The following is a 54,901-nucleotide window of genomic DNA, read 5'->3' as shown; positions in this document are numbered from 1 at the left end:
GGAAAAGATCGAGGGCTATGACCTATTTGGGGAAACGCGCATGCCCGACTATCCGGTTCCGCCGGGCCATTCTGCCGATAGCTATCTCACCGAATTGGCCTGGCAGGGCCTGGCGAAACGCTGCGGCGTCGCCTATCCAGATCAGATTCCGGAAAACTATCAGGAGCGCCTGCGCTTTGAGCTGAATATCATCCAACAAAAGGGCTTCTCCAGCTATTTCCTGGTGGTCTGGGACTACGTTCGCTATGCTCGCGAACACGGGATCCCGGTGGGCCCGGGCCGCGGTTCGGCAGCCGGATCCCTGGTGGCCTATGCTTTGCAGATTACCAACATCGATCCCGTCAAATATGGGTTGCTCTTCGAGCGCTTTCTCAACCCAGAACGGCAATCGATGCCGGATATCGATACCGATTTCTGTATCGAGCGGCGGGGAGAGCTGATCGACTATGTAACCCGCAAATACGGCCAGGAGCGAGTGGCCCAGATCATCACCTTCAACCGCATGACTTCTAAGGCCATTCTCAAAGATGTCGGTCGGGTGCTGGATATTCCCTATGCCGAAGCCGACAAAATGGCAAAGCTGATCCCGGTCTCGCGGGGCAAACCGGCAAAATTGGAGGAGATGATCGGCGAGAACACGCCGGCTCCAGAGTTCAAAGAAAAATACGAGAAAGACCCAACCACTCACCGCTGGATCGAGCTGGCCCGCCTGTTGGAAGGCACCAACAAAACCTTTGGGGTTCACGCTGCCGGCGTGGTCATCTCCAAAGATCCTCTAGATGAGATCGTGCCCTTGCAATACAACAACGAAGGCCAAATTATTACTCAGTACTCGATGGAAGATATCGAGTCTCTGGGCCTGTTGAAGATGGACTTTTTGGGGCTGCGCAACCTGACGATGATCCAGCGGGCCGTGGAGCTGATTCGAGAGCACAGAGGGGTCACTATCGACCTGGATAACCTGCCATTGGACGACGAGAAAACTTACCAACTTTTGGAAAAAGGAGAGCTGGAAGGGATCTTCCAACTGGAGTCTTCCGGCATGAAGCAGGTGGTGCGAGAGCTCAAGCCTTCCAACTTGGAAGATATTTCCTCGGTCTTAGCTCTTTACCGGCCAGGGCCATTGGATACGGGCATGATCCCGGACTTTATCGATCGCAAGCATGGCCGCAAGCCGGTAACCTACGCCCACGATCTCCTCAAGCCAATCCTTCAAGATACCTATGGCGCCATTCTCTACCAAGAACAGATCATGCGCATTGCCCAGGACATGGCCGGCTATACCCTGGGCCAGGCTGATCTATTGCGGCGGGCGATGGGAAAAAAGAAAGTTTCCGAGATGGAGAAACACCGGGAGCAATTCGTCCGAGGGGCAGTAGAGCGAGGTGTGGCCAAGGAAGTGGCTACGGAGCTATTTGACCAAATGGTTGCTTTTGCCGAGTATTGCTTCAACAAATCCCACTCTACGGCCTATGGACTGATTACTTTCCAGACAGCCTATCTCAAGGCCAATTATCCAACAGAATACATGGCGGCGCTGCTTTCTTCTGTGGGAGGGGATCAAGACAAGGTCCAGCGCTACATCACCTATTGCCTGTCGATCGGGATCCAAATTGAGCCGCCGGATATCAACCGTTCTGGCCTGGACTTTACCCCTCAGGGATCCAGCATTTTGTTTGGTCTAGGAGCAGTGAAGAATGTGGGCGAGGGGGCGATTCAAAACATTCTGGCTGCCCGCCAGGCCGGAGGCCCCTTCACCTCTTTGGCCGATTTTTGCCAGCGGGTGGATCTGCACGTGGTCAACCGCCGCGCCATCGAGTCGTTGATCTGTGCGGGCGCTTTTGATGGTATTTCCGGCAACCGCAAACAGCTAATGGCGGATCTGGATCCCATCCTCAATTGGGCAGCGGAGCAGGCTAAGTCCAAAGCCATTGGCCAAGCCAGCCTGTTTGATTTGTTGGGCAACGACCAGGGATTTATTGAAGCTCCGCGGGGGCCTGCAACTGAAGATTTTCCACCGCAAGAAAAGTTAAGGCTAGAACGGGAGCTGTTGGGCTTTTATGTTTCGGATCACCCGCTGCGGCGGATTCAAGAGCAGGCGCGGCTGTTGGCTCCTGTTAACCTCTCCGATTTGAGCGGCTACGCAGCCGATACTTCTGTAGGCATTCTGGCCCTGCTGACCGCCATTAAAACGGTAACCACCAAGAGAGGGGATCGCATGGCCATTTTGCAACTGGAAGATCTCACCGGCAGTTGCGAAGCGGTGATCTTCCCCAAAACTTACGAACGTTTGCGCCATCGTCTGGAGGTGGATCAACGGCTCTTTATCTGGGCCAAGGTGGATCAGCGGGATGAACAGGTGCAATTGATTGTCGAGGACTTACAGCCGATTGAATCGGTGAGTTGGGTTACGGTGGAACTCCCTCTGGACTCGGCTGGGACATTGGAGGATCGATACCGTTTGCAAACATTGCTTGCCCGCCAACGTTCGGAAGCCAAGGAAGAAAATCGCATCCCTGTTGTGGCGGCCATCGTCGCCCCTCCCCACACGCTCTGGGTGAGGCTGGGATCCCAATTTTGGGTTAAAGATGCCGAGGCCACCGTGGCAGCTTTGCGCCAAGCTGGCTATACCGCCCGCAGCGAAGCGCTAGCCTCCCGATAGGCAACCCAACTGTTGTCCCAGCCAGGCGCGCAACTGCGCCGCCGTCAGCCGCGGCGAGGGGCGAGGCAAAAGCCGTTCGGGATCCCCGGCCACCTTCAGCACGGGAACCTCCAGGTGGTAGCGCTCCCACCAGGCGGGGTTGGCGGTGATGTCGCGGATTTCCAGCTCGCCGATTTCGGGGATCTGCCGCAATTTCTCCGCTAGGCCCTCGCAGAGGTGGCATCCGGGCTTGCTGTAGAGAATCAGCGGCGGCCAAGGCATAGGGGATCCCTAGGGAGTAACGGCACAGGCCAGCCGGCGGTGTTGCAGCGAGGGCATCTGCCGCCGGATAAGCTGTAGCCGCTCTGGGGCGATCTCGGCAATGGCCACTCCTGGTTTTTCGCCGCCGGCATCCGCCAGGATCGTCCCCCAGGGATCCACGATCATGGCGTGGCCATGACATTGTCGCCGCTCGTAGTGGGTGCCCACCTGGGCGGGGGCGATCACGTAGCAGGTGTTTTCAATGGCCCGACACTGCAGCAAAACCTGCCAGTGATCCCGACCCGTGTAGGCGGTAAAGGCGGCGGGGATCAACAACACTTCTGCCCCTCGATCCACCAAGGAGCGATATAGCTCAGGAAAGCGCACGTCGTAACAGACCGACAAACCAAGGGTGCCTAGCCGCTCCTCCTGGCAGACAACCACCTCGTTGCCGCTCACCACCGTGTTCGACTCGCGGTAGGTGTTGCCGTCGGGCAGGTTGACGTCGAAGAGGTGGATCTTGCGGTAGCGGGCCAGCTCCTTGCCCTCGGGGCTGTAGAGGGCCGCCGTGTTGTACACCTTGCCCTGTCCATCCGGCACCGGGTATCCCCCGCCCAGCACAAACACCTGGTAGCGCTGGGCCATCTTGGCCAAAAACTCTTCGGCCCGCTGCGCAATCTCCGGCGCAAGGCGGGCTTTTTCTTCCTCCGGCCCCATGAAGGCAAAGTTTTCCGGCAAGGTCACCAGCTCACAGCCCCGGCGCGCCGCAAAGTCAATCCACTCCTCTGCCTGTTGCAAGTTGCCGGCCAGATCGGGGGTGCTGGTCATCTGCAGGGCGGCTGCCAAGTAGGATCGCATAGGAAAACTCCAAGGAGACTCAAGGGATCCAGCCGGCTAGCCCACCAGGTGCCACCAGCCCAGGGCAGGCCCCACAAATCGCACCACCACCCAGACAATGGCCAGGAGAATAATGCCGGCCCAAGCGCCTCGAGTTGTCCAATTGTAGATCGTGCGGGCTTGGGCTTTGGTGAGAGGAATGTCTTTGAGCTGGGGAAAGAGCAGCTCTTGGTCGGGAGTCGGTCTGTTTCGGGTTTTGCGGCGCTTGGCTTCGCCCATAGGGTGGCCTCCAAGTTGGCTTTTGCTGTGCCGGGGTAGTGACCATCATCTTAATGCTGTTACGCTTCCGGTGCGCCCACAACTTTTCCCAACGGCAGGGTGGCTCGGGATCCCTGTTTTGCCGATCCACATCGGCGAGAGTGCTCCGCCAGTCGCTTAAGCAGAGGGATCCTGGCTAGATCCATGCCTTGCCTCCGCCGACGAACCTATGTTGGTTGGCCACTGCTCCCGCTAGCCGGAAATCCACAGAGGGGATCCCTGGTGCTCTTGGGGCCGGCTGCCGTCTTCTTCGGTAATGGCCACTGCCCGCACCCATTCTGTGGATGCGAACACCGGTGGCAAGCGCAGCTCCTGTTCTTGGTTTCCCGCCGCATCCACCCGGAAAGCTGTGGTGAGGATCGCCCCCGCCCTATCTTTGGTGAAGGGCGCTTCCGGCTCCAGCACCACCCAGAGCGCATAGACGCGGCCTTCCGGCAGCGGCGGCAAACCGCGGGCTACCAGCCTCCCCTGCAAGCGCTGCGGATCCACCTCCACCGTAACCGAGCCAGTCACGTTTTCTGCCGTCGGTTGCAATTCATATGTCACCACCTCGACCGGGATCCCTTGCGTCTGGGCCAGTTGCAGCCTGCGCCACAGGTAGAGATTCCCCAGTCCCAAAGCCACGATTAACCCTGCTGCCAATGCCGCCAGGCCCCGCCAGCGAGGGGATCCCTGAATTGTCGTGGAGAGGGGTTTGGGCGCCGGCTCTGTGTAGGCTTGCAGCAGAGAAGCCCGCAGCGCGGGGGGAGGTTGCTTCTCTTCGACGCCGTAGGCCCTTTCCAGGGTCTGTTGCAGGGCTTGCAGCTCCTGCTGCAGCTCCGGGCGCAGCTTGAGCACCGCTTCCAGGCGGTCGGCCTCTTCCGGGGAGAGATCCCCCAGCACGTAGCCGGCCAGCCACAGTTGCAGTTCTTCGGGAGACACAGACTCGGCTTTCATGGGGCGCCTCCCAGCAACTCGCGCAGCCGCAGCAAGCCTCGGCGGGCTCTGGCTTTAACCGTTCCCAAAGGCAGATTCAATTGCTTGGCAATTTCTGTTTGGCTCATGCCTTCGTAATAGGCCATTTTGAGGATTTGGCGTTGATGTTCAGATAGCTGGGCCAAAGCCGTTTGCACCTCGACCGCCTGCTCTGCCCCGGCCAACTGCTCCAGGGCCGGATCCTCGGCGGCATCGCCCTGTAATTCCACTCTGCCCCGTTCCAGGGATCGCTGTCGATTGCGCCAAGAGCGCAGCCGATCCAAACAGCGGGAGCGGGCCAAAATGCCCAGGTAAGTGCGCAGGGATCCCCGCTTGGGATCGAAGGAAGAACGGGCCAAACTCAAAAAAATGTCCTGCGTCAGATCTTCGGCCTCGGCAGAGTTGCCCAGCATCTTGCAGGCGATTCCGTATACCAAACCGGCGTGGCGGTCGTAGAGGATAGCCAAAGCTTGCGACTGGCCTGCCTTGAGGGCTGAAAATACCTCTGCATCGCTTCTCTCCTGCAGAGATCCCTCGGCTTTGTCATCCTCGATCTTCATGGGGGGAAGGAGAAAACAAAACGGCGACGAGAAAGCACTTAGTAAGAAGCAGGCCTTGCCTAAGGCAAGCCAGAAAGGACAGCGGCTCCCATAATCTATCGCCTGCATAGATGGAGGTCAACCCTACTTGAAGAAGTACAGAAGGCCCAATCCCGAGCTGGAATCGGGCCGAAACAAAACAGCAACAATTGGCCAGAAAAATGACTGGAATTGTAACAACCTGGCCGATCTAGAAGGCAGCCAAGCCAAAGAACGGCCCACCCGGCAGCGTGCCCACAGAGGTGGCGCGACCTGTATTCAGGTCAATTCGATACAGGGTGGAGCCGCCGATGGCAAAGCCGGTATCCACCCCGCCGACCGTGCGGATGTCAAACCCGCCCACCGGGCCGAAGTTCACGCCCAGGGGGCCAATCGGCATTTGCACCCCCTCGTTGGGCGGATTCTGGAACAGCAGCAGGTTGCGCTCGCCGTCGATGTTCAACAGCCGTGTGGATTGGGTGCCGGCCACGTTGTTGGTGTAGGCGGCGGCGGTAACAGCCGGTCGGGATCCCTGCAGTTCCATTGGGCCAAAGGCCAAAGGTCTATCTTGGATCACTTCGCCCGTGTCCACATTGATGCGGAAGTTCTGGCCGTTGGCTCCCACCAGGCGCAGCCGATCCGGAACGGGGTTGAAATCTATGCCGGACAGCGTACCCGCCGTAAAGGGAACCGACAGGGTACTGGCCACCGTAGCGGCGCCGGTCTGCAAGTTAATGGTGTAGAGGATGTTGGCGTCGGTGAGGCCGTAGAGCAGGCGATTGGCAGGACGCACATCAATACCGATCAAACTACCACTCACCCCCGTCACCGTCAGGGATCCCTGTACCGAGGCATCGGTGGAGCGGATGAAGGTGAGGCGGTTGCCGCTGCCCAGGGCCACCAAATCTGCTTGGGAGGGGATCATCGCCATCGGAGAAGCATTGCTGTTGCTGCAGCCCAGCAGAGCTAAGCTACCGGCTGCCACAGATACGGCCACACACTGCAGGTGCTTGCGCATGGAAAATGCTCCTTAAAAAATTGACAAATTGTCTCAGTCGGTGTCAGGATTGTTGACAACAAAACACCCCTCTGCGCCACAAGACAGGTGGCTGCAGATTGCTGCGGCAACCAGCACTCTCTTTTGCCGCTAGAAAGGCAGGCTAGAGGGATCCCATCCCCCAGCCGAGAATCCGCTTTTGCCCTTCCATTGAGGGGGAAGGCCAATTGTTCTTCCCAAAGGGGAGCGCGTGGGGCGCTTCTGTAGCAATTACTCCCATCCTCCCTGCTTGGATGCTCAGGATGGAAAGGTTTGGACGGAGATTTTAACTAGAGGCGCTGGTGTAAAAGCGCAGGGCAAAGCGCCAGAACAAATGGGATCCCCACAGCAGCCCCGCCGCCAGCAGGGCGGATCCCACAAGCCAGGGCCACTGGATCCGACCCAGCAAGGCTTCTGCCGGCACGGTGGTCAAGAAAGCCACCGGCACGACGAAGGTAAAAAACAACCGATAGGCCACCGGATAGGCCACCAGCGGGAATCGCCCCGCCTCCACCAAGCCCCGCAACACCTCGGTGACGTTGTAGATCTTGACAAACCAGATGCTGGTGGCCCCCAGCATAAACCAGAGGCTGTAGAGGATGACCAACCCCAGCAAAAGGGGCACTAGACCCAGAACATAGGCCCAGGCCGGCAGCCGCAACTGGATCCCGGCGTAGAGAATCAACAACAGGCCACAGCCAATATCCACCAGGCCCCAGGGAGAAAACACCCGAGTTGACAGCCAAAACTGACTGCTGATGGGCTTGAGCAACACAAAATCCAGGGTGCCTTCCTGAACTTGTTGCACGATGCGGTTTAAGTTGACGTTAAAAAGGCTGGCCGACACCCCCTGCAAAATGGTGAACACCCCCAAGACGATGAGCGCCTCCGGCCAGCTCCAGCCCCCCAGGCGGTGCCCCTGCTGGTAGAACAGCGACAGCCCAAACAAAGCTGACCCCAGGCCGCCCAAGCTGCTGAGGCTGGCAAAGACAAAATTGGCCCGGTACTCCATTTCTGCAGCTACAGAAGTGCTCCAAAACAACCACAACACCTGCAAATAGCGCAGCACTTGGGTTTTCTCCCATCTCAGCGTTCATTCCACTTGCGGTAGCAGCGGGCAGTAATCAAATAGGGGTGAAACACTTCTAAGAAATGGCTTTGTAACACCTGAAAGAACTCCTCGATCCGCTGTGAATCGTCGAGATGAAAGGGAAATTCGCCGTTAAACCCCTTGAAAAAATACCAGTTAATCAAGAGCTTACCTGCCGGCTGGAGCCAGTCGTCAAATTGCCGCAACTGCGCCGCCGGATCCGGCAAATGTTCCACCACATCGAAGCAGATGACGGTGTCAAAACGGATCCCTTCCGGGAAGGTGTCTGGACAGTGGATGCGTTCGCTTAGGCCCAGCTTTTCCGCCCGCAGTTGCACAAACTGCCGATGGATGGGGTTGATATCCCAGAAGATCACCTGCTCCACCGCCGGGCAGAGGGCCGCCCCAATGGCGTGGGTGCCGATGCCGCCGCCAAAATCCAACACCCGCCCACGGGCATGGTCGGCCACCAGGCGCAGGGTATCGCCGATGTAGTCGGTGCTGCTCAGGTGCCAAGCTGCCAAGTCCAGCAAATAGGCGGATCCCACCCGATCCCGGTAAAAGATCTCCGCCTGATCCCAGATGAAGTCGCGCCGGCCCAGCTCTGCCAACTGTTGCTGGCCAAGCCGCAGCTTCTCCCGCAGCTCGGCGGCCTTGAGGCCGAGAAAGGATCCCAAGTGAGCTTCCAGGTCGAAGCCATTTTGCCAGTAGCCGCTCAGGGCAGGGGGAGTGGGAGTCACGGGAACCCAAAACTCGGCAGGGGGTTGGATTGAAAACCATTCACGCCATCAAGCGGCGGTGAAGTCGTCGTTCTCTCTGGGCGTCTCTTTCAAGGTTTCTCTCTGGGATCCGGTTGGGGTTACATTGTCGCCGAGGGCCGGCGGCCTCAACAGGGCTGCCAGCGTCTCCGGGCTGAGGCGGTCGGTGCTCTCCACGATGGCGGTTACATTGGGCCCAAACCCTATCTTGTCCAAAAGCTGTAGCCGATGAGACAAAACCCGCTTGCCGTTGACGAACAAACCATTGGTGCTGCGGCGGGATGCGGAACTGCCGTCAAAGATCATATAGCCGTACCCAGCCCGGTTCTCTTCCGGGATGCGGATGATCAGGGCGTGTTCGCGGGAAACACAAGAGTCGTAGAGGCGGATGTGGTTGCTGGCTGCCCGGCCCACCGAGTAGTAAATCTTGTCTAAGACAACGCCGCGCCGACCCATCCGATCCGTGAAGATCAAGACCAAGTGAGGAGGGCTGGGTTGGGCAGCAGGAGCGCTCATGCTCATCTGTGGATACGCCCGGAGCTGAGGTGGTCAGAAAGGGCAGACTGGGAACAGTCAGGCAATCAAGCCGCAAAATGCGGATCCCCCTCTCTTCTCACCCGCTATAGGCTTGAATCATACACTATCCTAGGTCAACCCATACCGACAGCGCCTCCTACCCCCTCTTTTTCTCAAGGGCAAACAGGCTGAGAAAATGGGTTCGTTGCAAAAACAACAACTGACCCAGAACAACTCGGTCTGACTTCTAATCTGGTTGGGGAACTCTCAAGAAGCGAGAAAGAGCGGGACAATGCCCAGCGCCTGCCGGATGTCGTCATCCAAGCCCTTGGCAAGGGTCAGAATCAAGCGCAGGAGGGATCCGGTTGCAGGTTTGCCCCAGACAGGAGATCATAGAGTCCTATCAAAGCAAAAAGCTCCCATTGACAGCGTGACGGTGGAACCTAAGCAGACTCAGCTAGACCCTCGGCCCGCCGGCCTCACCACAGCTACCGGAACCATCAAAGCCCAGTTGGATTTGCTGTTGCTGGGGCTGGAGTCCCTGAGCGGAGAAATTTCCGAGGCGGTTCTGGCTGCAGCCAAAGCCCTGAACTTGGAAAAGCAGATCGGCGATCGGGTGGCTCTCTGGCGGCTGCGCAACGCCAACCCTCTGCGCCGCAGCAGCGGTGGGCGAAAAGAAGTCGATATCGAAGAGGCGCGCGCCCTGGTGCTGGTGATTGCTCATCTGGCTGCTCAGCAGCAGGCCCGTATCCGCAGCACCTTGGAGCAACTGGAAGCTGCTGTTGAACAGGAGCTCAGCCCTTTCCGTCAGCCACTGGTGGGCGACTATCTAGATGAGTTTATCTCCCACTACCGCAGCCGCATGGTGGATGGGGATGTGCGTGACGAGAACAGCCTCGCCGAGCTGGCTCTGCGCATCTTGATCGAGCTGATGTTTTACAGCAGCCCAAGAGGGGCCCAGCGTCTATGGAAAGCCCTGCTCAACCGCCCTGAGATGGATCTGCCCGCCGGCAGCGACGAAGAAGGGGAGGTAGCCCATAGCTCCGGATCGGATGCTTTGCCCTCTTCCTGAAATAGGCTCCTTGCTTGTGTTGTTTGCCCGCCAGTTGCCATGCCCAGTCTCACCCTTATCAGTCATACCTATCAACAGCCCACCTCGACCCTCACGGTGCGGGGAGAGGCACCTGGCCTGCCCGAAGCTGCCGAGGGTTCCTCAACGCCGCCCCTGCGAGCCATCCAGCAGAACTTCGAGTGTCAGTTGGAAATTCGCCAGGGGGAGACCACCAAAACTCTGCAGGGGGACAGTGTTTGGCTCAGCGATTTGATCGCGGTGATCGACCGCTACGTCGGATCCCAGCTCAGCGGCGCGCCCAAGGGAACCTTCAGCGGTACTGTGGCCATCCGTCCGCTGGATTTTATTTTTCATCGCCTCACGGTGCGCCAAGGGGAGAATCAGATTGCCCAAGTGGATCTGTCGATGACCCAGTTGTACGACCTGTTGGAGAACCTCTCTCAGGTGGCCGATGACATTCCCCAACTGGCCAGCCTGGGAACGCCGGTAACGCGGGCTTGGTATCGACAGCCTGCCGGGATCGCTGCCCTGCTGGTGGGAGGGATCGCCCTGGTGGCCGGGGTCGGGATCTGGGCCAGCCGCACCCCGGAGAAGAGGGCTCCCACTGCTTTCAACTCGGCCCAGGAGCAGCTCACCGCGCCGGAAGCCTCTGGAGATCCTCTGCTGCGGCTGCAAAACACCCTGGCCCAGCAATGGCAGTCTCCTCCCGATTTGCAGGAGAGCTTGATCTATCGAGTAACGGTGGATGCGGCGGGATCCCTGCTGGCTGCCGAGCCGGAGAATGAGCTGGCCCGGGAACGCCGCGCCGAAACTCCTCTTGCCGACCTGCCGGAGTTGCCGCCGGATCCCTTGCCGACGGGTGCCAAACAGTTCCGCATCAGCCTAGGGCCAGAGAGCCGGGTAGAAGTGACCCAGATAGAGCCCCTCTGAAATCCGGGCTGAGGAGAACGTCACTCCAGACAGATGACCGGCCCCTCTGTGCCACACTGCTCGCCGTGCAGCCACTCTTCCTGGGGATCCGATTGAGCCAAAGACATAGCCGCCAGCAGAGCCAAAGCAGCGACTACCCCCGCGAGCCAGATGCTGCGCATGGTTTTCTCCCCATCTGCGATGAGTTCAATCTCTCGCTTTTCCGCCCGTGTCTTGGTGACCGGATGAGAGGTTCGAAGGCGATCCAAATCACAGTCAACGGCTGGCCGCTCGCCCTCTCCCCTTGCCGTCGCGGTAGAGTTTGGCAGTGATCTTAATCTGCAGGGATCCCCACTTCGCCCTCTTTCAGCGCAGATCCCGGCCAAAAGGCAACAAAGACAGGATGACCAGCTTCAGGTGCTGTTTGGCAAAGGGGATCCCAACGACGGTGACGGCCAGGATCACAGCCCAGAAGAGGTGGTTGAGCACCAGGGGCCAGCCGAAGAGCAACAGCCAGATCACGTTGAAGATCAGCAGCAGCGGGCTGTTGGCAACTCCACCACTTCTTTGCCGAAGGGGGCAAGCACTGCAAACCCCAGTTTGATGCTCTGCCAGCCAAAAGGAATGCCGATGATGGTCAGGCAAAGGCTTAGCCCCCCCAAGATATAGCCCAGACTGGTCAGCAACCCCCCGAAGATCAGCCAAATGATGTTGCCAATTAAGCTCATGATTCAGAACCTCTAGCGCTGAGCCCGGACTGCAGGGCAGGTTTCCGCTCCCCGCCCCCTGGACAAGCAGACGGGGCGGACCCCTTTTTATTGTTCCCATCGCCAAAGCACGTTCCCTTGAGCCTCGCCGAACTGCAATACTTCGTCAAGGTTTGCAACGCTTTTGGGGAGCTGTGGTAGGATGCCTGCTGTCTGACGAGCCGATCTACTTGCAGCGAGGAGAGCGCCTTGAGCCTGAGAGTTGCTGTTGTTGGGGGTGGCCCAGCCGGAGCCTCTGCCGCCGAAGTTCTAGCCCAAGCCGGAATCGAGACCTTTTTGTTTGAGCGGAAGCTAGACAACGCCAAGCCCTGCGGGGGCGCTATTCCCCTCTGTATGGTCTCAGAGTTCGACCTCCCTGAGGAGATTATCGACCGCAAAGTGCGCAAGATGAAGATGATCTCCCCTTCCAACTACGAGGTGGATATCGCCCTCGCAAAGGAAAATGAGTATATCGGCATGTGCCGCCGCGAGATCCTGGATGCCTTCTTGCGCAACCGCGCTCGCCAAAAAGGGGCGGAGCTGATCCACGGCAAGGTGATGCATCTGGAAATCCCCCAAAATGGCCGGGATCCCTACATCCTGCACTACAGCGATTTTTCCGACGGCTCAAATCGGGGAGTACCCCGTTCGCTGGCGGTGGATCTGGTGATCGGGGCAGATGGCTTTCACTCCAAGGTGGCAGAAGCCATCGGTGCCGGCGACTACAACTATGCTCTGGCCTTTCAGGAGCGGATTCGGCTCCCGGACGACAAAATGGCCTACTACGAGGAGCGGGCAGAGATGTACGTGGGGGACGATGTTTCTCCGGACTTCTATGCCTGGGTGTTCCCCAAGTGCGACCACGTGGCGGTGGGCACCGGCACCATGAAGGCCAACCAAGCCCAGATCCAAAAGTTGCAGGCCGGGATCCGCGCCCGCGCTGCCGAGCGGATTCGGGGCGGCCAGGTGATCAAGGTGGAAGCCCATCCGATCCCAGAGCATCCGCGTCCGCGCCGTGTGGTGGGTCGGGCAGCCCTGGTGGGAGATGCGGCAGGCTATGTAACCAAGTCCAGCGGCGAGGGGATCTATTTTGCCGCCAAGTCGGGCCGCATGTGCGCCGAGACCATCGTCGAGACCTCCGAGGGCGGGAAGCGCATCCCCAGCGAAGAAGATCTCAAGCTGTACCTCAAGCGCTGGGATCGCCAATACGGCCTAACCTACAAGGTTTTGGACATTTTGCAACGGGTGTTCTACCGTTCCAACGCCACCCGCGAGGCCTTTGTGGAGATGTGCGCTGACCGGGATGTGCAGCGGATGACCTTTGACAGCTACCTCTACAAGACGGTGGTGCCCATGAACCCTTGGGTGCAGTTCAAGATCACGGTTAAGACTCTAGGCAGCCTGCTGCGAGGGAACGCCCTGGCACCTTAGGGATCCCTACTGCCACTGGAAGGTGACGGTGACCCGATCCCAATTGGCATCGGTTTTCAGAACCCTAGCAGAGGCGCGTTGTCCCGGCGGCACGTCGCTGGGTTCAAACGCGACCACCCGCGTCTCCACCACCTCCTCTCCCCGGTAGAACGTGAAGCGAGCACGAGCGTTGAGGACGGTGCGGGTGCTGCGGTTGATCGCCTCTACGCTCAGGCGGCTGCCAGCCCCCACCCGTTCTTCCTGAATCGAGCCCACGATCACGAAATCTCCCGGGTTGGGTGCAGATTCGGCGGCAGCAGTCGGCGTTGGGCTGGCCGTCGGTGGGGCCGTCTCGGCCTGGCCGGGATCGGGCTGCTTCAAGAGCGCCAAGACGCGGGCCAGCTCCTGCTGAAAGAAGACAAAGGCTTCCCGCGATTGGTTGGCCACCTGGGCCAAGATCAGCCGATCCGACTCTTCCAGGGGGATCTCCAGGAGGGGGGCCGGCCCTTTGAGGGCGACCCGAATGCTGGCGACTTCTTGGTTGATGAATTTATCCAAGTAGGGAAAGATGTTGAGAATGCAGTCTTGAAAGGATCCCATTGGCATAACGCGATTGTTCGTCAGCACTAAGTCGGCTCGCTCACAGCTAGTTCGATCCTCCATATCGATTTCCAGCGGCACCCGAAAAGATCCCAGGCTGGTGTTGGTGATGGTGACGTTAATGCCGTCCACTTCCTGCCGCCAGCCGTGGATGATCTCCAGGCTAGGGCTGGTCACTTCCTCGGTGAAATACTCTCCGGCCCAGGCGGGGGATCCCCATAAAGCTAGGGCCGAGAGCAATCCAGGGAGATAGTAAGTCCGTCTCCAATTCACCTCAACTTTCCCTCCTTGAACTCGCAGATGTCGGGGTAGAGCCAAACCGCACCCAGATGTTGCCTGCTGCCCCGAGATGGCAATAGCCTAGCCCCAGGGCTAGCACAAACCAAGAGGAGACAGCGTTGGTTTAACGGCTTTCAACCTTCTCCTTACTCGGCTCGGCAGCCGAGCGCCCATCTTCTGAGAAACTCGCGGTTGTCTCTGCAGCAGCTCCCCAGAGACCCTACTTGGACGCTCCTGCCGCTGCCGTTTTCCGACTTGTCAGGTGAGGGATCCCGTGTGCGATAGGATCAAAAGGTGCCAAAATCCTGAAAGCCTCGGATCGAGTGCGCCCGTGTTCCTCACCCTTTCAGCAGTATGGCCAGATCTCCAGCTTTGTGGCTCAGTCGCCTCGCTGTTCTGCGAGGGCTGATCTTTATCTTGGCGGTGGTGGTTGCTCTCGTCTACTTGGGCTTCAGCCGCGAAGTTCGTCTTGGCCTTGACCTCAAAGGGGGGACGCAGCTCACCCTGCAGGCTTTGCCCACGGAAGAGGTGCCTGAGATTACCTCTGAGGTGATGCAGGGGGTAGAGGCGGTGATCCAGCAGCGGATCGACGGCCTGGGGGTGGCCGAGCCTCTGGTGCAGATCAGCGGCCAAGATCGCCTGTTCGTGCAGCTGCCGGGGGTGGCAGATCCCGATCGGGCCATTGCTCTTTTGGGCGATACGGCCCGGTTGGAGTTTCGCAAGGGCCTGGTGCCGGTCAGTGCCCTGCCCCGCAACGAGCGGGGAGAGATAACGGCGGGGGAGGATCCCGACGCCCTGTTTGAACGGGTCGGCCTCACCGGCGATCTGCTGCGCAACGCCTATCCCCAAGCCCCCCGCCGCGGATCCCAGACTTGGGAAGTGTTGCTGGAGTTTAAGCCGGCAGGGGCAGAGAAGTTTACTCAGCTCACCCGCGAGTTGGCCGGAACAGGGCGCCCGATTGGCATTTTTCTGGACGACGTGCTGATCAGCGCGCCAATTGTGGGGCCGGAGTTTGCCCGCACCGGCATTACCGGCGGGACGGCGGTGATCACGGGCAATTTCACAGTGGAAACCGCCACCGATCTGGCGGTGAAGCTCAAGGCGGGGGCGCTTCCCGTTCCCATTCGCGTCATTGAAAACCGCACCGTCGGGGCCACGTTGGGGGAAGAGAGCGTGCGCCGCAGCCTCTATGCTGGCATTGCCGGCCTGGTGCTGGTTTTCGTCTTCATGGTGGCCTACTACCGCCTGCCGGGGCTTGTTGCCGATATCGCCCTCCTCATCTACGCCCTCTGTACGTTTGCTCTGTTCCAACTGCTGGGGGTGACCATGACCCTGCCCGGGATCGCCGGCTTCATCCTCAGCATCGGCATGGCGGTGGATGCCAATGTGCTGATTTTCGAGCGCATCAAAGAGGAGCTGCGGGCCGGCAAGTCCATCTACAAGTCCATCTCGGAAGGGTTTAACCGCGCCTTCAGCAGCATCCTCGACAGCAATGTCACCACCCTTTTGGTCTGTGGCGTACTTTTCTGGCTGGGGATGGGGCTGGTGAAAGGCTTTGCGGTAACCCTGGCCATTGGCATTTTGGTGAGCTTTTTCACGGCCATCACCTGCACCCGCACGCTGCTTTTGGCGGCAATGGGGATCCCCGCCCTGCGCAAACCTGAGTTTTACGGCGTTCGCATGGAGGCGGCTCAATCATGACAGCTCAAGAGCTATCCCCCACCGATCCGGCAGTGGGATCCCGGCGGTCGCTTGACTACCGCTTCGACATCGTGGGTCGCAGCAGGCTGTGGTTTAGCTTGTCTCTGGCAGTGTTGCTGGTGGGGCTGGTCAGCATGGCTTTTTCCCTGGCCTCTCTGGGAACCCCCCTGCGGCTGGGGCTGGATTTTGCCGGCGGCACCTTGTTGGATCTGCGTTTTGAGCAGCCTGTCACCACCGACGAGCTGCGGCGGGCTCTGCAGGAACATGACCTGGGAACCAGCATCATCCAACTGGACACCCAGACGGGCCAAGAAGCCCTGATCCGCATGCCCCCTTTGACGGAGCAGGAGCGCCTGGCGGTAGAAGCCACGCTGCGGCAACAGATAGGCCCTTTTGAGCGCAAGCTGGTGGAGACGGTAGGCCCGACGGTGGGGCGTCTGCTCTTGCGCTCCGGCCTTGTGGCGGTGCTCATCTCCTTTGGGCTCATTGTGGTGTATCTGGCCCTGCGCTTCCAGTGGGATTACGCAGTGTTTGCCATTGTGGCCTTGCTGCACGATGTGGTGCTGACAACAGGTCTGTTTGCCCTTTTGGGCCTGACGGTGGGCATGGAGGTGGACAGCCTGTTTTTGGTGGCGCTGCTAACCATCATTGGCTTTTCCGTCAACGACACAGTGGTTATCTACGACCGCATCCGGGAAAATCTGCGTCTGGTCAGCCGCAAGGTCAGCTTTGCCGAGGTGGTGAACCTGTCGTTGAACCAGACTTTTGCCCGCTCTTTGAACACCACCCTGACGACGATGCTGCCCCTGGTGGCCATTGCCATTTTTGGGGGAGCCACCCTGAAGGGGTTTGCCATTGCTTTGCTCATCGGCTTCAGCTTGGGGGTTTATTCCAGCATCTTCATCGCCAGCCCCCTGCTGGTGTGGTGGCGGCAGCGGCGCTATGGCGCCAACAGGGATCCCAATCCCCTGCCTTCCGGCGCAGAGGGGTAGGATCTTCCCTAGCCCAGGGGTAAAGCGGCGGCAACGGCCTACCAGTGCAGTCGCTGGCCGTAGGCAACCAGGTAGCGCTGCAAATCGGCCATTTTGCCCTGGGGCACGATCTGGGCTGGGGTCAAGCCGGGATCCTGGCTGCGGAGCCAAGCCACGGTCAGCCCCGCTGCCGAGCCAATGGTCCACTCGCCGTAATGGGTGCGGGTGGCGGCGTTGACAATGTGGCTGGCGGCGATCCCCTTGCCGCCGATGAGCAGGTTATCCACCTTCTGGGGGATCAGGGCCTCTAGGGGGATGACGATGGGGCGGACGGAAAACTCGTTGACCGGCGCCGAGCTGGCCGACAGGGAAGGCTCCCAGTTGCGGTAGCGACAGCCGTGCATGTCGATGGCGTAGTGGGTGATCCCAACTGCTGTGGGGCTAAAGTCCCGTCCCCCGCTGGCGCCGACGCGAATATCCTGCTCCAGCATCAGGAATTCCGCCTGGCCGTAGGCAGCCCGCCCCAGGATACGCCGCCCCTCCCGGATGTAGGGGTAGAGGCTGAGGCCGGAGCGGGTGCCCAGCAAAGACTCTTCGCCAAACAGCAAGGAGAGGGGATAGCCGGCGCGGGACTGGGTTTCCATCAGCCATTCGGCAAACAGCAGGGCGTGGTTCTCCCCATCTTTGATGGCCGAGACATCCAGCCCCCCCAGCCAGTTGTGGCGCTGCCCTGAGGCCAGCAGCCGCTCTTCCGTTAGGATTAGGGGTGGGTTCATGATCCCCCAGTCGTTGCCGCGGTTCCAGTTCACCAGGCTGAGATCGCCGGGAAGCGGGGTGCCGTAAAAGGGATCCGTGCGGCCTTTGCTGACGATGCGGCGGTAGTTGAAAAAGCTCTGGCCGCTGAAGGTGGGAAACCCCTCCAGGTCGAACTGGCGGCGGTGCTCGGCGCGGGAGTAGCCCGGCTGCAACTGGGCCAGCTCGGCGCGGGAGCGCCCGCCGTCGTCGTGGATGGCCAGCACGAAGGGAAAAGTGAAAGCCTGGGTGCACTCCGGGTTGCTGGCCGGGGCGGCGTTGGGCTCCCCGGTTAGATCTCGCCCTTCTGAGCCCAGCCGGTAGGGGATCCCGGCCCAGCCCACCAGCTCGCCGGTGTCGGTGGCGTCGATCACGAACAAGGGGCGGCCCGGCGGCGCCTGCAGCCGCAGCACCCGCTTGGCAAAGACTTCCGTCTCCTGCCAGCTATACCAGCTCACCAATTCCCGCCACAGCCGCCCCGGCGGCACAAAATCGGGATCCCGCGGCTGCCGCTGCACCGCGTAGATGCTCTCGAGGCGGGAGCCGTCGGCGCTGAAGGTGGCCCCCTTAAAAGCGGTCTGGGTGGCCCAGCGACTGTGGGGGGCGCTGCGGGCGGCCTGTTGCAGCCAGGTTTCCACCGCCTGCAAACCAGCCTGGGGCGGAAAACACAGCCCCCCTACCCAGCAACTGTTGATTTCGGAGACACGGGTTCCCGGCGGGATCCCTGTCCAGGCGGGCAGATGCACCGGCTGGCTTTCGATGAGGGCCTTAAACTCCAGCCAGTGGCGGGAAAAATTGCCCCGCTGCCGCATGGGGAGCGACTCGTCGATGGCTGATACCCCCTGGGAGGTGATCTGGCCCCCCAGCCAAGGGGTGAGCTCGATGAGACAGGTTTGCACGCCCCCCCGCATGGCCTGGCCTGCCGCCGCCACGCCCCCCAGGGATCCGCCCACCACCACCAGCTCGCACTCCCAGATCTCGTCCGGCTGGGGCAGGGGATCCAGCAGCGGCCAGCCGTGGGCCGTAAAACGGGGCACCTCCGGCTCTGGAGCGGCGACGGGCGATCCCCCTTCCGGCTGGGAGAGGGCGGCAAACCCCATCCCCGCCACAAAGCCCAGCAGCGACAGGATCCCCAGCCCCAGAGCTTGTTTGCGCCTGAGTTGCTGCCGCGCCGCTGGGATCCCCTTACCGGCCGTCTTCACCTTAGTTTTGCCTCACACCCCAAGCTTTCTTCCGCAATGCTAGCAGGAGAACCCCTCTTGAGAATAGCTGATGAATAAGGCCCCCTTGAATGGCTGCGGGTGGCTCCGGATCCCCCAGATGGAAGTGCCGGACAAGGGGATCCAAGCAGGTGAAATCGGGCATAGGCAACCGTTGAGCCCTGGATGGCAAGGGCTGGGTCGTTGCCTGGCGTTGGATTGGGCTTTTGTTGGTATCCTACGCGATAGCCGGTCTGATACATTTACGCTGAACACTGCTGAACATCACTGTTCAACTATGCAGCGATAGCATTCTGCTTGTTTCCATTCGCGTTAGCGGGACGGAGTCCAAACAGAATGGCGGTATCCCGCAAAGCTTTGAGTAGAATACCCAAAGCGCAGTTTCCGTGTCGTCTTACTACCAATTTTCTGCTTTGCTTTGGCTACCATGTTGGCAGACTCGAAAGTAAACAGAAAGATCAACTGGTAGTAATCCGTACTGAACATATTATACATTATTTTCAGTATAGTTGAGCTTATTATTGACTAGAGTCATGCTCCGACTGCTGCTCCATGCTGACCTTGCAAACTGTGGCCGACCTGCTGCAAGCCCCTTTGCAGGGAGATCCCCACCTCTTGGGGTTGCCGGTTCAGGCCCTCTGCACCGACAGCCGCCGGTTGCAGCCAGGATCCGTTTTTGTGGCGCTGCGGGGAGAACGCTTCGACGGGCACGATTTTATTCCGCAAGCCCTGAGCAAGGGGGCCGTTGCTGTCATCAGCCAGCGGCCGGTGGAGGGTCCCCACTTCCAGGTTCCCGATACCTTGACTGCCTATCAGCGCATTGCCAGAGCCTGGCGGGAGCAATTTTCCATCCCGGTAGTGGCCATCACCGGCTCAGCAGGCAAAACCACCACCAAGGAAATGCTGGCGGCTGCTCTTTCGCGCTACGGCAGCGTTCTCAAAAGCGAGGCCAACCACAACAACGACATTGGGGTGGCGCAAACGCTGCTGCGGCTACAACCAGAACACCAGTTTGCCGTTCTGGAGATGGCCATGCGCGGCCCTGGTGAGATTCGCCGCCTTGCACAGATGGCTCGCCCCACCCATGCCTTGATTACCCACATCGGCACCGCCCACATCGGCAGGCTGGGATCCCGCGAGGCCATTGCTGCTGCCAAGTGTGAGCTGCTGCAGGAGTTGGGGCAGGGGATAGCTGTGCTCAATGGTGAGGATCCCTTGCTGTTGGCCACTGCCGCCAGCCTGTGGTCGGGAAAAACCCTCACCTATGGCCTCGCCCAAGGGGACTTGCGAGGAGAATGGGATCCCCAAGCCCAAACCGTAACCGTGGAGGGCTTGACCTTGCCGGTGCCCCTGCCAGGAAGGCATCACGCCCTTAACTGGATGGGGGTGCTGGCGGCTGTGCGCAGCTTGGGTCTGAATTGGGAGCGCCTGCAAGAGCCCCTTGACCTACCGCTGCCTCTGGAGGGGCGCAATCGCCATCTCAAGCTGGCTGGGGACGTGGAGATTTGGGATGAGACCTACAACGCCTCGCCGGAAGCGATGATCGCGGCTTTGCACCTGCTGGCTCAGACTGCGGGAAAACGGCGCTGGGCCATCCTCGGCCCAATGCGGGAACTGGGAGAGCATGCCCCACAGCTCTACGCAGAGGTGGGTCGGGCGGCTGCCTCCTTGAGACTGGAGCGGGTCTGGCTTTTGGATCCCGACGGGGAGATGCAGCCACTGGTTGACGAAAAGCCAGCCGCCGAGGTTGAACGCTTTGAGGAAGCTTCTGCCTTAGTGGAGGGTTTGCAGCAGCAGGTGCGGGCAGGGGATCGACTGCTGTTTAAGGCGGCGCGAGCCGTCGAGCTGGAGCGGGTGCTGCACCGCTTTTTGCAGGCTTGGCAGGGATAAGCTAAGCTAAAGGACAGTCGATAAGTGGCGCCCTATCGAGGCCATCGACCCGAAGCTTGCCCACACCTTCTTCACAGCTGCACTTCTTCTGGACAGCATGTACCACAACCCTTCTCTGCGGGAAGAACCTCGCGATCAGCCTCCAGTAGTGCTGCCCCTGCCCGGTAGCATTTCTATCCTCGACTGGTTGCGCCAGGAAGGCCGGCTGATCGAGCAGCCTCTTGAAGTCCCTGAAGCTGTTTTGGAAGAAGACATCGACGACATCGACGATTTGATCGGGGACGACTACGACGAAGACTTCGAGGCGGAAGAAGAGTAGGCATGCCTGCTGAGATCGCCAACTCGTTTACCCCTCTGCCCAGCACCGCAGAGGTGCCCACTTTGGCGATGCCAATGGAACGCTAACTTGAACAAACAATGTAAACAAACGTAACGATCCCTCAGCCTCAAGGGATCCTCATCGGGCGTGTTTTGGATGGTTCACCGCCATCCCGCGATGATTGTTGCAAATCTAACCTCAGCGGAGAGTAGCCTTGTAAGCCTTGTCAAAAAGGTATTTTGGGGTAGTAGAAATATCTTTTTCGGGGACTTTTTGCGATTTTGAGGAACCCGAGCTCTATCCCGTCCGTCACATAGAAATGTGAACCTACTCTTCACGGAGGGTTACATTGCATGATTCGCAATCTCTTCGCTCTCTCCTTGGCTGTTGCCTCGGCCACCACGTTGGTTGCAGCCCCTGCGGTCATTGCCGGCAGCCACGGCGCGACTTCTGAAAGCGTGAAAACCGCTGCCCCTGCCAGCAAAACCATAGTAGATGTTGCTGCCGAGGCCGGCTCTTTCACCACCTTGATCCAAGCCTTGGAAGCTGCCGACTTGGTGAAGGTGCTCTCCGGGGAAGGCCCCTTCACCGTTTTCGCTCCCACCGATGAAGCTTTTGCGGCGCTGCCGCAAGGCACTATAGAGGAGCTGCTGCAGCCGGAAAACCGCGAGAAATTGACCCGGATTCTCACCTACCATGTGGTGCCCGGCAAAGTCCTCTCCAGCGATCTAAAGGAAGGTGAAGTGACGACGGTCGAAGGATCTTCTGTGAAGATCTCCTTGAGCGACGGAGTCAAGGTCAACGATGCCAAAGTGACGCAAGCAGACATTGAGGCCTCTAACGGCGTCATCCACGTCATCGACAAGGTGATCCTGCCCCCGCAAAGCTAACTTGTCGGTGCTAAGGCTCTAGATCCCAGGGGGGTCTAGTCCGGCCCCTGCCCTCAGGGGTGGGGGCTTTGCGTTGCAACCCAGCCCGGCGACCCTGGCCTTGAGCTCTACAGGTCGATGCCGACGCTGGAAGTGTAGATCGCCTCCACCGACACGCCGGACACCCGCTGCGGACGCACGATCATGTACTCGTTGTCCATTTGCTTGGGCAATGTGATGAACTCGTCCCCACCCACCATCAGTTGGTTGATCAGCTCTGTGTATTCTCTAGCTTCCTTGACCCGTACCTGCATGGTTTGTCCACCTTCGAGCATGATGTGGACAAGGTATCCATCGGGTTTTCTGGCCATGGGTGCTCCTATTGGGTGCAGCGAAGGTCGATAAGGGGCGTTCTCATGAACATTATTCCCCCATCGGAGAGGCCTGGCCAACCCTTGCCCCCGCCAGGAAATCTGGAGTTGCGGCGCGACCAACCGACTTGAGGCAGTTTCCCGGGCGCCTCCCCGGCCCACAGCTCCCCTCCCAAAAAGAGAGGAAAGGCGAAGGAAGGCCAAAGCAAGTGGTTCCCCTGCGATTGGGGATGGCTATAGATTACTAGGATGTGCCTATTTTGGGCTTCCTACCCAACTTGCTCGATCTCCCCGCTGGCTGGGATAGCTGGAGTGACTGGCGCAAACTCCCTTCAACGGCTGGACTGGCGCAACCTCAACACCCTCTGGGGATCCATTTTGGCCGAGACCTTGAGCCGGCTGGGTTGTCGGGTGGCCGTGGTCTGTCCAGGATCCCGTTCTGCCCCCCTCACCTATGCCCTAGCCCAGCACCCTGAGATCGAGGCCATTCCAGCGGTGGACGAGCGGTCGGCGGCCTTTTTTGCCCTCGGCTTGGCCCAGCAAACTCGGCAGCCCATCCCTCTGGTGTGTACTTCCGGCAGCGCCGGCGCCCATTTTTTCCCTGCTCTCATCGAGGCGGCAGAAAGTGGTTGGCCCCTTTTGGTGTTGACGGCGGATCGGCCGCCGGAGCTGCGCCACTGCCGCGCCGGGCAGACCATTGACCAGGTGAAGCTCTACGGCCACTACCCCAACTGGCAGGCGGAGCTGGCCCTGCCCAGCGCCGACCTGGAAGCTCTGGCCTACCTGCGCCAAATGATCATCCACGCCTGGGAGCGTGCTCTCTACCCTTTCCCGGGTCCGGTGCATCTCAACGTGCCTTTGCGGGATCCCCTAGCTCCCGTTGCCGATGGCAGCACGGCGCCGCTGGTTCATTTGCAGGAAGATCCGGAGTTTGAGAAGACCTTTTTCCGCGGGGTTATCTCCCCATCTGGCCTGGTCACCCCGGCTGGCGGTTCTGCATTCGCGTCAACAGCTTCCTTTTGGCGGGAGTGGTGTGGCTGTGAGCGGGGGGTGATCTTGGCAGGGCCGGCCCAACCGGCAGACCCCCAGCGTTATGCAGAGGCGGTGGCCCGCTTGGCGCTGGCCCTGGGCTGGCCGGTGTTGGCGGAGGGACTCTCCCCTTTGCGCAACTACGCTTCCCTCAACCCCTACCTCATCACCACCTACGATTTTCTCCTCCAGGGAGAGCAACCTCCTCTTTGGCCAGAGCAAGTGATCCAACTGGGATCCTTGCCCACCAGCAAGGCGCTGCGGCAAACCCTAGCCCAAGCCCGACCCCGCACCTGGCTGCTCGATCCCCGGGCCCAGAACGCCGATCCCCTCCACAACCCCACCACCCACTTGCCCTTTGTCGTGGAGGAGGTGGCGGCAGGGATCCCGGCAGGCAAGGCCAAAGCAACCGCTTTTCTACAAACCTGGCTGCGGGCGGAAGCCAAAGCTCGGGCTGAGCTGGATCGGCTGCTGGCTGACCTGCCGGAGTGGTTTGAGGGCAAGATTGCCTGGTGGCTGGCCCATCACCTGCCGCCGGAGACGCCGCTATTTATTGCCAACAGCACGCCGGTGCGGGATGTGGAGTGGTTTTGGCCACCCAACGACCGCCATATCCGGCCTTATTTTAACCGCGGCACCAACGGCATCGACGGCATCCTCTCGACTGCCTTTGGGGTGGCCTACCGCCATCGGCCAACAGTGCTGCTGACTGGGGATCTGGCCTTTCTGCACGACTGCGGCGGCCTGCGTCTTGCCCAATGCCTCCAGGGATCCCTGACCATTCTTCTCATCAACAACCAGGGGGGCGGCATCTTCGAGCTGCTGCCCATTGCCGAGGCGGGCCCACCCTTTGAGCCCTACTTTGCGACTCCCCAGGCGGTGGATTTTGCCCTCCTCTGCCAGGCCCATGGCATCCCCCACCGGCGGATAGAGACCTGGGAAGAGCTGGCCCAGGCTTTGGATCCCTTGCCCGCCCAAGGGGTGCGGGTGTTGGAGATCCTTACGGATCGGCGGGCGGACGCGCGGCGACGGCAGGAGTGGTTCCGGCGCTGGTCTGAGCTGCCATCCACGCTGTAACCCGCTTCCAGATCTGTTCGGGCAGATCCTCGGCCTCGCAGTCCAGCCACTGGATCCCTGGCATGGCCCGAAACCAGGTCATCTGCCGCTTGGCAAACTGGCGGGTGCGCCGCACAATCAGAGGCTGCAGCTCTGCTTCTGGGATCCGCCCTTCCAGGTAAGCGCCGATCTCCGCGTAGCCCAAGGTCTGCAAGAGGGGCAGGTCTGGGCCGTAGCGCTGCCGCAGCGTTTTTACCTCCTCAATCCAGCCTGCCGCCAGCATTTCTGCTGTGCGCCGGGCAATGCGTTGTTCCAGACGGGGCATTGGGCAGTGCAACCCCAAGAGCAAAATGGGGTAGTCAGGAGGATGGGCCTGCCGCAGGTAGGAAGCCGGCTTCCCAGTGGTGTAGATGATCTCCAAAGCCCGCAGGGTGCGCACTTCATCATGAGGGTGAATCTGCCCCGCTGCCACAGGATCCAACTGCTGCAGCCAGGCGTAGCGGATCTCGGGCGGCCACGTCTCCAGTTGAGCGCGCAACTGAGGCTGGGGGGGAACTGCCGGGATCCCTAAGCCTGCCGTGATCGACTGAATGTAGAGCCCTGTGCCCCCCACCAGAATAGGAGTCTGTCCCTGCCGATGGGCTGCGGCAATGCGCGCCTGGGCCGCCTGCTGAAACTCGGCCACTGTATAGGTGTGGCGGGGATCCACAAAGTCAATCAACTCGTGGGGCCAGAGGGCCCGCTCGGCGGGAGTGGGCTTGGCAGTGCCGATGTCGAACTCCCGGTACACCTGACGAGAGTCGGCGTTCAACAGGGGGGATCCCAGCCGCTGGGCCAACAGCAGCGCCTGGCGCGACTTGCCGGTGGCCGTGGGGCCAGCGATGACGACAAGCCCCGGCCTTGCAGTCGAGGAGGGGGAGGGAGGTTCTCGACAGTCGCGCCCATTTGGAGACCGGTTTTGATCCATCCGCCGGCAAGAAAGTTCACCCAGGGCAGCAGATTAAAATTTTCAAAGAACCTTAGCGCTGTGGCTAGAATAGAACATCCGTAGTCTCTATCGTCTTCCCAGCTCTTCGAATTTCCCCGTGATCTCATCTTATGTCCCTGCTTCCGTTGCCATGTGGGGCGGGGCACGGCCTCGGTTTAAACTGCCCCTTGTCAAACTGCTTTTCCTGTTGCTGCGGGCCTCGGCACGGCTAGGTCTGGCCGGCCTTGGCAGAGCCCTCGGAGCAGGAATCCTGGCGGCGTTGCTGGCGTGGGAACCGCGCCCTGCCTTGGCAGAAGTTTTGGTGCTCAAGCAGGGAGAAGTGCGAACTTTGCCCCTATTGCAAACAAGTGCCCGGCTGCCCCTGCAGATGGAAATGCTCTATTTGGGCATGGTGGAGGAGCGCTTCTTGAGCTACGCCCGCGCCAACAATTGGGAGACGATTTCCAGCGACCGGGAGGATCCCCGCTGGAGCCGCTGGCAACTGCGCCCGGGCGGTGAGGCCCTTTACCTGCCGGATGCCCCTTCGTCGCGGGATCCCTTAGAGCCCCCCCTCTATGCCCGTGGGTTTTATGTAGAGGCCTACTTCATGGGCGGGCGGCTGGCGGGGATGCACCTAATTGACAATCCAGAAGAGCCGGGCTTCAATTTAAGGCAACTGCAAAGGCTTGTTCGCGCCTGGTTCCCCGATAATCGCCTGATGGTGTACTACCAGGTGCTGCCGGAGGATCCGGACCAGCAGGTGCTGGGCGCCTACTGGGGCACTGTCCCTCCCCCTTACCTTGCCACCATTCAGCGCAACAGCCGCCTGCCCTTCTGCCAGACCTTTTTCAGCCCCACTTCGCCCCAGCCCATCACGCCTCCTTCCACACCTCCCCATTGCCTAGTCCAGGCCGCCGGTGAGGACGGTACCGTGCCTTTGGCTGCCCAGAAGAAGACCAACGCTCTGCGCTAGAATTTCGAGCCCATCCTCCCACCAGAAGGGATCCCTGCCGCTGAGCCGTGGCCCTTCCCAATGGGCTGAGGGTGAGGAGCGCCAGGCCTTCTCCCCTCTCTTTTGCGCCTTGGCCTGAGAGGAGTCCAAGGGCAGGGTTTTCCCAGATCAGCTCAAATCAAACCGTTACCAGCTCGGGGCGGCGGCTGTGGCGAATGGCACGAATGGCTTCCCCGTAGTCCTTGGCCTTGAACACGGCTGAGCCAGCCACGATGGCGTTGGCCCCCGCCTCGATCACCTGCCAGGCGTTGCTGGCCTTGATGCCGCCATCTACTTCAATCCAGGGATCCAAGCCGCGCTCGTCGCACAGGGCTCGCAACTGGCGAATCTTGGGCACCACCGCCGGGATGAAGCTCTGCCCGCCAAAGCCAGGGTTGACACTCATGATCAACACCAGATCCACCAGATCCAGCACGTACTGGATCAGCTCCAGGGGGCTGGCGGGGTTGAGCACCACGCCTGCTTGCTTGCCCAGATCCTTGATTTGTCCGAGGGTGCGGTGCAGGTGAATGGTGGAGCTGGACTCGGCGTGAACGGAGATGATATCGGCCCCCGCCTTGGCAAAGTCGGCCACATACTTCTCCGGCTCCACGATCATCAGGTGCACGTCCAGGGGCTTGGCCGTAACCGGGCGCAGGGCTTCTACCACCAGCGGGCCGATGGTGATGTTGGGCACAAAGCGGCCATCCATCACATCCACGTGGATCCAGTCGGCCCCTGCCTCGTCCACCGCCCGCACTTCTTCCCCCAAGCGGCTAAAATCGGCTGAAAGGATGGAGGGGGCGACGACGATCGGCTTTTGCCCAGAAGCTGCTGACGGCTGAGTCATGGTGAGTATCCAAGTTGTAAACCGCAAAATAGGGGAGCTCGCTCCTCTATGGTACGGAGTTTGATCCCCTTTGCAAACTGCCTCTTGGCTCGGAGCCTAGGGTTGCAGGGGAGAGGTGGAGCCAGCACTGGCCTCGACCCACCGCCATCCCCGGAAAACTTAGGCCAGATGTCCCCAGAGATCCGGTGGCTGCGCGTTGCTCTGAGGCTCTGGAGCAGCCTGCTCTGAGGGAGCCGGGTTCACCTCTTCTTCCAGCCGCAGGGCCAGCTGCTGCAACTGCATATAGATGCTGTTGACAGCCAGCATGGCCAAGACGGTGCCGAAAAACTTGGTGCGGGATCCCATAGACCAACTCCTGGGTAAGAACCAAGATAGGACAAAGGTACGTTCCTCGCCGCTGCCCTAGCTCCAACTTAGCGCACAGGCGGAGCAGGCTCTTGGAGAAAATATGGTTTCCCTCGACAGATGCAAGCACTTTCCCGGAGCAATGTCATGACCGCCTCCCCAAAGCCCGCCTACCAGCACCTGCACACCGCCCTTTGGGTCAGCGATCTGGCCAGGGCCGAGCATTTCTACGGCACGGTGCTCGGGATCCCCAAGGCAGAACGGTTTCCCTTTGACTTTCCCGGCGCCTGGTACCAGGTGGGGTCTTCGCAGATTCACTTGATCGTCACTGAGGAGCCGCTTGACCAGGGGCAGCAAGCCAGTCGTGGCAGCAGGGCGAAGTGGGGGCGCCTTCCCCACGTGGCGCTGGGAGTGGAAGATCTGGAGGCGGTGAAAGCCCGCCTGCTGCAGGCAGGCTATGAGGTGCAGCCCAGCGCTTCCGGGCGGGCGGCTGTGTTTGTCCGCGATCCGGATGGGAATGTAATCGAGCTAAGCGCCATTGGCGCAACTGAGCCATGAACCCTCTCCCCCCAGCGATACCGCCTGTAACACCAGCGCGGCGTGGCGATAGGGATCCCCGCTGCCAGTTCGACCCGGCCACCGCCCTGGTCAGCGCGGCGCAGATGCAGCGCCTTGAGGAGGAGATCTTCGCTGCCGGCATGCCCGTGGCCGCCCTGATGGAAAAGGTAGGGCTGGCCGCTTTTGCCCAGTTGCAACAGGATTTTCCCCAGGCCCAGCGCATCGGCATCCTCTGCGGGACAGGGCACAATGGCGGCGACGGCTTGGTGGTCGGACGAGAGCTGCGGCTGGCCCAAAGGTCGGTGAAGGTGTGGCTGGGCAAGCCAGATCTCAAACCCCTGACCGCCGAGCACGCCCGCTACCTCAGGGCCCTGGGGGCGGAGTTTGTGGAGCGGGTGGAGGCGTTGGCCGACTGCGACCTGCTCATCGACGCCCTCTTTGGCATTGGCCTAAACCGGCCCCTGGGGGATCCCTGGGCGGAGGCGGTGGAGTGGGCCAACGGCAGCGGCATTCCCATCCTCAGCCTGGACCTGCCCTCCGGCCTCAACGACCAGACAGGCGAGATCTGGGGCTGCTGCATCCGCGCCAGCTACACCTATGCCCTGGGCCTCTGGAAGCGGGGCCTGTGGCAGGAGGCGGCTCTGCCTTGGGTGGGACGTCTGCGCCGCCTCGATTTCGGCATTCCCCCTTGGGCCTGGCCGGAGGTGGAAGTTCCCCAGGTGTTGCTGCACCCCTGGCCCCATTTCCCCCCCGATCCGCCTTTGGATACCCACAAATACCGCCAGGGATCCCTGTTGCTGGTGGCGGGATCGACAACCTATGCCGGGGCGGCGGTGTTGGCCGGGCTGGGATCCCGCGCCAGCGGCGTGGGCATGGTAACCCTGGCGGTGCCGGCAGAATTGAAAGGGCTCGTCCACAGCGCTTTGCCGGAAGTCTTGGTTCACGCCTGGGAAGGGATCCCCTCCCTGCTGGCCGAGAAACCCTTTCAGGCAGTGGCGGTGGGGCCGGGCGTGGGAGAAACCCGCCGTCTGCTGCTGGAGATCCTGCTGCAGGATTGGGCCGGGATCCCTTGGGTGATCGACGCCGATGGCCTCAACGCCTTGGCGGAAATAGGGGTGGAGCGCTTGCCAGAACACAGGATCCAAGCCATCCTCACCCCGCACCTGGGGGAGTTTCGCCGGCTTTTTCCGCACCTCCCGCTTTCAGATCGCATGGAGGCAGCCCAGAGAGCAGCAGCCCAGAGCGGGGCAGTAGTGGTCTTGAAGGGGGCGCGGACGGTCATCGCCTCTCCTACGGGGGAATGCTGGGTCAACCCGGAAAGCACACCGGCTTTGGCCCGCGGCGGCAGCGGCGATGTTCTGACCGGCCTGATCGGCGGCCTGGTGGCGCGCAGAAGGGCTCAACTGGGTCAGTCGATGGGGATCGCGGAGCTGCTCAGTTGCGCCTGTGCGGGGGTGTGGTGGCATGCTCAAGCAGCCATCCATTTGGCGGGGGAACGGGGTCTAACGGGCGTGGATCCGGCCCACCTGGCGGAGCACCTGCCGAAAGCGCTGCGGATTCTGCGGCAACAAAAGCCCACTTAAGGTTGCAAAAACCCCAGGGCCAGCCCCAGGAAAATGAACAGGCCAAAACCAATCCGATAGACAATGAACACCCAGGTGCTGCTGCGCTGCAAAAATCGAATTAGCCAGTCGATGGACCCGTAGGAGAAGACAAAGGCCGAGAGCGTCCCCAGCCCCTGCGACAGCAGCGCCTCTGCCCTGAACTCGGCGATAAACTCCGCCACCCCGGCCAAAAAGAGGGCCGGGATCCCCAGCAAAAAGGAGTAGCGGGCGGCAGCCGAGCGCTGCAAATCGAGCAACAGAGCCGCCGTCAGCGTCACACCAGAGCGGGATACCCCTGGGATCAGGGCCAAAGCCTGGGCCAGCCCCACCCAGAGCCCATCCCCAATGCCCAGGCTGTGCAGATCGCGCCGGCGCTTCCCCACCCGTTCTGCCCAGCCCAAAGCCAGGGCCAAGCCGATGGCGGCGGCGGCAACCACCCACAACTGCCGGGGCGGGGATCCCCAGATGGCCTTGACGGCCCAGCCCGCTATGACAATCGGCAGCGTTCCCACCAGGATCCCCATGAGCAGCCGCCAAGACTCCTCCTGGAAATCTCGCTTCTGCCAAGCCTTCCAGGAGCCGAGGAGCAACTGGCGCAGGTCAGAAGCAAAGTAGATCAACACCGCTCCCAGGCTGCCCAATTGGATCACCGCCGCAAAGGAAGCCCCCGCATCCGGCCAGCCCAGCAAAGCTGGAAACACCCGCAGGTGCGCCGTGCTGCTGATGGGCAGAAATTCCGTGATCCCTTGCACCATGCCCAAGACCAGGGCCTGCCACCAGTTGGGATACCAGATATCGGCCAGCACCAAAGAAAGCCTCTCCCAGTACGCCAGGCTACTGTCTGGAGGGGAGTTTCCCTCACCCCCAACCCCTCTCCCTTAGGGAGAGGGGAGATAGAGATGCCGCAGTACCTCACCAGCCTTGCCCTGTCTCTGAAAAGGGCTACGCCCGAAACCCCCTGTTCAGGGATCCACTCTCAAAACTCTCCCCCGCTCGAAGGGAGCTGCCCTTAGAAAGTGAGCCGCTCCGGATCGTCGATGGTGATGAGCCAGTTGCCCACATTGCGGAAGAGGGGGTTGGGCTCTGTCCCCCGTACCCGCGCCTCTACCCGGTAGATGCCGGCAGCGGAAGGATTGCGCACATTGGAGAGCACCAAGCGGATCTCCTGGCCGGCGGCAATGGGCTGACGGGCCACCACCTCCAAAGAGCGAAACTCCTCGTTCCAGTACACTTCCGCCAGCTCCACCGGCTTGCCCTCCACCTCTAGGCGCACGTTCTCCGGGTCGATGACGGCATCGAAATTTCTATCCCCGTTGATCTGCACCTCTGCCACCGCCACGTTCTGAGGCGGGATCGTCAGGCGATAGCGATCCAACCGACCGCGAATGCCGCGAAAATCCAGCCGGTAGCTGAGGACAGGTACCCCTTCGCTGCCGGTGATCACCAGGCCCGACTGCGCCGCTGCCGAAGGGGACAGCACCCCTACCAACAAGCCTGCCAAAATCAGCCTCGTCCCCAGCCGGGCCAAGCGGAGGCTCCACGAACGCTTCACTGCTCTCAACACCCAAACCTCCCAAAAGACATCAGTATAGGCACAACTTGCCGCTGACCTAGGGAGCAGCAAGGCCATGAGATTAAATTAAATTGCTATCCATTGTAAGGGGTGGGATCCCTTCTACCGAGAGCGCTCAAGGCCCACGCGGGTGCGGAGATGCGCAGTTTTCCCCGCCCCCAGAACCTTGCAGTCGCAACCCTGATGCTCTGCAACGTCCAGGAGCCTGGGGGATGGGCGTCGAAGGATATCACTTAAAGAAACTAAGTACCCCCACCCCGATCACCATCAGCACCCAGAGCAGGGATCCCACCAAAATCACATTCTTGGCCCGGCTCCAGTCGCTGGCCGAGCTGAAGAGCACCGGCACCGCCACCACCAACAGCAAGCTGTAAAGCACCAACACCAACAAAGCAATTTGGAAAATGAGCATCATGGTCTGGATCCCTCACAAAAGTCTTGTCTTGGATAAAAGCTCCCGACAACACCGGGCTGCCCAACCTGATCCGGCTCGCTGCGCACCGGCGGCAGGGTAGATAGGATAACGCTGTAAACTACCCGGCTCCGACCGCCCCCCCTTCCAGCCCCCCAACCCCCCGTATACGGGGGGCAGGGGGGCGGGGGGATTGAGGGGGGTACGGAGCGGGCTTTTGGTAGCCCTGCAGCTGGCAAGCCAACCACGAACCCCCCTCTTGTCCCCCCGCATGCGGGGGGATGTAGGGGGGCTGGTTTACAGCGACCCCCAAAAGTGCAATCACGTTGGCACCGTTCAAATCTGCATCCCCTTCCCGTTGCCCAATCCACAGGCACTGGTGGCAGGTCTGCGAGCTGTAGGCCGGCGAAACCACCACAACCTTCACCCCTGCCCGCATCGCCTTGTAGTGCACAAACTGCCGCAACTGGTAGAACGCCCAACTGTTTGCCCGCCGCCGCTCCGTCTTGCTGCGCGGCTGCCGGTTGACCCGATCCCGGATCCCGGTCAGGTCTTCCAAGGCAATAAAACGGTGAGTGGCCAGTGCCCTAGCAACAATCGACTTGGAGATGCAGTGGTTCACCCAAGTTTGAAAGCGTCTCTCCCGACCAGACAGCCGTTGCAGCAGTTGCTGACACCGACGTCGTGTACTGCGTGTGCCCTTGCTGGCCTTGCGTTGGAGAACCCCTCTCAAACGGGAGTAGTGGTCTCTGACCTGGTTCAACTGCTGTCCATTCCAGTTATCTCCCTCAGAGGTGTGGGCAATATCTCTCCTACCCAAGTCCACACCAATGGCCTTGACGGCGTGCTCCGGCTCCGGCACCTCAGACTCCACGCCAATCTGGATGGAGTAGGAGCCGCCTTGGCGCTTGACCAACGTGGCTGCTTTGGGATTTGAACCCGCTAGCAGGCCGCGCTGGTAGTGACCTATATCCAGTTCAAAGCGTTCCCGTCCCTCAACGGTGGTCAGCGACACCGTCCAGTCCTTCTCACGGAACGAGAAGATGCGGGCATCGTAGGTAACAAAGCCAGACTTGAACGCCTTGACTGGACGGTTTTTCTGCTGGGCAACCTTGCGGGCACCGGCTAACCTTCTGCACACCTGTTGTGCCAGGTTGCTGGATAGTCCGAAGCGGGTACGAATCTCGCGGTAGCAGAGAGATTGGAGCTTGACGGCGTTGACTATCTTCTCTGGTGTGTTCTCATTCACGCAGTTCAGTGCCTTTGCGAAGGCATCCAGGGTCGCATCCAGCTTGGCGGCTTGCGACACAGACACCTTGAGTTTGCAGGAGATAGTCAGGACTTGGGCCATGTCACGATTATACGTCGTCCGCATTCCTCCCGACCCTGACCGGCACGGCCCCCGGCCCCCCAGTCCCCCCGTATACGGGGGGATATAGGGGGGTACAGGGCGGGGCTCCTGCGGTTTCTAGCTGACTATACCAAAACTGGGATCCCTCTTTTGGCCATATCCGTCGGGGCAGCCATGGACGAATGAACTACCCAGATACGGACTGCATTCGGAAAGGGTTGAAGTCGGTTGCCACGTCAAAGTAGTCTTCCTGTTCTTGCTGCTTCAGCCAGCCGGTGATGACATAGGTCAGGGGCGTACAGACCGCCTCAACGGCACACTTGAACACGTAGTTGGAGACAATGAGGCTCATCAGACCGGGAAACACCCCCCAGAAGGCGATGAGAATAAACAGGCCCGTATCCACCGCCTGGCCCACCAGGGTGGAGCTGATGGTGCGTGTCCACAGCCAGCGTCCCCGCGTCCACACCTTCAGGCGGGCCAGCACATAGGCATTGGCAAAGCTGCCGCTCCAGTAGGCAATTAGGCTGGCCAGTACAATGCGCGGGGTAAGGCCGAGAATCTGTTTGTAGGCTTCCTGGTAGGGCCAGTCGGGGGCTGCCGGCAGGGATCCCACGATCATCAAGGTCGCCGACATCAGGGCCGCCGAGATAAATCCCAGCCAGATCACCCGCCGCGAGCGGGCATAGCCGTAGACCTCCGTGAGGATGTCGCCGAAAATGTAGCTGAGGGGAAAAAGGACGGTGCCGCCATCGAACGTAAACGGCCCCAAGAGCACGATCTTGGTGGAGGCGATGTTGGAGATCAGCAGCACAGCCACAAACAGGGCCGTCACCGCATCCAGGTGCCGATAGGCGCGCTCAAAAACCCTCTCAGACATCAGGATCCCCCCAACAGCTTGCGGATGTGCTTTAGCTCCTTGACGATCAAGGCCAAGCCCTGGCTGTGCCGTTCCACCTCGCTGGTGAGCTTACGGATCTGCTCTTCCAGGTTAGCGCTGTGGGATTCCTGACGCTCCAGGCGCTGGTTGAGATCAGAAAGCCGCGTCACCACTTCCCGCTGGATAAGGTTTTCCGTACCTTGGATGAGCAGCGTCTCGATGGCGGTGAGCTTGTTCAAGAGCAACTGGGTGTTGGTTTCCGATCCCGGCTCTGCTGCCGCCGCAGGGGCTACTTGCAGGGCCTTTTGAATGCGAGCCAGAAGAGCCTCCGCCTCAAACGGCTTTTCAATAAAATCGAAATCGACAAAAGGCTCAGGGACGCGGGCTGTTACCTGCTCTTTCATCCCCGACATGATGATGACAGGGGTATTCTTCAGGCTCTCTTCCTGCCGGATGGCCTGCAATGTGTCATAGCCGTCCATCTTGGGCATGACAAAATCCAGCAAGATCAGGTCGGGGTGATGTTTTTTGGCAGCCTCCAGGCCCGCTAGGCCGTCTTTGGCCTCCAGCACCTGAAACTGGTCAGCCAAGATGCTGGCCACCATCTTGCGGATCATGATGCTATCGTCAATGACCAACACCGTCTTGGCTGTCATGCTCGGGCGCCCCCTTTTCCCAATCTACTCGACCTGCTCAGCCTCTTCCTCCAGCGCATGAAGCATCAGAGGCGTCCTTCCTGGGACACCAATAGAGTACTCTCCCTCTCAGGGAAGTGGAGTGTTTACAGCTCCAATTTCGCCGGCTCTCCCAAGGCCCAGAACTTGCCGGTTTCGCATCGCTGCCTTGCTATAATCTAACGTAAACAAACATTAAGCATTCGCACCTTGCAGGGTTATGAGCTTACAGTTGAGCTCCGAGCTGTCGCTGCCGATCCCATCTCCAGTCGGAGAAGCTGCTTACCGCGCTTTTCAGTGGGGCAAAAATCTCTTTGGCTTTGCCCACAAGGCTCTCTCCACCCAGGCTTTGGAGCTGATGCTCTCTGTGCTCAGGGAGCTGCAAAGTTTTTCCTCTGGGAAGCCCCTACCGCCGCGGGAGCGGGTGAAGGTCAGCCCAGCTACTTTGCAAGAGTTGCGGGCTCGTTACGAACGGCTGCTACAGGTCGATTGGCAAGACGCCGAGGCAGGTTACTACCCTCACGCCCTTCTTTTCGATAACCCCTGGCTGGACTTTGCCCGCTACTACCCGCAGGTATGGCTGGATCTGCCGCAGATCACTCAGCGGGTACACAGCCGGCGCTACCAAGAGTTTTCTCCAGACATCTCCACCGAGGGCTATCCAAAATACTACCTGCAAAATTTTCATTACCAAACCAACGGTTACCTGAGCGACAGCTCGGCTGAGCTCTACGACCTGCAGGTGGAACTGCTGTTTGGTGGCGCGGCAGATGCGATGCGGCGACGGGTGATCCGCCTGCTCAAGGATGGTCTCGATCCTGCTCTATCCGACCCCCACATCCTCGACGTAGCTTGTGGCACCGGGCGCACGCTGCGCCTGCTGCGGGGATCCCTGCCCAAAGCGGCGTTGTACGGCCTGGATCTTTCCCCTGCCTATCTGCGCAAGGCCAACCGGCTGTTGCAGGAGTTGCCCGGGGAGCTGCCCCAGCTCATCCGCGCCAATGCCGAGGCCATGCCCTACGCCGACGCCACCTTTGATGCGGTTGTCAGCGTGTTTCTCTTCCACGAGCTGCCCGGCCCGGCCCGCCAAAATGTCATCAACGAGATGAGCCGGGTGGTGAAGCCGGGGGGCGCCATTGTCATCTGCGACTCGGTGCAACTGCTGGACTCGCCCGAGCTGGAGGAGACGATGGAAGCTTTTGTGCAAACCTTCCACGAACCCTACTACCGGGACTACATCCGCGACGACCTGGGGGTGCGCCTGCAGCAGGCAGGCTGTGAGGTGTTGCGCCGAGAAACCCACTACGTCAGCACTTATATCTTGGCCCGTAAGAGTTGAGCGCCCTTGCCAAAAGCTTAAGAGGGTAAGGAGATTCGCGGTCGCCTGGCCAAAGGCTGTATAGTAGTATCAGACACGAAACCTCGGATAAAAAGCTAGGTCATCAACGCCCTTAAGTGCAAGGCGTCAGAATCTTTTCTATACTTAGGCTCATGTCCCCTCCGTATGGATCCCTTCGTGCCGGCATCACTGCTCTCAAGCAGGAGCGCTACTTAGAGGCGATCAACCTCCTTGAGTCTTTCTGCTACTGCTGCTCGATTCACGAGAGCTCGCCCCGCCAGAAGGAGCGCAACGGTTCCAGGATAAACCCTGAGGAATGCGCTTTGGCGCGGGTAGCCCTGGTCATGGCCTATCAGGGCAGCGGCGACTTGGAGCGCTCGACCGCGCTCTGTCAGGAGCTGTTGGAGCAGGGGGAACCCTCCTCAACAACACCCCTCTGGGCGCAGGAATGGGCAGCTCAAGCTCTGCCCACCCTCAGGCAGGCTTCAGAGCAGTCTATGCCGCCTGAGGAGGTGATGGCGCGGCTGCCCGTCCCCCGGCAGTTGGAAGACTGTCAGACCCTGTGTAGCTCCCGCGATCCCGCCCCGCATTTACTCAAGTCTGCCAACTAATCCTGCCAGTAGGCTGAAGTTGGCAACTCTGGGTGAAGAGCCGACAGGAGAAGTTGTGTTTTCGCCAGGAGCGCGCCTCTAGGTGTTCGAGTCTCACATGTTAATCGTAGAGTATGCCTGCTGCTGAGCCCACCACCTACCACTTTATTGTTGCCAGTCTGTCTTTTTTGCGCTCTGAACCTCTGGAGGAAGTGCTGGAGGAGCGTCGCCGACACTACGAGGAGCACCATCGCTCCATCGATTTCTTTTGGGTGCCCCAGCCGGCTTTCATGGAAGCTCCAGAGCTGCGTCCCCTGCGCCACAAGTTAAAGGAGCCGCTGGGGGCAGTGGTCTCGACCAATGAGGATTTCATCCGTTGGCTGGCGGTGCGCCTCACTTTTGTGGAAAAGGGCAGCTTCGTGGCCCCCAGCGAGTCGATCCCGGATCCCTTGCGCTCCCTGTCCTTGGCAGAGGGTTGATGAGATCCTGCCGGCGCGACCGATGGGAGGTGTCGCCCCCTCCTCGAGACGGGCGCGCAAGTTTGATTGCGGGATGGGCCAAGATTAAGATCAGGGCACCTCTCTCCGTCCAGCAGCAGTGGCGGCACGAGCCGGCATGAAAAGCACCTGTCAGGGCCAAGGCGGGGGAGGGAGAAAGGTTACACGGGGCACTATGACTTTGGAGCGACGAGGGGACTGGCCGGAAGGGGAGGCGGAGGTCTGCCAGCGGACTCCTCATCTTCGGGATCTTCCTCCCACATTTCCTTCAACTGAGGTGCTAAAGTCGGAGGCCCCCCCACTTGAGCCGCCGGCAAGTCCTCCCTCCGGCTCGCTGGCGTGTTCGTCCGGGAATCCCTTGCCGGAGCCGCTCCCTGAGGATCCCAAAGACGACGGCCCAACCGAGAAGCTGAAGCAGGAGGATGCTGCTCTGGCCGGGCCAGGCCTGAGAAATTTCCTGGCCGTGCTGCGCCGACGCAATTTCCTGCTGCTGTGGATAGGGCAGGTGTTTTCCCAGTTGGCCGACAAGGTGTTGTTGGTGCTGCTGATTGGGTTGATCTCGAGGCAGTTTCAGCCGGAAGGGGCCTCCATCAGCGGCTGGGTGGCGGCGATCATGCTGGCTTTTACGCTGCCGGCGGTGTTGTTGGGCAGCCTGGCGGGGGTATTTGTGGATCGCTGGCCCAAGAAGGGGGTGCTGGTGCTCTCCAACGTGGTGCGCGGGATCCTGGTGCTGCTGTTGCCGCCGCTGCTCTGGCTGACGGCGGGGCGCAACTTTTGGCCAGGGATCCCTTTGGGCTTTGGCGGGCTGCTGTTGATTAGCTTTGCCGTGTCTGTTTTGACCCAGTTTTTTGCCCCTGCCGAACAGGCCACTCTGCCCCTGATCCTGCCCAGGCGGGAGCTGTTAGCGGCCAACTCCCTCTACACCACGACGATGATGGCTTCGCTGATCGCCGGCTTTGCCATCGGCGAGCCGCTGCTAACGCTGGCGGATCGTTGGGGGCGTGCGTGGTTGCCCGGCTGGGAGGTGGGGCCAGAGCTGTTGGTGGGGGGAGCCTACCTGTCGGCGGGAGCCCTGCTGCTGCTGTTGCAACCCCACGAGAAGCTGGAGCCCAGACCTTGGGAGGCTCCCCATCTCTGGGAAGATCTCAAGCTGGGCCTGGAATACATCGGGCAAATGCCCTTGATCCGCGCGGCCCTGCTGCAAATGGTGGTGCTCTACTCGCTGTTTGCGGCGCTGGCGGTCTTGGCGGTGCGCATGGCCGAGGTGACGGCGGAGCTGGAGGCAGATCAGTTTGGGGTGTTGCTGGCGGCTGCCGGCCTGGGCATGGCCATTGGGGCCTTTTGGGTGGGGCATACGGGCCGGCAGGTGAGCCGTCGCGCCTGGAGTGGGCTGGGATCCCTGTTGCTGTGTCTGTCCTTGGCGGCCTTGTCCTGGACGGAGGGGAAGCTGTTTCCCAGCTTGGCTTGGATTGCCCTGCTGGGCTGTGGAGGGGCGTTGGTGGCGGTGCCCATGCAAACCCTGCTCCAGGAGGAGACCCCCGAACATCTGCGCGGCAAGGTTTTTGGACTGCAGAACAATGCGGTCAACATTGCTCTCAGTTTGCCGCTGGTTTTGGCGGGGGTGGCGGAAACCTATTTCGGCCTTGCCTGGACGTTTCTCGGCCTGGCGGCCCTGACCGGGTCGGCGGGGCTGTACCTCTGGGGTCTGCTGGGCAGAGAGGGGCACAGATAAGTTTTTCTGCTGGATAGCTGCGACGTAGGGCTGGGTATCTGTCAATGCCTTGTCGGTCTGGGTTTCTCCCCTGAGAGGGGAGGAGCGGGCCGAGGTGGGATGCGAGTCTGCTACCCTTATAGAGGCTTTGGAATCGCACATCCCCTTGTAGATCAGCGTTCTGGCGCCGTAGGGATCCGCCCATGCACATCGCCTGGATAGGCAAGAAGGCACCTTTCTGTGGCAACGTCACCTATGGCCGTGAGGTGACCAACGGCCTCTTGGAGCGGGGACATCAGGTGAGCTTTTTCCATTTCACCAACGAAAGCCCCTCCCCCAGCCTGGAGGCCCCTGCTGTAGAGGGATCCCGTCCGGGGAGCCGTTGGCGTGCTGAGCTGGCGGGGCGGGATGTCTCCCTGCCCTGTCTGTACAAGTCGCAGATTTATACGATCCCAGCTCCCAACGCCAGGCGGCTGCTCACCCAGGCGCTGCGGGAGTTGCAGCCGGATCTGGTGCATGCCTCGCTGACGATTTCTCCCATCGACTTTGTCTTGCCGGAGATCTGTGCGGAGCTCAACCAGCCGCTGGTGGCCACCTTCCACCCGGCCTTCGACCGGCGGCGGCGCAACATTGCCTCCCGCACCCAATACCTGGCCTACCAGCTCTATGCTCCTTGTTTGGCCCACTACGACCGCACCATCGTCTTCTCGGAAACACAGCGGCAGATCTTGGTCAGGCTAGGGGTGAGCCGCGAGCAGGTGGTGGTCATTCCCAACGGCGTCGACGTGGATAAGTATTCGCCGGGGCCCTCCACCCTTAAGCAACGGTTGGGGCTGGAGCGGATCTTCGTTTACCAAGGGCGGATCTCGCCGGAAAAAAATGTGGAGGCCTTGCTCAAAGCCTGGAAGCAAGCTCAAATGGGCGAGAAGTGCGGCCTGCTCATTGTGGGGGATGGGCCGCTGCTCAATACCCTCAAGCCCTTCTACACCCGCCAGCACGGGATCCACTGGCTGGGCTACGTTGCCGACGAGCAGCAGCGCATCGAGATCCTGCGCGGATCCGACGTGTTTATCCTGCCCTCTTTAATCGAGGGGCTCTCTTTGTCGTTGCTGGAGGCGATGGCCTGTGGGGTGGCGGCGGTGGCCACCGACGTCGGGGCCGACGGCGAGGTTTTGGCCGATGGAGCCGGGATCCTGTTGGATCCGGCTCGGGTGACGGTGGAGCTGCAAACGCTGCTGCCCCTGCTGCGGGATCAACGGGAATTTACGCAACTGCTGGGGATGAAAGCCCGCCAGCGGGTGCTGGAGCGCTACACCCTCAGCCACAACCTCAGCCGGTTGGAGCAGCTCTACCAGGAGCTGTGCCGGGGATCCCGTCAGCGCCGCCGCGCGTAAGGAAGACTATTGGGATTGGGCTGAAACTTTTGCGACAAAGCTTTTGATATTTTTGCTAAACTGCATCGTTATGTTTCCAAGGGATTGCCTCTAAGTTCCCGATGGATGAGTACGGCCCGCAAAAAGCCTTTCCGGCGCAGCCCCCTGCCGGGCTGTCGGGTTCGTCCTGGACGGAGTCTTTGCTTGCCCAAGGCGCGGACAGAAACTCCTTTCCCGCCAACGTTCCGGCTGCGTCGCTGCCGCCCACCGACGAGCAGGGCGATCTGCGCTCGGCCCAAGCTGGCCCAGATGGGGATCCCGCCGGTGCGCCCAAGGCGGCCTCGGAGGAGAGAAAGCTGACGGAAGTGAAACCGGCCATCTTGCCCGCCCCGCCGAAGCCGGAGCCGGTGGCAGAGCTGGGGACAGACCAGCAGCCGATGCTGTATTTGCTGGGGGGATTGGCCTTTGCCCTGCGCTCCTTCAACAACCTGAACCAGATCCTAGAGCTCACGGCTTTTGTGGCCAGCCAACTCACCGCTGCCGACGGCGGCGCGCTGGTGTTGTTCAACCCCAACGGCACCATCCAGCTAGATCAACTGCATTGTTCGGACCTCGACCGCCGCGAGCAGATTCGCGCCGAGATGGAGCAGATCGCCCAAGCTCTGTCTGCGCAGGAGCCCATTTTAAAAACCGAGGGATCCCTGTCTGTGAAGATCCCAGCCCTGGAACATCTCTTGGACGAGCGCCTGCGCCAGAGTCTGGGGCCAGATGTCCGCCTGTTCGGGACGCCGCTGTTGATTCGCAGCTCCGTCCAGGGGCGCCTGTACGTCTTCAGCCGTCAGCCCGGCTACCAGTGGAATGAACGTCGCCAACAACTGCTGCGGTTGGTGGCTGACCAAGCGGGCGTGGCCATCGAGAACGAGCGCTTGACGGCGGCCTTGCGCCGCAAAATGGCCCTGGAAAAAGAAATGGAGATCGGCTCCTACATCCAGACCCAACTGTTGCCCCGCCAGTACCCCCAGGTTCCGGGCATTCGGCTGGCAGCCCGCTGCCGTGTGGCCAGCAAGGTGGGGGGCGATTACTACGATTTCATTAAGATACCCAGCGAGCGACCGGAAAACTCTAGGGCCGCCGCCGATGAGCCGGTTGGATCCCTGGCCCCTTCCCCTGAGCCATCCGAAGACTTTCGCCTGGCCATCGTAATTGGGGACGTGATGGGCAAAGGTGTCCCTGCCGGCATGTTGATGAGCATGACCCGCGCCATGGTACGGGCAGAAGCCCTCAACCGCCACTCGCCGGCCCGCGTTCTCCAACATCTCAACCGGGCCATGTACAGCGATCTGGAGAACTCCAATCGCTTTATCAGCCTGTTCTACTCAGAGTACGATCCCCGCTCCCGTCGCCTCTGTTTCAGCAACGCCGCCCACAACCCCACCCTCTGGTGGCGGGCCCGCAGCCGCGACATCCAGCCCCTCGACACAGAGGGAGCGCTGATCGGCTTGGAGGAACACAGCCAATACTCGGAAAGCTGCGTGCACCTGCAGCCGGGAGATGTTGTAGTTTATTATACCGATGGCTATGTCGAGGCCGCCAATACCCGCGGGGAGCGGCTGGAGACTTCAGGTCTGATGGAGGCCATCCAGCGGGCTGCCAGTCGCTACGAGTCGCCCGAGGAGATCCTGGAGAACCTTTTTGAGCAGATGGACGCCTTCCGGGGCCGCCAGGGATCCCACCCTGTTGTCCCAGGGCCGCCAGTGGATGCAGGGCTCTTGTTTCAGGATGAGATTTCCCTGCGGCCTGAGCCGGTGGACGATACGACGCTGGTGGTGTTGAAAGTACTGCCCGATTCTGAGCCAACCTAGCTACGAAGGTTCAAACTAAGGGTACCCTCTAGCTAGGGAGGCCACTTAGGTGGCGGCCCGCTTTCCCAGTTGACCTTTGCCTGAGGTACATGCATGCACTCCACTGCTTCTGGCTCTGAGCCCTCCTTAGTTTACTTGCCGACCTCGCCGGCCTTGCAGACGGAAGCGATCGTCGCCCAGGTGTTCCGGCAGGACGTGCTGGGCGATATCCGCAAGGGCTGGAACAACTTCGTGGAATCGGGCCAAATTTGGGCCCTTTTGATAGGGATCGTGGCAGGCTACATGCTCAAGAGCATCACCAGCTCTCACTAAAGGCGGTGGCGCCCGGATTCCCTGGCCCCAAGGTGGCGGCGTTTTGGCTGTCGTTGCCTTGCTTGCTCTTTTCCGCCTCAACTGCAGCCAAGTCTTTCTGTGGTGGTCATCTCTCTCCCCGTTCCAAGCCCATGGCTAAGCCGACGGCACCTTCCACCCCGCGCCCCTGGAGCGGACGCTTTGCGGGATCCCTCCACCCTAGGATTGCCCGCTTCAACGCCAGCATTGGCTTCGACATTCGCCTTTTGCCCTACGATGTGGCCGGATCCCTGGCCCATGTGCAGATGCTGGGGGCCTGCGGCATCTTGAGCCGCGAAGAGGCAGAGCAAATTCGGCAGGGGCTGGAGCAGATCGAGAAGGAAGTTGCCGAGGGCATCTTCCAGCCTGACCCTGAGGCGGAAGATGTCCACTACGCCGTCGAGCGCCGTCTGGTGGCCTTGGTGGGGGAAGTGGGCAAAAAACTGCACACGGGGCGCTCCCGCAACGACCAAGTGGCCACCGACCTGCGCCTCTACCTGCGGGATGAAATCGACACCATCCGGCAGGCTCTCTGGGAGCTGCGGGGGGTTTTGTTGGACTTGGCCAGCCAGCATGTGGAGACAATCCTGCCCGGCTACACCCACCTGCAGCGGGCCCAGCCCATCAGCTTGGCCCACCACCTTTTGGCCTATGAAGAAATGCTCTGGCGGGACTGGCAACGGTTGGGACGGGTGCGGGAAGAGGTCAACGTCTGTCCCCTGGGCTCCGGGGCCTTGGCCGGCACTTCCTTGCCCATCGACCGGCAACTGGTTGCTCATCTGCTGGGCTTTGAGCGCATCAGTGCCAACAGCCTAGACGCCGTCAGCGACCGGGACTACCTGGTGGAGTTCCACGCTGCCGCCAGCCTGATCTTGGTGCATCTCAGCCGTCTCTCGGAAGAGCTCATCCTCTGGGCCACCCAGGAGTTTGGCTTTGTCGCCCTCACCGATGCCTGTGCCACGGGCTCCAGCCTCATGCCCCAGAAGAAGAATCCCGATGTGCTGGAATTGGTGCGGGGCAAGACAGGGCGGGTGTTCGGCCATCTCCAAGCTCTGCTGGTCACCTTGAAGGGGCTGCCCCTGGCCTACAACAAAGATTTGCAAGAGGACAAAGAGGGGCTCTTCGATACCGTCGATACTGTGAAGGCTTGCTTGGAGGCGATGACCATCCTGCTGCGGGAAGGGATCCAATTCCAAACCCAACGCATGGAGGCCGCGGTGCAGGAAGACTTCTCCAACGCCACCGACGTGGCCGACTATCTGGTGCGAAAAGGGATCCCCTTTCGCGCCGCCCACGATCTGGTGGGTCAGATCGTGCGTACCTGTGTGGCAGAGGGAATTCTGCTCAAAGATCTGCCCCTGGAGCGGTGGAAAAGCTTTCATCGAGCCTTTGAGGAGGATATCTTTGCGGCCATCGATCCCCGCCAGGTGGTGGCCGCGCGGCTCAGCGCTGGAGGCACTGGCTTTGCGGTGGTGCGGGAAGCCTTGCAACGGGCCCAGGCCCGCTACCAACAGACAGAGCCGGCAGAAGAACCCCCGCTGCCCCCCTCCTCACCTGGCTCTGGGCTGCCCTTGGAGAGCTGAGCAGCGGCCCTGCCTCCATTCCCGCTTGCCCCCTCTGTCCGCGACCCCAGAGCGACCTCCCAGCCATTGGCCTTGAGAAAGCGGAGGAAGGATGCGATCCCAAGCCATCTCCCCACCCCCCTCTGCCCTGGGAGAAGTGGTGGAGGCCAACACCACCACCCTTGTGGCCCAGTGCCTAGAGCCAGAACGCCTGAGCTTCCCGCCCCTGCCCGCCCTCGGCAGTTGGATCCGCTCGCAAGACGAGGAGACCGGCAACTGGATCTATGGAGTGGTCTGCTATGCCGCCATCACTCCCATCGACACCGTTCACCGTCCCAGGGCCTTGGGCCTCTCCCCCCGGGAACTGCGGGAGCAGCAACCCCAGATTTTCGCCATGTTGCGCAGCGATTTCCGCGCTGCCATTGTCGGCTTCGTTGGCGGGGGGCGGGTTTATCAGTATCTGCCGCCGCGTCCGCCCCAGATCCACCAGCCAGTTTACCCCTGCTCTGAAAGCGAGGTAAGGGAGTTTTGCCGCTCTTTTGAGTTTTTGCGCACCCTGCTGCGTGTCAACGGGATCCCCAGCGACGAGTTGGTGGCCGCTGTCATCCGTCAGACTTACCGGATCTTGAACCGGGATCGCCACTGGTTGGTGCAAGCAGGGCGGCAGTTGAGCTCGCTGTTGCGGGACGACTACGAATACCTTAGCGCAATTTTACGAAAGATTGAAGCCTAAGCGAAGAAGTATTGAGAATAGTCCTGAATCCCGCCGAAATTTCATCTGAGAGTGATAGCCTGAGGCGAAATCCTTGTGAATCATCCCTTTTGTACCCCATTGCTTGCGTCAAAATGTTTAACAAATTTAATCCCTCTGACAAACCCTCCAAAGGCAACTGGGCAGGTCGCACTTTTTCTGCTGCTGTGGGCGCTTCGCTGGCAGCGGCTGTTTGCATGGCTCATGGCCAGCCGCCCTTTATATCGCTGCTAGTGGCCAGTTGTGCAACGGTGTTTACCCTCGTTTGTGATGAGATGGGCTGGATATAGGCTCGGGGTCAGCTTTGGGCTCTCAGCCCCTCTGAGGCAACCATCGAACGACATGCAAGATACCCACGGATCAAACGCCGCTAAGAGTCTCTCCGCCCCTGCGCAATTTGTTTCGGCGAGCCATAGCCCTCGGCAAGCTATTGGAGGGCAGTAGAAGAGGGCGGATACGGATTCCTGTCTCTCCAGGCTTTTGGCTGGATCTAGAGGCCCTGGTAACTGTCCCCGGCCCGGCAGCCTCTGGGCCCACTTGGGCGAGGTGGGCAGGGAGCGAGCAGCGCTGTTTGGTTTTGATGTTTTTTGCCGGATCCCTGCCCAGGGCTGGCTTCGGCGAAGCAAAAGGTAGAGCAATCGGGGGTTAAGATCGGGGGGAGCGCCCTCTGCTGGTTTCTCTTTGCCTATAGTTGGCCCCGGAAACATCCCCATCTACAGAGGCTGTGCTGCCGTAACTTGAGAACCAGGCAGGCGGGAGCCTCCGATCCCAGTCAGGGCCTTTCCAAAACCCGATTTGACGGCCGATCTGTCTGGAGCGGGGCCAGAGTTGCTCGCTTCCCCCAGGCGCCGATGCCCTTGAGCCTATGACCTCCCTTCCTCTGGTTTCTGTGATCTTGGGCACGCGGCCCGAAGCCATTAAGCTGGCTCCGGTAATCCAGGCCCTGCGGGCCAGTCCCCACCTGCGCACCGAGGTGATCCTGACAGGGCAACACCGGGAGATGGTGGATCAGGTGATGCGGCTCTTCGGCCTACGGGCGGATCGGGATCTGGAGATCATGCGTCCCCGCCAAAGCCTGACCGACATCACCGAAGCCACCCTGCGGGGTCTAGAACCCTACTTGCAGGCGCAGCGGCCCCAACTGGTTTTGGTGCAGGGCGATACCACCACCGCCTTTGCCGCTGCCCTGGCTGCTTTTTACCAACGCATTCCAGTAGGCCATGTGGAAGCCGGCCTGCGCACCGACGATCTCTACCACCCTTTTCCCGAAGAGGCCAATCGCCGTCTCATTTCTCAGTTGGCCAGCCTGCACTTTGCTCCCACGCCGCAAGCGGTGGATAACCTGAAGCAAAGCCGCGTGATCGGCTCTATCTATTGCACGGGCAACACCGTCATCGATGCCCTGCTACAGGTAGCTGCGCTTGGGATCCCCTGCCCCATCCCTGGCTTGGACTGGGGGCGCTATCGGGTTTTGTTGGTTACTGTGCACCGGCGGGAAAACTGGGGGGATCCCTTAATAGCCATCGGCCAGGCTCTGCTGCAGATTTTGGCGGAGTTCCCCGACACGGCCCTCCTCTTGCCTCTCCACCCCAACCCCGCGGTGCGAGAGCCCCTGCAGGCCCTGTTGGGATCCCGGGAGCGAGTTTTTCTTACCGAGCCCTTGGACTATCCCTGCTGGGTCAGCGCCATGCAGCGCTGCACTCTCATCCTCAGCGATTCCGGCGGCATTCAAGAAGAGGCGCCAGCTTTGGGCAAACCGGTGCTGGTGCTGCGGCAGACCACCGAGCGCCCTGAGGCGATTGCTGCCGGCACCGCCCGCCTGGTGGGCGCCCATCCCGAAAAGATCCTGGAGGCGGCCCGAGAATTGCTCACGGATCCCCAGGCCTACGCCCGCATGGCCCAGGCTCAAAACCCCTTCGGCGACGGCACCGCTGCCAGGCAAATTTGCCACATCATCGAGAGGCAGTTTAACTCGCCCAGCTCACCAGAATAAGGCCCGCAGAGACTCAGACTGGGGTGAGAAAACCGTTGCCTGCTCCTCCCTTTCTTCGGCTGCCCCGAAAAAAACTAGGATCGACTGCTGGTACACCGGCAAAGCCGTCATCCGCACCGCCAAGATCCTGCCCAGCTACCCGGCCGTGCTCTGCCGGAGCGCCACCTGCGTATGTGTTTATAGCCTTGGGACAGGAGCCATTCATCATGGTCATGGCTCCCCCCAAAACCCTCCCCGACCTAGACAAAGTGCAAGCCCTGCGCTTCCCCCCTGGGCACGGGCTGCTGCTGCACCGCGGCACCTGGCACGCTTTCCCCCTCGCCTGCGAGCGCCCCGTTGTGGTGCTGACTGCCAACTCCGACGAAGTGGTAGAGGCCCTGGCCAGCAGGACGACGGCGCAGGATCAGGGGGATCCCTGTGCCAGCGGCTGAACGCCGAGATCCATTTGCAGCCGCTCTAAGCCCATGGCGCGGATCCCCGACGGCACCCCCCCACCGGCTCTTTCGGCGCAGAAGCCTTCGGCTTTAGCCGTGGGGTAGTTTGCAGAATACCCAAACCTCAGCATTAAAAATCGGCAAAAATTGGCGGTTGGTCTGCCAGGCTCGAATTGGGAGGGGTGAGTATTCTCGAATACTCCGAAAAGAAAACGCAAAGTTAGCTTTTAGGCAAGCGCAAGCTCAGCTCCGACCGAAGCGCGCTGGGGGCAACAGTTCGTCCTAATTTGGGCTCTATCTACTAGGTGTTCGGGAATACGTACCCTTCGATAGGAACCTCGCTTGTACAAAAGAGGAAGCTTAACTGCGAGAGAAGATTCATAGGCAAAGTACGAAACATGAAAGCGCCCAGATTATCCGGATGAGGCTCTTTTTGGGGGCCGCATCCGCCTAGCTAGAAGATCCGCAAACGTCTTCACCGTTGGCATCTGAAGAGAGTTGCCTTATATTAAATCAGCTAGCATGTTCGATATTTGCCAGAATTAAGCTATCTTGAGGGCTGACATGCCATCTAACCATTGGTCAGACTTCCATCCTCCCAGTCCTGGGCAAGGCTTGGAGCAAACTCAGTCAACGCCTTCCCATTGGAGTGAGCGCTACACGGGGGAGGACTCTCAGGTCGAGTATGAAAGAAACGGAGCCCAGACCAAGGCAGCGGCTCATCCAGAGGAGAACATGCTGAGCAATGCCGCGAAAATTAAGGTGGTGGGCGTGGGGGGTGGAGGTGGCAACGCGGTCAGTCGGATGGCGGCCAGCAACCTCAAGGGTGTTGAGTTTTGGAGTATCAACACGGATGCTCAGGCCCTTGCGCAGTGCTCGACATCAACGGTGAACCGCCTGCAAATCGGGCAAAAGTTAACCCGCGGGCTGGGGGCAGGCGGCAACCCGGCCATTGGTCAGAAAGCCGCCGAAGAGTCCAGCGAAGAAATTGCAGCGGCTCTCAAAGGGGCAGATTTGGTCTTTATTGCCGCCGGCATGGGAGGGGGCACGGGCACCGGTGGAGCCCCTATCGTCGCCCAGATTGCCAAGGCCAGCGGTGCCCTGACGGTGGGGGTGGTGACGCGGCCTTTTTCCTTTGAGGGCAAGCGGCGCACCAAGCAGGCCGAAGAAGGGATCCAAGCGCTGCAGGAGGCGGTCGATACCCTGATCGTGATCCCCAACGACAAGCTGCTCTCGGTGATCTCTGAGCAAACTCCTGTGCACGAGGCTTTTCGCGTCGCGGACGATGTCTTGCGTCAGGGGGTGCAGGGCATTTCGGATATCATCCTCATCCCCGGCATGATCAACGTGGATTTTGCCGACGTGCGCAGCGTGATGGCCGATGCCGGCACTGCCTTGATGGGCATTGGCATGGGATCCGGCAAGTCCCGCGCCCGCGAAGCTGCCATTACCGCCGTCTCCTCTCCCCTTTTGGAAACTTCCATCGAAGGGGCCAAGGGCGTGCTCTTCAACATCACCGGCGGGCTGGATCTGTCGTTGCACGAGGTCACGGTAGCCGCTGAGATTATCGCTGAGGCAGTGGATCCAGAAGCCAACATCATCTTCGGCACCGTCCAGGACGAGCGCATGCAAGGGGAGGTGCGCATCACCGTCATCGCCACCGGTTTTGACGGATCGCGGTCGGCTGCCGCTTCTGGATCCAAAGCCTCGGTCGCCAACAAGGGGGGGGTGGGGACGCGTAGGACCACTGCCTCTGGCTCTGAGCCACCGCCTCGACAGCCCCCTGAGCCTGAGCCCCCTGCATCCGGGGGCTTGGACATTCCCGAGTTTTTGCGCCGCCGCCGTCCTCCTTCGTAGGTTAGAGTGAGGGAATGCGGCTATCCTGGTGCCGGTTGCTGGGAGTGGGGAGTGCTTTGGGGTTAAGCCATGAACATTGTTATCTTGGCAGGGGGTCGTTCGGCAGAACGTCAGGTTTCTTTGGTAACGGGCAAAGCCTGTAAGCGGGCGCTGGAGGATCTGGGGCATCGGGCGAAGTTGATCGACCCCGAGGAGGATCTGCCGCTGCGCCTTTGGCAGGAACGGCAGGCAGGCTGCGACTTCGTCTGGATTGCCCTGCATGGCCCCGGCGGTGAGGATGGGGTGGTGCAGGGGATGCTGGAGTGGCTGGGCTTGCCCTATCAGGGATCCGGGCCGTTGGCCAGCGCTCTGGCCATGGACAAGCTGGTCTCCAAGCAGATCTTTCGGGCCGAAGGGATTCCCACTCCTGAGTGGCTGGTCTGGGATGAAGCGCAGCCGCTCTCCTGGGCCGAGTGTGTGGCGCGTTTGGGATCCCCGCTGGTGGTGAAGCCCAGCAACAGCGGCTCGACGGTGGGGATTAGCCTTGCGCGGGATGAGGTGTCGTTGGCTCAGGGGCTGGCGTTGGCCAGCTCGGTCTCCTCGCGGGTCTTCCTGGAGCGCTACATTCCCGGCAAGGAGATCACCCTCTCCATTCTCTCCGGCCAGGTTCTCCCGGCCATTGAGATCATCCCTGCCCAGGGAGATTTTTACGATTACGAAGCCAAGTACGCCCCCGGCGGCTCACGGCATTTGATCCCCTGTTCCCTCAGCGCGGCAGGGCTGGCCCGCTGCGAGGCGGCAGGGCTAAGGGCCTATCGGGTGTTGGGATGTGAAGGTCTGGCGCGGGTGGATCTGCGGGTGGATGCCGACGAGAACCCTTGGGTGCTGGAGGTGAACACCCTGCCCGGGATGACCCCCACTTCGCTTTGCCCAGAGGCGGCGGCAGCTCTGGGCTGGACGTTTACGGAGCTGGTGGAGCGGATGCTGCAGGATGCCCTGCAGAGGGCGGCATTGACTCGCTCGGCCCCGTCTGGATCCCGGCCTTCGCCACAGCCGGCCTGATCCCCAGCCAGACTGCTTTCTAGAGAAAGAAAAGAAGCAAAACCGCCACCGCCATCCCGACCATCAGCACTGCTCCTGCCGGCCACAGCCAGGCAATAGGGGATCCGCCTTTGCCAGCAGCTTTTTGGCCGGGACCCTTTTCTTTGGGCTCAGGCTGGGGGCCGGCGGAATCGGGAGCAACCAGCGTTAGATCCTGCAGCAGCCGGTTGCCTTGCTTTTCCAGCACGAGCGTGGTCTCCTCAGCGCTCAAGAGAGGATCCCGCAGCGGCTGGGTTTGCTGCCACTCGTATTCGGAATGTCCTGACGCTCGCCCATAGACCGTCACCTGCTCCAGGCCGGATAGGCCCAACGCCTCCAGCGCGGCTCGCACCTGTTGGGTGAGATGGGGATAGTCGAGCTGGGTTTGCGGGGAGCGGTTGAGGAGAACGTGCAGGTGAGCCTGGCGACGCTTGACGGCGATCTTGACAGGGACGGCCAAGCGAGCCTGCAACGCCTGGGCAATCTCAGCTTCCGTCATCGAGTTTTATTCCAGTGAAGGCAAGTTAATTCTAATACAGCCATGGGACAGGCGCTGGGAGTGGCGGCAGCGGCTTCGGGGTAGAATGTATCCGCATCGGCAAGGAAGGCCCCTGAGGAGGTCGTGTAGCTGGAAGTTCTATGCAAGAAAAAGCCATTGTCCGCAATTACTTCAACACCGTCGGTTTCGAGCGCTGGCGGCGCATCTACGGCAACGAGGAAGTCAATTTTGTCCAGAAAGATATTCGACTGGGCCATGCCCGCACAGTCGAGACGGTGTTGCAATGGCTGGGGGATCCCTCCGGTCTGCGCATTTGCGATGCCGGCTGCGGAGTGGGCAGCCTTAGCTTGCCTTTGGCCGCCCGAGGGGCGCAGGTGTTTGCCAGCGACATTTCCGAGCAAATGGTCAACGAAGCGCGTCGCCGCCAACAGATGGAGCTGGGATCCACAGACAACCCCCAGTTTCAGGTTTTGGATTTGGAGGAACTGACGGGGGAGTACGATGTCGTCGTCTGCCTGGATGTGATGATCCACTATCCCGAAGCCGACGCCCTGCGCATGCTCAACCACCTAACTTGCCTGGCCCGCTCTCGCCTGATCTTCAGTTTTGCTCCCAAAACCCCCTGGCTGACGCTGCTGAAGAAAGTAGGGGAGTTCTTCCCTGGCCCCAGCAAAACCACCCGCGCCTATCAACACCGCGAGGCGACGTTGGTGGGCCACCTGGCCGAGTGGGGCTGGAAAGTGCAACAACGCCGAACCATTCGAAGCCGCTTCTACTTTGCCTGGCTGCTTGACCTGGTTCGCTGAAGCCGTCGCTCCTAGCTTGCTCTGGGGCCGAGCTGCCTGGGCTCGACCAGGTCAGTCGAAGTTACCCAGTTTTTCCAGCAAATCCGGATCTGCCAGCTTTTGCAGGGCAAGTCGCGCATCATCCTGGACTCCCCAGTCAGGGTCGCCGCTGGCGCTGGCCAGCAACTGCTTGGTGAGCATTTGATAGAGAGCTGTATAGGGCGTCGCCGGCTTCAGATGTTGCCCTAGGATCCCTAGGCTCCAGGCGCAGTTGCCGCGGACTGCCGCCACCGGATCGTGGGCCAAGCCCCGACAGAGGGCTGCCGCCACCTCTTGCAAGGCCGGGCCGGGCAACACCTGAGCTTGGGCCAATTGTCCGAGGGCGCTGGCCGCCCACAGTCGCACGGCTGTGATATCTCCGGCCAATACTTCCAGCAACACCGGATAGGCCCGCGGATCCTTGGCATTGCCCAGGGCCCACACCAACCCTTTGCGCACATAGCCATTCCAATCCCGGCGCAAGCTGTCGATCAGCAGCTCCACCTCACAGGGATCCGAATTTCGACCTAGGGCATAGGCCGCCCCTACCCGCACCAATGGGCAGGGATCCCTGAGCAGAGCCAACAGGGACGGCACGGCACGGGGCTCTTCGATCTCACAGAAGGCGCGGGCCGCCTGCATCCGCAAACGGGGATCCGGATCCTGCAACTGCTGCAGCATCCGCTCCACATCTACCTCCGGCGGCGAGTGAGGTGGCAGCTCGTCTAGGGGAGAAAAGGCATCTTGGTACATGAAGGGGCGCGGGCAGATTGGTGCCGTTGGCGGGGAGGGCAGGAGCACGAAAATCTCTTCTCCCCAGGCAAAAGGCCAGAATGAAGGCGGAAAAAGCAGCCAAGCAAGCAAATCCTGGCTGCAGCCCATCATAAGCCGCCGAGGTCCCTAGTTTGCAGTTGAATCTGGAGATCCGGGAACCTGCAGCAAGTCCGCTCCTTCCAGCACCCGCGCCGAGCGGATCACATCCCCCACCTGCAGGCGCTCCACCCACTCCATGCCACTGGTGACATAGCCGAACACCGCATAGCGCCCATCCAGGATCGGCAGAGCAGAGAGGGCGATGTAAAACTGGGAAGAGGCCGAATCCAGCGGGCTAGAACGGGCCATGGCCACCGCGCCCAAGCGATGGGGCAAGGCCAGCTTGCTCAGGGCGATGGGATCCTCAATCAAGGTGTTGTAGCGGGGGTGAGGCTCCCCACGCACCTGAATCTCCAAAGGGATGGTGCGCAGGCGGTTGCTGCCCGGCTCGGTAGCGCCACCGGTGCCATCTCCCCGCGGATCCCCTCCTTGCACCACAAAAGGTTGGGGATCTTTCTCCACTCGATGGAAGGTGAGACCGTTGTAAAAGCCCCGCTGCACCAAATCCACAAACTGGCCAGCCGTGAGGGGCGCCTCCTCCCCGTGAATCTCCAAGATCACCTTGCCCGCTCCCTCAGCAGTTTGCACCTCTAGCTCCACCAGCGCCTTGCCCTGCAGTTGCGGGCGATGGGCGTAGGCCGGTGGGATCCCCGATGGAGAGCCAGAGGAGGGGAGCGCACGGCGACAAGCGAACAGACCAAGACAGAGGTACCCCAAAGCCAAGCCCAACCCCACTCTGCAGCGGCTCATTCGCCCCAGCTTGGTAAATTGCATCTGCCCCTTCTCCCTTTTTCGATTTGATCCAACTTTCCACAGGGATCCCTCTCCAGATGTCAAGAGAGATATCTAGAGCCGTTGCGACAACCCCAATTGCAAGGTGACGCTTTGAGCGCCATTGCTTACCCTCACCCCGTAGGGGCTGATGGAGGTGACCCGCCACTCTGCTTTCACCGCCTGGCCAACCGGCACCTGTCGCACCACGTTGTCGATCAGAATCAGAGCCTTGGGATCGCCCGGATCGTGGATCAACCCCACCAGCTTCATCTGCGGCGGCGGTTGAGGCGGGATCCGCACCGGCGCAGACCTGAGGGAGGGAGGAGAAGCGCTGGTTGCCGCTGCAGGGGTAGGAGCGGTGGCCGCTGGCGGCCTTACGGGGGTTGTTTTCGCCTCTGGCTCGGCTAAGGTGATCCTAGGTGGCTCCTGAGACGAAACTTCCTCAGAGGGATCTCGAGGAGTTTTACCTCCCGCCTCTGGGGGCCGAGATGGTTCCTGTTCCTGGGCCAGCCGGAAATCCGAGTTGGGAGAATCGGAGGCCTCAGTCACAGGATCCCTCAGCCAAGGAGAATTGGCCTGAGAAAAGACTCCCGCCCGGCGGCGCAGGGTCGTCCAGAAGGCTAGCCCTGCTACCAGAGTGGCCGCCAAGGCCAAACCCAGTAGGATCCCTGAGGCCATAGAAGAGCGCCGCAAAGGCAGCGGCGGGCGCGTGCCCCAATAGGGGTACTCTTCCACCAGCCCTTCTTCAAGGCTGTGCTCCAAATCCTCAAGCAGCTCATCCAGCAGGGAATCTGCTTGACTCTTGTAACGCAATACAGCCCAAGGAGAACGACGGCTCCTGTCTGCCGAAGCATCAAACCCGGACATAGAACCTCCCTTGGCGGCGAGACCCCTAGCCGACAGCAGCCGTCTCCTCACTCCAGCGCTCTCACAGGAGCCGCATTTCCGGGTACTCGGTCAACAGCGCCTCTGCCGACAGGGTGTCTCCTTCCAACTGCGGCGTCCACAGCACTTCGATCGCCACAATTCGCTCCGCCGGAATGGAGGCCAACTGCAGCAGGCACTGCCGCAGATCCGCCGCAGATTTAACTACAGGTAGTGTACCTAAGTTGCCGCGATACGCAACTAGTAGAGTAACGACCAGATACTCGCCGACATCCGGGATCCCGGCAGCAGCGCGTTTAAGGACCGCTTGGGGAACCTGTTGGATTTGGTTGTTGCGGTTGCTGAGGGTTTCGGCGCTAAACTTGCTGCGCTCTTGCAAAGAGGCTTGGTAGAACAGAGACTCGGCGCGGGAGAGAGGCAGCTTCTCTGCTTGGGCATGGCCATAGGCCCAGTAGTCGCTGTAGCGCATCAAGCCGAGGGTGACCTCTTGCAGGAGTTGGCTCAGCCCTTCCGGCGATTGGGTATCCGCTTCCAGAGCCAGGGCGTTCATGTCTTTTTGCAGTTGCCGGGCGCTGGCCAGCAGGCCCACTTTCACCTGAGCCAGGGTTACTGGCGGGTCAGCAACCCCCTCGTCGCCATCTTCGGAAACAGCCGAGCGCAGGCTGCGCACCAGAAAGCTACCTGCCCCGATGAGCAGCAGCAGTGTCAGCAGGCCGCCACCACCACCCCAGAAAAAGGGCACCACCAGGGGAAAGCCGAACCCCCCTCCATAGCTGGGGTACACCGGAGCCGAGCGGGGGCCAACGGAGCGGGGGGCAGAGAAGGTCGGAGAGCGGAAAGAGCCACCGCCAATGCGACCACCACTGCGCGCCCAGACGGCACTGACGGGGGCCAAGGCCAAGATCAAAGCCAGGGCAATGGCCAGCAGGGGCCGGCAGCTTCGACTGATTCGTTTCAGCATGTTCACGTGTCCATCACGGGGCTAGTCTTCCTCAATTGTATGCTCTTTCCTTAGACAGCAGAGGGCAGGGATCCGAACCTTTTAGCGGGCTATTTGAGCCATTGCTTGTGAATCCCCACCGATTTACTCCTCAGCATCCAACTCAGGATTACTTCAATCTGGCCCATCGAGACTATCGACGGAGGCGACCGCAGTCTTGACACTCCCACCGCCTGAAGGCGGGGGATTCTTACGCAGTCCACAAAAGAACCCGTAACGGCGTTGTCAAAGCGCCTCTAGACAGTTCCTTCACGCAAAGC

57 protein-coding genes (1 of these 57 running past the window's edge) are annotated in these 54,901 nt (G+C 60.7%); 27 read left to right on the top strand and 30 right to left on the bottom strand.

Annotated elements, in window-relative coordinates:
* Nucleotides 1–2,662: the 3' portion of a DNA polymerase III subunit alpha gene (locus tag SYN63AY4M2_RS06920; RefSeq protein WP_099887288.1), read on the top strand. 824 nt of this gene lie to the left of the window's left edge; only the last 2,662 of its 3,486 coding nucleotides appear in the window; its start codon lies off the left edge, out of view; the stop codon is at nucleotides 2,660–2,662.
* On the opposite strand, the gene SYN63AY4M2_RS06915 is transcribed toward SYN63AY4M2_RS06920, so the two are convergent.
* The 9 genes from SYN63AY4M2_RS06915 to SYN63AY4M2_RS06875 form a co-directional block, all read right to left on the bottom strand.
* Nucleotides 2,648–2,923, bottom strand: coding sequence for a glutaredoxin family protein (locus SYN63AY4M2_RS06915; protein WP_011428981.1), 276 nt, complete (start codon nucleotides 2,921–2,923; stop codon nucleotides 2,648–2,650). The two genes, SYN63AY4M2_RS06920 and SYN63AY4M2_RS06915, sit on opposite strands and share 15 nt — an antisense overlap.
* 9 nt (nucleotides 2,924–2,932) lie before the next feature.
* Nucleotides 2,933–3,760, bottom strand: coding sequence for a carbon-nitrogen hydrolase family protein (locus SYN63AY4M2_RS06910; protein ID WP_011428982.1), 828 nt, complete (start codon nucleotides 3,758–3,760; stop codon nucleotides 2,933–2,935).
* 36 nt (nucleotides 3,761–3,796) lie between these two features.
* A complete protein-coding gene (locus tag SYN63AY4M2_RS06905; protein WP_011428983.1) occupies nucleotides 3,797–4,018 on the bottom strand; it encodes a DUF2839 domain-containing protein in 222 nt (73 codons plus the stop codon).
* A 231-nt stretch (nucleotides 4,019–4,249) separates the two neighbouring features.
* Nucleotides 4,250–4,993: an anti-sigma factor gene (locus SYN63AY4M2_RS06900; RefSeq protein WP_011428984.1), complete on the bottom strand. Its 744-nt coding sequence runs from the start codon at nucleotides 4,991–4,993 to the stop codon at nucleotides 4,250–4,252.
* Nucleotides 4,990–5,571, bottom strand: a complete 582-nt coding sequence (locus SYN63AY4M2_RS06895; RefSeq protein WP_011428985.1) for a sigma-70 family RNA polymerase sigma factor — start codon at nucleotides 5,569–5,571, stop codon at nucleotides 4,990–4,992. Before SYN63AY4M2_RS06895 ends, SYN63AY4M2_RS06900 begins: the two co-directional genes overlap by 4 nt.
* A 229-nt stretch (nucleotides 5,572–5,800) precedes the next feature.
* Nucleotides 5,801–6,607, bottom strand: a complete 807-nt coding sequence (locus SYN63AY4M2_RS06890; RefSeq protein WP_011428986.1) for a DUF4394 domain-containing protein — start codon at nucleotides 6,605–6,607, stop codon at nucleotides 5,801–5,803.
* 304 nt (nucleotides 6,608–6,911) lie between these two features.
* Nucleotides 6,912–7,694 carry an ABC-2 family transporter protein gene (locus SYN63AY4M2_RS06885; RefSeq protein WP_011428988.1) on the bottom strand — a complete coding sequence of 261 codons (783 nt, stop codon included), beginning with the start codon at nucleotides 7,692–7,694 and terminating at the stop codon, nucleotides 6,912–6,914.
* Between the two features lie 17 nt (nucleotides 7,695–7,711).
* A complete protein-coding gene (locus SYN63AY4M2_RS06880; protein WP_099812623.1) occupies nucleotides 7,712–8,455 on the bottom strand; it encodes a methyltransferase domain-containing protein in 744 nt (247 codons plus the stop codon).
* A 48-nt stretch (nucleotides 8,456–8,503) separates the two neighbouring features.
* Nucleotides 8,504–8,995 carry an FHA domain-containing protein gene (locus tag SYN63AY4M2_RS06875; RefSeq protein ID WP_099812622.1) on the bottom strand — a complete coding sequence of 164 codons (492 nt, stop codon included), beginning with the start codon at nucleotides 8,993–8,995 and terminating at the stop codon, nucleotides 8,504–8,506.
* Between the two features lie 424 nt (nucleotides 8,996–9,419).
* Here SYN63AY4M2_RS06875 and SYN63AY4M2_RS06870 point away from each other — a divergent pair, with 424 nt between their 5' ends.
* Nucleotides 9,420–10,061: a DUF3038 domain-containing protein gene (locus SYN63AY4M2_RS06870; protein WP_011428992.1), complete on the top strand. Its 642-nt coding sequence runs from the start codon at nucleotides 9,420–9,422 to the stop codon at nucleotides 10,059–10,061.
* 39 nt (nucleotides 10,062–10,100) lie between these two features.
* Entirely contained in the window at nucleotides 10,101–10,991 is an 891-nt protein-coding gene (locus SYN63AY4M2_RS06865) for a DUF4335 domain-containing protein (protein WP_011428993.1), read from the top strand.
* A 20-nt stretch (nucleotides 10,992–11,011) separates the two neighbouring features.
* Here SYN63AY4M2_RS06865 and SYN63AY4M2_RS13795 read toward each other — a convergent pair whose 3' ends face one another.
* The 3 genes from SYN63AY4M2_RS13795 to SYN63AY4M2_RS14145 form a co-directional block, all read right to left on the bottom strand.
* Nucleotides 11,012–11,152, bottom strand: coding sequence for a hypothetical protein (locus SYN63AY4M2_RS13795; protein ID WP_168173324.1), 141 nt, complete (start codon nucleotides 11,150–11,152; stop codon nucleotides 11,012–11,014).
* Between the two features lie 184 nt (nucleotides 11,153–11,336).
* A complete protein-coding gene (locus tag SYN63AY4M2_RS14150; RefSeq protein WP_228375383.1) occupies nucleotides 11,337–11,492 on the bottom strand; it encodes a YccF domain-containing protein in 156 nt (51 codons plus the stop codon).
* 8 nt (nucleotides 11,493–11,500) lie between these two features.
* A complete protein-coding gene (locus SYN63AY4M2_RS14145) occupies nucleotides 11,501–11,698 on the bottom strand; it encodes a YccF domain-containing protein (RefSeq protein ID WP_240527767.1) in 198 nt (65 codons plus the stop codon).
* Between the two features lie 228 nt (nucleotides 11,699–11,926).
* On the opposite strand from SYN63AY4M2_RS14145, the gene chlP reads away from it, so the two are divergent.
* The gene (chlP, locus tag SYN63AY4M2_RS06850; protein WP_099812621.1) at nucleotides 11,927–13,147 is read left to right on the top strand and encodes a geranylgeranyl reductase; all 1,221 of its coding nucleotides are present in this window, start codon (nucleotides 11,927–11,929) and stop codon (nucleotides 13,145–13,147) included.
* Between the two features lie 6 nt (nucleotides 13,148–13,153).
* Here chlP and SYN63AY4M2_RS06845 read toward each other — a convergent pair whose 3' ends face one another.
* A complete protein-coding gene (locus SYN63AY4M2_RS06845; protein WP_011428995.1) occupies nucleotides 13,154–13,999 on the bottom strand; it encodes a hypothetical protein in 846 nt (281 codons plus the stop codon).
* A gap of 360 nt (nucleotides 14,000–14,359) precedes the next feature.
* Here SYN63AY4M2_RS06845 and secD point away from each other — a divergent pair, with 360 nt between their 5' ends.
* Together secD and secF are read left to right on the top strand one after the other, a co-directional pair.
* The gene (secD, locus tag SYN63AY4M2_RS06840) at nucleotides 14,360–15,706 is read left to right on the top strand and encodes a protein translocase subunit SecD (protein ID WP_011428996.1); all 1,347 of its coding nucleotides are present in this window, start codon (nucleotides 14,360–14,362) and stop codon (nucleotides 15,704–15,706) included.
* Complete coding sequence (secF, locus tag SYN63AY4M2_RS06835) at nucleotides 15,703–16,698, top strand: protein translocase subunit SecF (RefSeq protein WP_011428997.1); 996 nt, start codon at nucleotides 15,703–15,705, stop codon at nucleotides 16,696–16,698. Before secD ends, secF begins: the two co-directional genes overlap by 4 nt.
* A 38-nt stretch (nucleotides 16,699–16,736) precedes the next feature.
* Here secF and SYN63AY4M2_RS06830 read toward each other — a convergent pair whose 3' ends face one another.
* Nucleotides 16,737–18,671, bottom strand: a complete 1,935-nt coding sequence (locus SYN63AY4M2_RS06830; RefSeq protein ID WP_228375385.1) for an FAD-dependent oxidoreductase — start codon at nucleotides 18,669–18,671, stop codon at nucleotides 16,737–16,739.
* A 570-nt stretch (nucleotides 18,672–19,241) separates the two neighbouring features.
* On the opposite strand from SYN63AY4M2_RS06830, the gene murF reads away from it, so the two are divergent.
* The 3 genes from murF to SYN63AY4M2_RS06810 all read left to right on the top strand — a co-directional run bounded on the left by murF (nucleotide 19,242) and on the right by SYN63AY4M2_RS06810 (nucleotide 21,788).
* Nucleotides 19,242–20,579, top strand: a complete 1,338-nt coding sequence (gene murF / locus SYN63AY4M2_RS06820) for a UDP-N-acetylmuramoyl-tripeptide--D-alanyl-D-alanine ligase (RefSeq protein WP_011428999.1) — start codon at nucleotides 19,242–19,244, stop codon at nucleotides 20,577–20,579.
* Between the two features lie 97 nt (nucleotides 20,580–20,676).
* Nucleotides 20,677–20,898 (top strand): DUF3134 family protein, encoded by a 222-nt coding sequence (locus tag SYN63AY4M2_RS06815; protein WP_011429000.1) that lies wholly within the window; start codon nucleotides 20,677–20,679, stop codon nucleotides 20,896–20,898.
* A gap of 353 nt (nucleotides 20,899–21,251) precedes the next feature.
* Nucleotides 21,252–21,788, top strand: a complete 537-nt coding sequence (locus SYN63AY4M2_RS06810) for a fasciclin domain-containing protein (protein WP_099887287.1) — start codon at nucleotides 21,252–21,254, stop codon at nucleotides 21,786–21,788.
* Between the two features lie 107 nt (nucleotides 21,789–21,895).
* Here SYN63AY4M2_RS06810 and SYN63AY4M2_RS06805 read toward each other — a convergent pair whose 3' ends face one another.
* Nucleotides 21,896–22,138, bottom strand: coding sequence for a hypothetical protein (locus tag SYN63AY4M2_RS06805; RefSeq protein ID WP_041438020.1), 243 nt, complete (start codon nucleotides 22,136–22,138; stop codon nucleotides 21,896–21,898).
* A 312-nt stretch (nucleotides 22,139–22,450) separates the two neighbouring features.
* Here SYN63AY4M2_RS06805 and menD point away from each other — a divergent pair, with 312 nt between their 5' ends.
* Complete coding sequence (gene menD / locus SYN63AY4M2_RS06800; RefSeq protein WP_099887286.1) at nucleotides 22,451–24,244, top strand: 2-succinyl-5-enolpyruvyl-6-hydroxy-3-cyclohexene-1-carboxylic-acid synthase; 1,794 nt, start codon at nucleotides 22,451–22,453, stop codon at nucleotides 24,242–24,244.
* On the opposite strand, the gene miaA is transcribed toward menD, so the two are convergent.
* Nucleotides 24,168–25,190 carry a tRNA (adenosine(37)-N6)-dimethylallyltransferase MiaA gene (gene miaA, locus SYN63AY4M2_RS06795; protein WP_099887285.1) on the bottom strand — a complete coding sequence of 341 codons (1,023 nt, stop codon included), beginning with the start codon at nucleotides 25,188–25,190 and terminating at the stop codon, nucleotides 24,168–24,170. The two genes, menD and miaA, sit on opposite strands and share 77 nt — an antisense overlap.
* 307 nt (nucleotides 25,191–25,497) lie before the next feature.
* Between miaA and SYN63AY4M2_RS06790 the strand changes: the two genes are divergently transcribed.
* Nucleotides 25,498–26,163, top strand: a complete 666-nt coding sequence (locus SYN63AY4M2_RS06790) for a hypothetical protein (protein ID WP_240530508.1) — start codon at nucleotides 25,498–25,500, stop codon at nucleotides 26,161–26,163.
* A 157-nt stretch (nucleotides 26,164–26,320) separates the two neighbouring features.
* On the opposite strand, the gene rpe is transcribed toward SYN63AY4M2_RS06790, so the two are convergent.
* Nucleotides 26,321–27,031, bottom strand: coding sequence for a ribulose-phosphate 3-epimerase (rpe, locus tag SYN63AY4M2_RS06785; RefSeq protein WP_011429006.1), 711 nt, complete (start codon nucleotides 27,029–27,031; stop codon nucleotides 26,321–26,323).
* 159 nt (nucleotides 27,032–27,190) lie between these two features.
* Nucleotides 27,191–27,376 (bottom strand): hypothetical protein, encoded by a 186-nt coding sequence (locus SYN63AY4M2_RS06780; protein WP_011429007.1) that lies wholly within the window; start codon nucleotides 27,374–27,376, stop codon nucleotides 27,191–27,193.
* 147 nt (nucleotides 27,377–27,523) lie between these two features.
* Between SYN63AY4M2_RS06780 and SYN63AY4M2_RS06775 the strand changes: the two genes are divergently transcribed.
* Both SYN63AY4M2_RS06775 and SYN63AY4M2_RS06770 read left to right on the top strand, forming a co-directional pair.
* A complete protein-coding gene (locus SYN63AY4M2_RS06775) occupies nucleotides 27,524–27,934 on the top strand; it encodes a VOC family protein (protein WP_011429008.1) in 411 nt (136 codons plus the stop codon).
* Nucleotides 27,931–29,517, top strand: coding sequence for a bifunctional ADP-dependent NAD(P)H-hydrate dehydratase/NAD(P)H-hydrate epimerase (locus SYN63AY4M2_RS06770; protein ID WP_011429009.1), 1,587 nt, complete (start codon nucleotides 27,931–27,933; stop codon nucleotides 29,515–29,517). The genes SYN63AY4M2_RS06775 and SYN63AY4M2_RS06770 overlap by 4 nt, the downstream gene beginning before the upstream one ends.
* On the opposite strand, the gene SYN63AY4M2_RS06765 is transcribed toward SYN63AY4M2_RS06770, so the two are convergent.
* The 6 genes from SYN63AY4M2_RS06765 to SYN63AY4M2_RS06740 form a co-directional block, all read right to left on the bottom strand.
* The gene (locus SYN63AY4M2_RS06765; RefSeq protein ID WP_011429010.1) at nucleotides 29,514–30,344 is read right to left on the bottom strand and encodes an undecaprenyl-diphosphate phosphatase; all 831 of its coding nucleotides are present in this window, start codon (nucleotides 30,342–30,344) and stop codon (nucleotides 29,514–29,516) included. The genes SYN63AY4M2_RS06770 and SYN63AY4M2_RS06765 overlap by 4 nt on opposite strands.
* A 203-nt stretch (nucleotides 30,345–30,547) precedes the next feature.
* The gene (locus SYN63AY4M2_RS06760; protein WP_228375387.1) at nucleotides 30,548–31,102 is read right to left on the bottom strand and encodes a DUF2808 domain-containing protein; all 555 of its coding nucleotides are present in this window, start codon (nucleotides 31,100–31,102) and stop codon (nucleotides 30,548–30,550) included.
* A gap of 238 nt (nucleotides 31,103–31,340) precedes the next feature.
* Complete coding sequence (gene psbZ, locus SYN63AY4M2_RS06755) at nucleotides 31,341–31,526, bottom strand: photosystem II reaction center protein PsbZ (RefSeq protein WP_011429012.1); 186 nt, start codon at nucleotides 31,524–31,526, stop codon at nucleotides 31,341–31,343.
* 118 nt (nucleotides 31,527–31,644) lie between these two features.
* Nucleotides 31,645–32,874, bottom strand: coding sequence for an RNA-guided endonuclease TnpB family protein (locus tag SYN63AY4M2_RS06750; protein ID WP_099887284.1), 1,230 nt, complete (start codon nucleotides 32,872–32,874; stop codon nucleotides 31,645–31,647).
* Between the two features lie 187 nt (nucleotides 32,875–33,061).
* Nucleotides 33,062–33,754 (bottom strand): queuosine precursor transporter, encoded by a 693-nt coding sequence (locus SYN63AY4M2_RS06745; protein WP_011429014.1) that lies wholly within the window; start codon nucleotides 33,752–33,754, stop codon nucleotides 33,062–33,064.
* Nucleotides 33,754–34,410: a response regulator gene (locus tag SYN63AY4M2_RS06740; protein WP_011429015.1), complete on the bottom strand. Its 657-nt coding sequence runs from the start codon at nucleotides 34,408–34,410 to the stop codon at nucleotides 33,754–33,756. The genes SYN63AY4M2_RS06745 and SYN63AY4M2_RS06740 overlap by 1 nt, the downstream gene beginning before the upstream one ends.
* A 238-nt stretch (nucleotides 34,411–34,648) precedes the next feature.
* On the opposite strand from SYN63AY4M2_RS06740, the gene SYN63AY4M2_RS06735 reads away from it, so the two are divergent.
* From SYN63AY4M2_RS06735 to SYN63AY4M2_RS13935, 11 genes are all read left to right on the top strand, one after another.
* A complete protein-coding gene (locus SYN63AY4M2_RS06735) occupies nucleotides 34,649–35,767 on the top strand; it encodes a class I SAM-dependent methyltransferase (RefSeq protein ID WP_011429016.1) in 1,119 nt (372 codons plus the stop codon).
* 152 nt (nucleotides 35,768–35,919) lie between these two features.
* A complete protein-coding gene (locus tag SYN63AY4M2_RS06730; RefSeq protein WP_049749696.1) occupies nucleotides 35,920–36,378 on the top strand; it encodes a hypothetical protein in 459 nt (152 codons plus the stop codon).
* Between the two features lie 113 nt (nucleotides 36,379–36,491).
* Nucleotides 36,492–36,836 (top strand): MgPME-cyclase complex family protein, encoded by a 345-nt coding sequence (locus SYN63AY4M2_RS06725; RefSeq protein WP_011429018.1) that lies wholly within the window; start codon nucleotides 36,492–36,494, stop codon nucleotides 36,834–36,836.
* A gap of 376 nt (nucleotides 36,837–37,212) precedes the next feature.
* Entirely contained in the window at nucleotides 37,213–38,586 is a 1,374-nt protein-coding gene (locus tag SYN63AY4M2_RS06720; RefSeq protein ID WP_228375388.1) for an MFS transporter, read from the top strand.
* Between the two features lie 182 nt (nucleotides 38,587–38,768).
* Nucleotides 38,769–39,959, top strand: coding sequence for a glycosyltransferase family 4 protein (locus SYN63AY4M2_RS06715; RefSeq protein WP_011429021.1), 1,191 nt, complete (start codon nucleotides 38,769–38,771; stop codon nucleotides 39,957–39,959).
* 101 nt (nucleotides 39,960–40,060) lie between these two features.
* A complete protein-coding gene (locus tag SYN63AY4M2_RS06710) occupies nucleotides 40,061–41,800 on the top strand; it encodes a GAF domain-containing SpoIIE family protein phosphatase (RefSeq protein ID WP_228375389.1) in 1,740 nt (579 codons plus the stop codon).
* Nucleotides 41,801–41,893: 93 nt separating this feature from the next.
* Complete coding sequence (locus SYN63AY4M2_RS06705; protein ID WP_011429023.1) at nucleotides 41,894–42,112, top strand: hypothetical protein; 219 nt, start codon at nucleotides 41,894–41,896, stop codon at nucleotides 42,110–42,112.
* Between the two features lie 131 nt (nucleotides 42,113–42,243).
* Nucleotides 42,244–43,713, top strand: coding sequence for an argininosuccinate lyase (gene argH, locus SYN63AY4M2_RS06700; protein WP_011429025.1), 1,470 nt, complete (start codon nucleotides 42,244–42,246; stop codon nucleotides 43,711–43,713).
* Nucleotides 43,714–43,804: 91 nt separating this feature from the next.
* Nucleotides 43,805–44,425: a hypothetical protein gene (locus tag SYN63AY4M2_RS06695; RefSeq protein WP_011429026.1), complete on the top strand. Its 621-nt coding sequence runs from the start codon at nucleotides 43,805–43,807 to the stop codon at nucleotides 44,423–44,425.
* A gap of 883 nt (nucleotides 44,426–45,308) precedes the next feature.
* A complete protein-coding gene (gene wecB, locus SYN63AY4M2_RS06690; RefSeq protein WP_011429028.1) occupies nucleotides 45,309–46,436 on the top strand; it encodes a UDP-N-acetylglucosamine 2-epimerase (non-hydrolyzing) in 1,128 nt (375 codons plus the stop codon).
* A gap of 206 nt (nucleotides 46,437–46,642) precedes the next feature.
* Complete coding sequence (locus SYN63AY4M2_RS13935) at nucleotides 46,643–46,867, top strand: ureidoglycolate lyase (RefSeq protein WP_206336818.1); 225 nt, start codon at nucleotides 46,643–46,645, stop codon at nucleotides 46,865–46,867.
* Here the strand turns inward: SYN63AY4M2_RS13935 and SYN63AY4M2_RS13790 are convergent.
* On the bottom strand, nucleotides 46,840–47,001 hold the full coding sequence (locus SYN63AY4M2_RS13790) for a hypothetical protein (protein ID WP_168173323.1): 162 nt from the start codon (nucleotides 46,999–47,001) through the stop codon (nucleotides 46,840–46,842). The genes SYN63AY4M2_RS13935 and SYN63AY4M2_RS13790 overlap by 28 nt on opposite strands.
* A gap of 604 nt (nucleotides 47,002–47,605) precedes the next feature.
* Between SYN63AY4M2_RS13790 and ftsZ the strand changes: the two genes are divergently transcribed.
* Together ftsZ and SYN63AY4M2_RS06675 are read left to right on the top strand one after the other, a co-directional pair.
* Entirely contained in the window at nucleotides 47,606–48,727 is a 1,122-nt protein-coding gene (gene ftsZ / locus SYN63AY4M2_RS06680; RefSeq protein ID WP_011429031.1) for a cell division protein FtsZ, read from the top strand.
* Nucleotides 48,728–48,796: 69 nt separating this feature from the next.
* Nucleotides 48,797–49,768 (top strand): D-alanine--D-alanine ligase, encoded by a 972-nt coding sequence (locus SYN63AY4M2_RS06675; protein ID WP_011429032.1) that lies wholly within the window; start codon nucleotides 48,797–48,799, stop codon nucleotides 49,766–49,768.
* A gap of 19 nt (nucleotides 49,769–49,787) precedes the next feature.
* Here the strand turns inward: SYN63AY4M2_RS06675 and SYN63AY4M2_RS06670 are convergent, their stop codons facing one another.
* Nucleotides 49,788–50,285, bottom strand: a complete 498-nt coding sequence (locus SYN63AY4M2_RS06670; protein ID WP_041438022.1) for a hypothetical protein — start codon at nucleotides 50,283–50,285, stop codon at nucleotides 49,788–49,790.
* Nucleotides 50,286–50,425: 140 nt separating this feature from the next.
* Between SYN63AY4M2_RS06670 and bchM the strand changes: the two genes are divergently transcribed.
* Entirely contained in the window at nucleotides 50,426–51,091 is a 666-nt protein-coding gene (bchM, locus tag SYN63AY4M2_RS06665) for a magnesium protoporphyrin IX methyltransferase (RefSeq protein ID WP_011429034.1), read from the top strand.
* Nucleotides 51,092–51,142: 51 nt separating this feature from the next.
* Here the strand turns inward: bchM and SYN63AY4M2_RS06660 are convergent, their stop codons facing one another.
* From SYN63AY4M2_RS06660 to SYN63AY4M2_RS06645, 4 genes are all read right to left on the bottom strand, one after another.
* Nucleotides 51,143–51,910, bottom strand: a complete 768-nt coding sequence (locus tag SYN63AY4M2_RS06660; RefSeq protein WP_240527300.1) for a HEAT repeat domain-containing protein — start codon at nucleotides 51,908–51,910, stop codon at nucleotides 51,143–51,145.
* A 99-nt stretch (nucleotides 51,911–52,009) separates the two neighbouring features.
* The gene (locus SYN63AY4M2_RS06655) at nucleotides 52,010–52,756 is read right to left on the bottom strand and encodes a peptidylprolyl isomerase (protein ID WP_011429036.1); all 747 of its coding nucleotides are present in this window, start codon (nucleotides 52,754–52,756) and stop codon (nucleotides 52,010–52,012) included.
* 72 nt (nucleotides 52,757–52,828) lie between these two features.
* Nucleotides 52,829–53,623 carry a hypothetical protein gene (locus tag SYN63AY4M2_RS06650; RefSeq protein ID WP_011429037.1) on the bottom strand — a complete coding sequence of 265 codons (795 nt, stop codon included), beginning with the start codon at nucleotides 53,621–53,623 and terminating at the stop codon, nucleotides 52,829–52,831.
* Nucleotides 53,624–53,684: 61 nt separating this feature from the next.
* The gene (locus SYN63AY4M2_RS06645) at nucleotides 53,685–54,602 is read right to left on the bottom strand and encodes a DUF1517 domain-containing protein (protein ID WP_041438024.1); all 918 of its coding nucleotides are present in this window, start codon (nucleotides 54,600–54,602) and stop codon (nucleotides 53,685–53,687) included.
* Nucleotides 54,603–54,901: the final 299 nt, after the last annotated feature.

Source organism: Synechococcus sp. 63AY4M2 (assembly GCF_002760475.1).
GTDB lineage: Bacteria > Cyanobacteriota > Cyanobacteriia > Thermostichales > Thermostichaceae > Thermostichus.
This window is presented reverse-complemented; position numbering and strand designations above follow the sequence as displayed.

Coding starts and splice junctions, on each gene's coding strand:
- SYN63AY4M2_RS06650 (WP_011429037.1), bottom strand. CDS start 53,623: ATGTCCGGGTTTGATGCTTCGGCAGACAGGAGCCGTCGTTCTCCTTGG.
- SYN63AY4M2_RS06890 (WP_011428986.1), bottom strand. CDS start 6,607: ATGCGCAAGCACCTGCAGTGTGTGGCCGTATCTGTGGCAGCCGGTAGC.
- SYN63AY4M2_RS06905 (WP_011428983.1), bottom strand. CDS start 4,018: ATGGGCGAAGCCAAGCGCCGCAAAACCCGAAACAGACCGACTCCCGAC.
- SYN63AY4M2_RS06710 (WP_228375389.1), top strand. CDS start 40,061: ATGGATGAGTACGGCCCGCAAAAAGCCTTTCCGGCGCAGCCCCCTGCC.
- SYN63AY4M2_RS06705 (WP_011429023.1), top strand. CDS start 41,894: ATGCACTCCACTGCTTCTGGCTCTGAGCCCTCCTTAGTTTACTTGCCG.
- SYN63AY4M2_RS06815 (WP_011429000.1), top strand. CDS start 20,677: ATGTACCACAACCCTTCTCTGCGGGAAGAACCTCGCGATCAGCCTCCA.
- secF (WP_011428997.1), top strand. CDS start 15,703: ATGACAGCTCAAGAGCTATCCCCCACCGATCCGGCAGTGGGATCCCGG.
- bchM (WP_011429034.1), top strand. CDS start 50,426: ATGCAAGAAAAAGCCATTGTCCGCAATTACTTCAACACCGTCGGTTTC.
- murF (WP_011428999.1), top strand. CDS start 19,242: ATGCTGACCTTGCAAACTGTGGCCGACCTGCTGCAAGCCCCTTTGCAG.
- SYN63AY4M2_RS06655 (WP_011429036.1), bottom strand. CDS start 52,756: ATGCAATTTACCAAGCTGGGGCGAATGAGCCGCTGCAGAGTGGGGTTG.
- psbZ (WP_011429012.1), bottom strand. CDS start 31,526: ATGATGCTCATTTTCCAAATTGCTTTGTTGGTGTTGGTGCTTTACAGC.
- SYN63AY4M2_RS06910 (WP_011428982.1), bottom strand. CDS start 3,760: ATGCGATCCTACTTGGCAGCCGCCCTGCAGATGACCAGCACCCCCGAT.
- SYN63AY4M2_RS06740 (WP_011429015.1), bottom strand. CDS start 34,410: ATGACAGCCAAGACGGTGTTGGTCATTGACGATAGCATCATGATCCGC.
- SYN63AY4M2_RS06895 (WP_011428985.1), bottom strand. CDS start 5,571: ATGAAGATCGAGGATGACAAAGCCGAGGGATCTCTGCAGGAGAGAAGC.
- SYN63AY4M2_RS06770 (WP_011429009.1), top strand. CDS start 27,931: ATGAACCCTCTCCCCCCAGCGATACCGCCTGTAACACCAGCGCGGCGT.
- SYN63AY4M2_RS06805 (WP_041438020.1), bottom strand. CDS start 22,138: ATGGCCAGAAAACCCGATGGATACCTTGTCCACATCATGCTCGAAGGT.
- SYN63AY4M2_RS06900 (WP_011428984.1), bottom strand. CDS start 4,993: ATGAAAGCCGAGTCTGTGTCTCCCGAAGAACTGCAACTGTGGCTGGCC.
- miaA (WP_099887285.1), bottom strand. CDS start 25,190: ATGGATCAAAACCGGTCTCCAAATGGGCGCGACTGTCGAGAACCTCCC.
- SYN63AY4M2_RS06780 (WP_011429007.1), bottom strand. CDS start 27,376: ATGGGATCCCGCACCAAGTTTTTCGGCACCGTCTTGGCCATGCTGGCT.
- SYN63AY4M2_RS06725 (WP_011429018.1), top strand. CDS start 36,492: ATGCCTGCTGCTGAGCCCACCACCTACCACTTTATTGTTGCCAGTCTG.
- SYN63AY4M2_RS06715 (WP_011429021.1), top strand. CDS start 38,769: ATGCACATCGCCTGGATAGGCAAGAAGGCACCTTTCTGTGGCAACGTC.
- SYN63AY4M2_RS06645 (WP_041438024.1), bottom strand. CDS start 54,602: ATGCTGAAACGAATCAGTCGAAGCTGCCGGCCCCTGCTGGCCATTGCC.
- SYN63AY4M2_RS06810 (WP_099887287.1), top strand. CDS start 21,252: ATGATTCGCAATCTCTTCGCTCTCTCCTTGGCTGTTGCCTCGGCCACC.
- SYN63AY4M2_RS13790 (WP_168173323.1), bottom strand. CDS start 47,001: ATGCTGAGGTTTGGGTATTCTGCAAACTACCCCACGGCTAAAGCCGAA.
- SYN63AY4M2_RS06695 (WP_011429026.1), top strand. CDS start 43,805: ATGCGATCCCAAGCCATCTCCCCACCCCCCTCTGCCCTGGGAGAAGTG.
- SYN63AY4M2_RS06730 (WP_049749696.1), top strand. CDS start 35,920: ATGTCCCCTCCGTATGGATCCCTTCGTGCCGGCATCACTGCTCTCAAG.
- SYN63AY4M2_RS06735 (WP_011429016.1), top strand. CDS start 34,649: ATGAGCTTACAGTTGAGCTCCGAGCTGTCGCTGCCGATCCCATCTCCA.
- argH (WP_011429025.1), top strand. CDS start 42,244: ATGGCTAAGCCGACGGCACCTTCCACCCCGCGCCCCTGGAGCGGACGC.
- SYN63AY4M2_RS06775 (WP_011429008.1), top strand. CDS start 27,524: ATGACCGCCTCCCCAAAGCCCGCCTACCAGCACCTGCACACCGCCCTT.
- SYN63AY4M2_RS06875 (WP_099812622.1), bottom strand. CDS start 8,995: ATGAGCATGAGCGCTCCTGCTGCCCAACCCAGCCCTCCTCACTTGGTC.
- SYN63AY4M2_RS06745 (WP_011429014.1), bottom strand. CDS start 33,754: ATGTCTGAGAGGGTTTTTGAGCGCGCCTATCGGCACCTGGATGCGGTG.
- SYN63AY4M2_RS13795 (WP_168173324.1), bottom strand. CDS start 11,152: ATGCGCAGCATCTGGCTCGCGGGGGTAGTCGCTGCTTTGGCTCTGCTG.
- SYN63AY4M2_RS06865 (WP_011428993.1), top strand. CDS start 10,101: ATGCCCAGTCTCACCCTTATCAGTCATACCTATCAACAGCCCACCTCG.
- SYN63AY4M2_RS13935 (WP_206336818.1), top strand. CDS start 46,643: ATGGTCATGGCTCCCCCCAAAACCCTCCCCGACCTAGACAAAGTGCAA.
- secD (WP_011428996.1), top strand. CDS start 14,360: ATGGCCAGATCTCCAGCTTTGTGGCTCAGTCGCCTCGCTGTTCTGCGA.
- SYN63AY4M2_RS06675 (WP_011429032.1), top strand. CDS start 48,797: ATGAACATTGTTATCTTGGCAGGGGGTCGTTCGGCAGAACGTCAGGTT.
- SYN63AY4M2_RS14145 (WP_240527767.1), bottom strand. CDS start 11,698: ATGAGCTTAATTGGCAACATCATTTGGCTGATCTTCGGGGGGTTGCTG.
- SYN63AY4M2_RS06670 (WP_041438022.1), bottom strand. CDS start 50,285: ATGACGGAAGCTGAGATTGCCCAGGCGTTGCAGGCTCGCTTGGCCGTC.
- SYN63AY4M2_RS06750 (WP_099887284.1), bottom strand. CDS start 32,874: ATGGCCCAAGTCCTGACTATCTCCTGCAAACTCAAGGTGTCTGTGTCG.
- wecB (WP_011429028.1), top strand. CDS start 45,309: ATGACCTCCCTTCCTCTGGTTTCTGTGATCTTGGGCACGCGGCCCGAA.
- ftsZ (WP_011429031.1), top strand. CDS start 47,606: ATGCTGAGCAATGCCGCGAAAATTAAGGTGGTGGGCGTGGGGGGTGGA.
- rpe (WP_011429006.1), bottom strand. CDS start 27,031: ATGACTCAGCCGTCAGCAGCTTCTGGGCAAAAGCCGATCGTCGTCGCC.
- SYN63AY4M2_RS06915 (WP_011428981.1), bottom strand. CDS start 2,923: ATGCCTTGGCCGCCGCTGATTCTCTACAGCAAGCCCGGATGCCACCTC.